This window comes from Streptomyces sp. SM10 (assembly GCF_002910915.1).
Taxonomy (GTDB): domain Bacteria; phylum Actinomycetota; class Actinomycetes; order Streptomycetales; family Streptomycetaceae; genus Streptomyces.
Genome location: NZ_NEUF01000173.1, coordinates 30,891 through 79,145 on the forward strand (window position 1 = coordinate 30,891; position 48,255 = coordinate 79,145).

46 protein-coding genes and 6 pseudogenes are annotated in these 48,255 nt (G+C 71.6%); 28 read left to right on the forward strand and 24 right to left on the reverse strand.

Going from position 1 to position 48,255, the window contains the following annotated elements:
• On the reverse strand, positions 1-915 hold a 915-nt coding region (locus B9S57_RS27765), incomplete at its 3' end, for a DMT family transporter (RefSeq protein ID WP_181011502.1).
• A 73-nt stretch (positions 916-988) separates the two neighbouring features.
• Between B9S57_RS27765 and B9S57_RS27770 the strand changes: the two genes are divergently transcribed.
• Positions 989-1,906: a LysR family transcriptional regulator gene (locus B9S57_RS27770; protein WP_103759931.1), complete on the forward strand. Its 918-nt coding sequence runs from the start codon at positions 989-991 to the stop codon at positions 1,904-1,906.
• A gap of 416 nt (positions 1,907-2,322) precedes the next feature.
• Here the strand turns inward: B9S57_RS27770 and B9S57_RS27775 are convergent, their stop codons facing one another.
• Positions 2,323-3,021: an alpha/beta fold hydrolase gene (locus tag B9S57_RS27775; protein ID WP_103759932.1), complete on the reverse strand. Its 699-nt coding sequence runs from the start codon at positions 3,019-3,021 to the stop codon at positions 2,323-2,325.
• A gap of 111 nt (positions 3,022-3,132) precedes the next feature.
• Between B9S57_RS27775 and B9S57_RS27780 the strand changes: the two genes are divergently transcribed.
• Positions 3,133-4,149, forward strand: coding sequence for a YafY family protein (locus tag B9S57_RS27780; RefSeq protein ID WP_103759933.1), 1,017 nt, complete (start codon positions 3,133-3,135; stop codon positions 4,147-4,149).
• Here the strand turns inward: B9S57_RS27780 and B9S57_RS27785 are convergent.
• The 5 genes and pseudogenes from B9S57_RS27785 to B9S57_RS27805 all read right to left on the reverse strand — a co-directional run bounded on the left by B9S57_RS27785 (position 4,109) and on the right by B9S57_RS27805 (position 8,033).
• Positions 4,109-4,578: pseudogene (locus B9S57_RS27785) on the reverse strand (pyridoxamine 5'-phosphate oxidase family protein). The gene B9S57_RS27780 and the pseudogene B9S57_RS27785 sit on opposite strands and share 41 nt — an antisense overlap.
• A gap of 81 nt (positions 4,579-4,659) precedes the next feature.
• Positions 4,660-5,112, reverse strand: coding sequence for a Rieske (2Fe-2S) protein (locus B9S57_RS27790; RefSeq protein WP_103759934.1), 453 nt, complete (start codon positions 5,110-5,112; stop codon positions 4,660-4,662).
• 119 nt (positions 5,113-5,231) lie between these two features.
• A complete protein-coding gene (locus tag B9S57_RS27795) occupies positions 5,232-6,437 on the reverse strand; it encodes a cytochrome P450 (protein ID WP_103759935.1) in 1,206 nt (401 codons plus the stop codon).
• A gap of 590 nt (positions 6,438-7,027) precedes the next feature.
• Positions 7,028-7,441, reverse strand: coding sequence for a hypothetical protein (locus B9S57_RS27800; protein ID WP_103759936.1), 414 nt, complete (start codon positions 7,439-7,441; stop codon positions 7,028-7,030).
• A gap of 46 nt (positions 7,442-7,487) precedes the next feature.
• Positions 7,488-8,033 (reverse strand): nitroreductase family deazaflavin-dependent oxidoreductase, encoded by a 546-nt coding sequence (locus tag B9S57_RS27805; protein WP_103759937.1) that lies wholly within the window; start codon positions 8,031-8,033, stop codon positions 7,488-7,490.
• 118 nt (positions 8,034-8,151) lie between these two features.
• Here B9S57_RS27805 and B9S57_RS27810 point away from each other — a divergent pair, with 118 nt between their 5' ends.
• The 3 genes from B9S57_RS27810 to B9S57_RS27820 all read left to right on the forward strand — a co-directional run bounded on the left by B9S57_RS27810 (position 8,152) and on the right by B9S57_RS27820 (position 10,888).
• Complete coding sequence (locus B9S57_RS27810) at positions 8,152-9,219, forward strand: PP2C family protein-serine/threonine phosphatase (protein ID WP_103759938.1); 1,068 nt, start codon at positions 8,152-8,154, stop codon at positions 9,217-9,219.
• A gap of 58 nt (positions 9,220-9,277) precedes the next feature.
• A complete protein-coding gene (locus B9S57_RS27815) occupies positions 9,278-9,808 on the forward strand; it encodes a MarR family winged helix-turn-helix transcriptional regulator (RefSeq protein ID WP_103759939.1) in 531 nt (176 codons plus the stop codon).
• Between the two features lie 384 nt (positions 9,809-10,192).
• The gene (locus B9S57_RS27820; RefSeq protein ID WP_103759940.1) at positions 10,193-10,888 is read left to right on the forward strand and encodes a hypothetical protein; all 696 of its coding nucleotides are present in this window, start codon (positions 10,193-10,195) and stop codon (positions 10,886-10,888) included.
• A gap of 118 nt (positions 10,889-11,006) precedes the next feature.
• On the opposite strand, the gene B9S57_RS27825 is transcribed toward B9S57_RS27820, so the two are convergent.
• Positions 11,007-12,719 carry a chloride channel protein gene (locus tag B9S57_RS27825; protein WP_103760078.1) on the reverse strand — a complete coding sequence of 571 codons (1,713 nt, stop codon included), beginning with the start codon at positions 12,717-12,719 and terminating at the stop codon, positions 11,007-11,009.
• Between the two features lie 581 nt (positions 12,720-13,300).
• Here B9S57_RS27825 and B9S57_RS35935 point away from each other — a divergent pair.
• Positions 13,301-13,399 (forward strand): annotated as a pseudogene (locus B9S57_RS35935) (hypothetical protein); the annotation flags it as partial.
• Positions 13,400-13,440: 41 nt separating this feature from the next.
• Here the strand turns inward: B9S57_RS35935 and B9S57_RS35940 are convergent.
• Positions 13,441-13,968: pseudogene (locus B9S57_RS35940) on the reverse strand (two-component sensor histidine kinase); the annotation flags it as partial.
• Between the two features lie 8 nt (positions 13,969-13,976).
• Positions 13,977-14,630, reverse strand: a complete 654-nt coding sequence (locus tag B9S57_RS27840; protein ID WP_181011503.1) for a response regulator transcription factor — start codon at positions 14,628-14,630, stop codon at positions 13,977-13,979.
• A 175-nt stretch (positions 14,631-14,805) separates the two neighbouring features.
• On the opposite strand from B9S57_RS27840, the gene B9S57_RS27845 reads away from it, so the two are divergent.
• From B9S57_RS27845 to B9S57_RS27885, 8 genes are all read left to right on the forward strand, one after another.
• The gene (locus B9S57_RS27845) at positions 14,806-16,029 is read left to right on the forward strand and encodes a heparan-alpha-glucosaminide N-acetyltransferase domain-containing protein (protein WP_103759942.1); all 1,224 of its coding nucleotides are present in this window, start codon (positions 14,806-14,808) and stop codon (positions 16,027-16,029) included.
• 541 nt (positions 16,030-16,570) lie between these two features.
• Complete coding sequence (locus tag B9S57_RS27855) at positions 16,571-17,455, forward strand: HipA family kinase (RefSeq protein ID WP_103759944.1); 885 nt, start codon at positions 16,571-16,573, stop codon at positions 17,453-17,455.
• Positions 17,452-17,835: a DUF3037 domain-containing protein gene (locus B9S57_RS27860; protein WP_103759945.1), complete on the forward strand. Its 384-nt coding sequence runs from the start codon at positions 17,452-17,454 to the stop codon at positions 17,833-17,835. The genes B9S57_RS27855 and B9S57_RS27860 overlap by 4 nt, the downstream gene beginning before the upstream one ends.
• A gap of 201 nt (positions 17,836-18,036) precedes the next feature.
• On the forward strand, positions 18,037-18,798 hold the full coding sequence (gene fabG, locus B9S57_RS27865; RefSeq protein ID WP_103759946.1) for a 3-oxoacyl-ACP reductase FabG: 762 nt from the start codon (positions 18,037-18,039) through the stop codon (positions 18,796-18,798).
• 22 nt (positions 18,799-18,820) lie between these two features.
• Complete coding sequence (locus B9S57_RS27870; protein ID WP_103759947.1) at positions 18,821-19,576, forward strand: SDR family oxidoreductase; 756 nt, start codon at positions 18,821-18,823, stop codon at positions 19,574-19,576.
• A gap of 117 nt (positions 19,577-19,693) precedes the next feature.
• On the forward strand, positions 19,694-21,274 hold the full coding sequence (locus B9S57_RS27875) for an ABC transporter substrate-binding protein (RefSeq protein WP_103759948.1): 1,581 nt from the start codon (positions 19,694-19,696) through the stop codon (positions 21,272-21,274).
• Between the two features lie 90 nt (positions 21,275-21,364).
• Positions 21,365-22,084: a uracil-DNA glycosylase gene (locus tag B9S57_RS27880; RefSeq protein WP_103760080.1), complete on the forward strand. Its 720-nt coding sequence runs from the start codon at positions 21,365-21,367 to the stop codon at positions 22,082-22,084.
• 75 nt (positions 22,085-22,159) lie between these two features.
• Positions 22,160-22,654 carry a hypothetical protein gene (locus B9S57_RS27885; protein ID WP_103759949.1) on the forward strand — a complete coding sequence of 165 codons (495 nt, stop codon included), beginning with the start codon at positions 22,160-22,162 and terminating at the stop codon, positions 22,652-22,654.
• Between the two features lie 17 nt (positions 22,655-22,671).
• On the opposite strand, the pseudogene B9S57_RS27890 reads toward B9S57_RS27885, so the two are convergent.
• Both B9S57_RS27890 and B9S57_RS27895 read right to left on the reverse strand, forming a co-directional pair.
• Positions 22,672-23,184 (reverse strand): annotated as a pseudogene (locus tag B9S57_RS27890) (DinB family protein).
• 54 nt (positions 23,185-23,238) lie between these two features.
• Positions 23,239-23,868 (reverse strand): TetR/AcrR family transcriptional regulator, encoded by a 630-nt coding sequence (locus B9S57_RS27895; protein WP_103759950.1) that lies wholly within the window; start codon positions 23,866-23,868, stop codon positions 23,239-23,241.
• 80 nt (positions 23,869-23,948) lie between these two features.
• Here B9S57_RS27895 and B9S57_RS27900 point away from each other — a divergent pair, with 80 nt between their 5' ends.
• Both B9S57_RS27900 and B9S57_RS27905 read left to right on the forward strand, forming a co-directional pair.
• The gene (locus B9S57_RS27900) at positions 23,949-25,160 is read left to right on the forward strand and encodes an FAD-dependent monooxygenase (RefSeq protein WP_103759951.1); all 1,212 of its coding nucleotides are present in this window, start codon (positions 23,949-23,951) and stop codon (positions 25,158-25,160) included.
• 33 nt (positions 25,161-25,193) lie between these two features.
• A complete protein-coding gene (locus tag B9S57_RS27905) occupies positions 25,194-26,099 on the forward strand; it encodes a Gfo/Idh/MocA family protein (protein WP_103759952.1) in 906 nt (301 codons plus the stop codon).
• Here B9S57_RS27905 and lnt read toward each other — a convergent pair.
• Together lnt and B9S57_RS27915 are read right to left on the reverse strand one after the other, a co-directional pair.
• Positions 26,023-27,651, reverse strand: coding sequence for an apolipoprotein N-acyltransferase (gene lnt / locus B9S57_RS27910; protein WP_103759953.1), 1,629 nt, complete (start codon positions 27,649-27,651; stop codon positions 26,023-26,025). The two genes, B9S57_RS27905 and lnt, sit on opposite strands and share 77 nt — an antisense overlap.
• Positions 27,652-27,761: 110 nt before the next feature.
• Positions 27,762-28,232 carry a nuclear transport factor 2 family protein gene (locus B9S57_RS27915; RefSeq protein WP_103760081.1) on the reverse strand — a complete coding sequence of 157 codons (471 nt, stop codon included), beginning with the start codon at positions 28,230-28,232 and terminating at the stop codon, positions 27,762-27,764.
• Positions 28,233-28,623: 391 nt separating this feature from the next.
• On the opposite strand from B9S57_RS27915, the pseudogene B9S57_RS36545 reads away from it, so the two are divergent.
• A pseudogene (locus B9S57_RS36545) lies at positions 28,624-28,862 on the forward strand (hypothetical protein); the annotation flags it as partial.
• On the opposite strand, the gene B9S57_RS27925 reads toward B9S57_RS36545, so the two are convergent.
• The 3 genes from B9S57_RS27925 to B9S57_RS27935 form a co-directional block, all read right to left on the reverse strand.
• On the reverse strand, positions 28,823-29,602 hold the full coding sequence (locus tag B9S57_RS27925; protein WP_103759954.1) for an SGNH/GDSL hydrolase family protein: 780 nt from the start codon (positions 29,600-29,602) through the stop codon (positions 28,823-28,825). The pseudogene B9S57_RS36545 and the gene B9S57_RS27925 sit on opposite strands and share 40 nt — an antisense overlap.
• Positions 29,603-29,771: 169 nt before the next feature.
• Positions 29,772-30,644 carry an undecaprenyl-diphosphate phosphatase gene (locus B9S57_RS27930; protein ID WP_103759955.1) on the reverse strand — a complete coding sequence of 291 codons (873 nt, stop codon included), beginning with the start codon at positions 30,642-30,644 and terminating at the stop codon, positions 29,772-29,774.
• Between the two features lie 171 nt (positions 30,645-30,815).
• Positions 30,816-31,562 carry a TVP38/TMEM64 family protein gene (locus tag B9S57_RS27935; protein WP_103759956.1) on the reverse strand — a complete coding sequence of 249 codons (747 nt, stop codon included), beginning with the start codon at positions 31,560-31,562 and terminating at the stop codon, positions 30,816-30,818.
• A 408-nt stretch (positions 31,563-31,970) separates the two neighbouring features.
• Here B9S57_RS27935 and B9S57_RS34730 point away from each other — a divergent pair, with 408 nt between their 5' ends.
• The 4 genes from B9S57_RS34730 to B9S57_RS27950 all read left to right on the forward strand — a co-directional run bounded on the left by B9S57_RS34730 (position 31,971) and on the right by B9S57_RS27950 (position 35,189).
• Complete coding sequence (locus tag B9S57_RS34730; protein WP_181011504.1) at positions 31,971-32,117, forward strand: hypothetical protein; 147 nt, start codon at positions 31,971-31,973, stop codon at positions 32,115-32,117.
• Between the two features lie 92 nt (positions 32,118-32,209).
• Positions 32,210-33,379 carry an elongation factor Tu gene (gene tuf, locus B9S57_RS27940; RefSeq protein WP_103759957.1) on the forward strand — a complete coding sequence of 390 codons (1,170 nt, stop codon included), beginning with the start codon at positions 32,210-32,212 and terminating at the stop codon, positions 33,377-33,379.
• Positions 33,380-33,451: 72 nt separating this feature from the next.
• A complete protein-coding gene (locus B9S57_RS27945; RefSeq protein ID WP_103759958.1) occupies positions 33,452-34,303 on the forward strand; it encodes a patatin-like phospholipase family protein in 852 nt (283 codons plus the stop codon).
• Positions 34,304-34,343: 40 nt separating this feature from the next.
• On the forward strand, positions 34,344-35,189 hold the full coding sequence (locus B9S57_RS27950) for a spermidine synthase (RefSeq protein ID WP_103759959.1): 846 nt from the start codon (positions 34,344-34,346) through the stop codon (positions 35,187-35,189).
• Here B9S57_RS27950 and B9S57_RS27955 read toward each other — a convergent pair.
• Positions 35,151-36,461: an MFS transporter gene (locus B9S57_RS27955; protein WP_103759960.1), complete on the reverse strand. Its 1,311-nt coding sequence runs from the start codon at positions 36,459-36,461 to the stop codon at positions 35,151-35,153. The genes B9S57_RS27950 and B9S57_RS27955 overlap by 39 nt on opposite strands.
• Before the next feature lie 67 nt (positions 36,462-36,528).
• A complete protein-coding gene (locus B9S57_RS27960) occupies positions 36,529-37,536 on the reverse strand; it encodes a hypothetical protein (RefSeq protein WP_103759961.1) in 1,008 nt (335 codons plus the stop codon).
• A 109-nt stretch (positions 37,537-37,645) separates the two neighbouring features.
• On the opposite strand from B9S57_RS27960, the gene B9S57_RS27965 reads away from it, so the two are divergent.
• Together B9S57_RS27965 and B9S57_RS27970 are read left to right on the forward strand one after the other, a co-directional pair.
• A complete protein-coding gene (locus B9S57_RS27965; RefSeq protein ID WP_103759962.1) occupies positions 37,646-38,083 on the forward strand; it encodes a DUF4442 domain-containing protein in 438 nt (145 codons plus the stop codon).
• Positions 38,084-38,218: 135 nt separating this feature from the next.
• Positions 38,219-38,881, forward strand: a complete 663-nt coding sequence (locus tag B9S57_RS27970; protein ID WP_103759963.1) for a DedA family protein — start codon at positions 38,219-38,221, stop codon at positions 38,879-38,881.
• Positions 38,882-38,935: 54 nt separating this feature from the next.
• On the opposite strand, the gene B9S57_RS27975 is transcribed toward B9S57_RS27970, so the two are convergent.
• Positions 38,936-39,469, reverse strand: coding sequence for a gamma carbonic anhydrase family protein (locus B9S57_RS27975; RefSeq protein WP_103759964.1), 534 nt, complete (start codon positions 39,467-39,469; stop codon positions 38,936-38,938).
• 147 nt (positions 39,470-39,616) lie between these two features.
• Between B9S57_RS27975 and B9S57_RS27980 the strand changes: the two genes are divergently transcribed.
• On the forward strand, positions 39,617-40,369 hold the full coding sequence (locus tag B9S57_RS27980) for an acyltransferase (protein WP_103760082.1): 753 nt from the start codon (positions 39,617-39,619) through the stop codon (positions 40,367-40,369).
• 31 nt (positions 40,370-40,400) lie between these two features.
• On the opposite strand, the gene B9S57_RS27985 is transcribed toward B9S57_RS27980, so the two are convergent.
• Positions 40,401-41,267 (reverse strand): DMT family transporter, encoded by an 867-nt coding sequence (locus tag B9S57_RS27985; RefSeq protein ID WP_103759965.1) that lies wholly within the window; start codon positions 41,265-41,267, stop codon positions 40,401-40,403.
• Between the two features lie 93 nt (positions 41,268-41,360).
• Here B9S57_RS27985 and B9S57_RS27990 point away from each other — a divergent pair, with 93 nt between their 5' ends.
• Positions 41,361-41,945, forward strand: a complete 585-nt coding sequence (locus B9S57_RS27990; RefSeq protein ID WP_103759966.1) for a helix-turn-helix domain-containing protein — start codon at positions 41,361-41,363, stop codon at positions 41,943-41,945.
• A gap of 119 nt (positions 41,946-42,064) precedes the next feature.
• Here B9S57_RS27990 and B9S57_RS27995 read toward each other — a convergent pair whose 3' ends face one another.
• The 3 genes from B9S57_RS27995 to B9S57_RS28005 all read right to left on the reverse strand — a co-directional run bounded on the left by B9S57_RS27995 (position 42,065) and on the right by B9S57_RS28005 (position 44,759).
• Positions 42,065-42,871, reverse strand: coding sequence for an aminoglycoside N(3)-acetyltransferase (locus B9S57_RS27995; protein ID WP_103759967.1), 807 nt, complete (start codon positions 42,869-42,871; stop codon positions 42,065-42,067).
• Between the two features lie 199 nt (positions 42,872-43,070).
• On the reverse strand, positions 43,071-43,439 hold the full coding sequence (locus tag B9S57_RS34285) for a hypothetical protein (RefSeq protein WP_146057823.1): 369 nt from the start codon (positions 43,437-43,439) through the stop codon (positions 43,071-43,073).
• A gap of 903 nt (positions 43,440-44,342) precedes the next feature.
• Entirely contained in the window at positions 44,343-44,759 is a 417-nt protein-coding gene (locus tag B9S57_RS28005) for a CoA-binding protein (protein ID WP_103759969.1), read from the reverse strand.
• Between the two features lie 82 nt (positions 44,760-44,841).
• Between B9S57_RS28005 and B9S57_RS28010 the strand changes: the two genes are divergently transcribed.
• The 3 genes and pseudogenes from B9S57_RS28010 to B9S57_RS35950 form a co-directional block, all read left to right on the forward strand.
• Positions 44,842-45,477, forward strand: a complete 636-nt coding sequence (locus B9S57_RS28010) for a YigZ family protein (RefSeq protein ID WP_103759970.1) — start codon at positions 44,842-44,844, stop codon at positions 45,475-45,477.
• Between the two features lie 132 nt (positions 45,478-45,609).
• On the forward strand, positions 45,610-46,776 hold the full coding sequence (locus B9S57_RS28015) for an exonuclease SbcCD subunit D (protein WP_103759971.1): 1,167 nt from the start codon (positions 45,610-45,612) through the stop codon (positions 46,774-46,776).
• 17 nt (positions 46,777-46,793) lie between these two features.
• Positions 46,794-48,255 (forward strand): annotated as a pseudogene (locus B9S57_RS35950) (AAA family ATPase); the annotation flags it as partial.

Consider the following 48,255-nt stretch of genomic DNA (forward strand, 5'->3'; position numbering starts at 1 on the left):
ACCCACGAGGACCACCAGTGCGCCGACGGGCGTGTTCCAGCTCAACTGCTCGCCGAGCAGGGCCACTCCGGCGGCCGTAGCGATCACCGGGATGAAATAGGTGACCATCTGCGCGGTCGTCGGGCCGACTTCCTCGACGAGGCCGTACCGGAGCAGGACGGCGAGCCCGGTCCCGAGCGCCCCCAGCGCGACGACGGCCAGGGTGGGCAGCAGCGGGAAGCGCTCCGGTGGCGAGGTGAAGAAGGGTACGACCAAGGCGAGTTGCGCCGCGCCCAGGAACAGCTGGCTGCCGGTCAGGGCGAGCGTGGAGGAACCCGTCCCCGCCAGGGTGCGGCGGACGTAGATCCAGCCGACGGGATAGCTGAGCGAAGCGAGCAGGGCCATCGCCGTCCCGGTCACGTCCAGCCCCGAGAAGCCCTGCCAGGCCCCCAGCACCGTCAGTACGCCGATGAACCCCAGGCCGAGCCCCGCGACGCGGCGGCGGGTCGGCCGGTCCTCGGAGAGTGCGACGAGGGAGAGCGCCATCCCCCAGAGCGGTGAGGTCGCGTTGCAGATCCCGGCGAGGGTGGACGGGATGGTCAGCTCGGCGTACGCGAAGAGCGAGAACGGCAGCGCGTTGAGGAAGAACGCGGCCACGGCGAGGTGACCCCAGGTCCGGGCGGAGCGAGGCGGTCGCTCCCTGCGCACCGCCATCGCGACGGCGAGCACCGCCGTGCCGGACAGCAGTCGGCCGAAGGTCACCTGGAACGGGGCGTACCCGTAGGTGCCCACCTTGATCAGCAGGAAGCTGAATCCCCAGATGAGCGACAGCGCGGCGAAGCGGACGCGCCAGTCCAGGGACCGTCGCCGCGTCGGCGGGGCGGACGGTGAGGTGGCGGGGAGGGGGCGGCGTGCCGGTGCGGCGGGAGCGCTCATAGGTTCACCATGGCGAGCCGCACCGCGTAGGACAAGTGATATTTTGTTGGCCTCTTGGCGTAGCATTGCTTACATGTTGAATCTGGAGCGCCTGCGGACGCTGGACGCCCTGGCCCGGCACGGTTCGGTGAGCGGGGCCGCCGACGGCCTCCACGTCACCACCTCGGCCGTCTCCCAGCAGATGGCGAAGCTGGAACGAGAGGTGGGGCAGCAGCTCCTGGCCAAGAACGGGCGGGGGGTCCGGCTCACCGACGCCGGCCGGCTGCTCGCGGACCACGCGGCGAAGATCCTCTCCCAGGTGGAGGTCGCACAGGCCGACATCGAGGCCCAGCGGGGTCAGGTGGTCGGCGAGGTCCGGCTCGCCGCCTTCCCGACAGCGGCCCGTGGGCTGTTCCCCGCCGCCCTCGCCGCGCTCCGTGACGAGCATCCCGAACTCAGGCTGCGTACGACGGAACTGGAGCCGGAGGCCGGAATCCGCGCCGTCCTGCGGGGTGACGCCGATCTCGCCGTGGTGCTCGACTGGAGCAACAAGCGGCTGCCTGTTCCCGGCGGTCTGGCCAAGGCCGAACTCCTCGCCGACGCACCGGACATCGCCATGCCCGCAGGTCATCCCCTCGCGGACCGGGCGGAGGTGGATGTCGAGGATTTCGCCGCCGACGACTGGGTGTCCTGGCCCGAGGGCGAATTCTGTTACGAATGGCTGATGTTCACGCTGCGCTCCAAGGGGGTCGAGCCCCGGATCGCGCATCTCGCGGGGGAGCACCACACCCAACTCGCCCTGATCGCAGCAGGGTTCGGCGTCTGCGTGGCGCCCCGGCTGGGGCGGGGGCCGGTTCCGGACGGTGTGTGCCTGGTGCCCGTGCGGCAGCCGATGCGGCGCCATGTCCACGCGGTGTGGCGCACGGACGCGGACCGGAGGCCGTCGATCAGGGCTGCGGTGGCGGCGCTGCGCTCCGCGGGCAGGGATCTGCACGCGCCCGTCGCCGACTGACCGTGGTGCGCATGGCCGGCGGGCAGAAGCGCTCCTCATGCGGAGGAGAAGATCCTTTTTGTTGTTACCTACAAGCGTGCGGCTGGGGGCAGGGGAGGGCTGCCTCGTGGCGGCCGCTGCTCCCCGCCTCGCCGGACGCCAGGCCCGCCGTCGCCGTGGCCGGGACGTGCGCCCGGAACCCCGCGCGCCGTGGCCGGGACGTGCGCCGGAAGCGCGTCGGCCATGAGCCCGGTCATGGCCCGGAGGCCGTCGTCGGTGACCGGGTTCGGGGGTGACGGCAGGGCGCTGCGGCCGTCGGTACCGGAGGGGCGCGGCCCGTCACGGGCGGGCCGCCGTCCGCCCGGCGACGGCGATCACCGGCCGGACATCGCCGGACGGCGGGGGGCTCACCGCCTCCCACGTCCTCATGCCGTGCGTCACCGGGGGGCCGGGAGAGACGACGCCGCCGAGGCGAGGACGCGGGCGAGTTCGGCCGGCGCGGTGACCATCGGCCAGTGGCCCGAGTCGATGTCGACGAACTCGACGTGCCGGGCCCTGGCCAACTCGGGCACATCGCCGGCGTCGACCCACTCCTTCGCCCGGGCAGGGGCGAACTCGGGGCACACCACCACCACCGGGACGTCGAACCGCCGCGCGTCCGTCAGCCGCACCACACCCCTCGCCACTCCCTCGGGCACGGGGATCGCGGCGGACGCCAGGCGCCGCCTCGCCGCCTCGTCCAGGTCGGCCGCGTCCGGACCCTCGAACGGGTCCCAGCCCGGGAAGGGCATGGCACCGTCCGTGGTCTCGAAGAGGTCGGCGTACGTCTCGCCGGCACGGCACGGGAAGCCGCCGATCAGGGCGACCCCGGCGAGCTGATCGGGCCGCGCGTCGGCGGCCGTCCAGGCCAGGGAGCAGGCGACGGAGTGACCGACGACGAAGGGCTTTCCGTCCGCCGCGTCGACGGCGGCGAGCACCGCTCCCACCTGGTCGTCGAGCGTGGCGGCGGCATCACCGTCGCCCTGGCCCGGGAGCGTCAGCGGGACCGCCCGGTGGCCGAGCGGTCCGAGGGCGGAAGCGACCTCGTCCCATGCGGATCCGTCCAGCCACAGGCCGCCGATGAGCAGGATGTCCACGGTCTTCCCTTCTCCGGGTGCGACAACGGGGCCCACCCTAGGACCGGTTTAGGACAATCCACTTCCGGTACATGTGGTGACTGCCTGCGGGACAGCCCCTAGCCTGCTCGGATGCCCTCGGACCTCAGCCCCACCGCCCGGGCGCTGCGTGCCCTCGAGATCCTCCAGGCCCGCCCGGGCGTGACCGCGGGTGAACTCGCCGTGCGACTGGGCGTCACCGAGCGGGCCGCCCGCCGGTACATCGGAATCCTCCGGGAGGCCGGTGTCCCCGTGGAGTCGGCCCGGGGTCCGCACGGCGGCTACCGGCTGGGGCGCGGGGCGCGGCTGCCGCCCGTGCACTTCACGCAGGCGGAGGCGCTCGTGCTGGTCATGGCCGTACTCGACGGACATCCGGGGGCCGTCGACGGGGACGACCTGGTCGGTGCCGCCCTGGGCAAGGTCGTCAAAGCCCTGCCCGAGAGCGTCGGCCGTGAGGCGGCCGCGCTGCGCGAGCACGCGTCGGCGGCCCCCGACCGGTACGCGGCCCGCCCCGACCCCGCCACCACCAGCGCACTCGTCGAGGCCGCTGCCGCCCGCCGCCGCGTGCTGCTCGCCTATCGCAGCGAGTCCGGCAACGAGTCGGAGACCGAGGCGGACCCCTGGGCCGTGGTCGTCCGCCACGGGCGCTGGTACCTGCTGTGCCACTCCCATCGGGCGGGCGCGATCCGCACCTACAGGATCGACCGGATCCGGGCGGTGTCGCAGACCGGGGAAGGGTTCGATCCTCCGGACGGTCTCGACCCGGTGGCAGCGTTGGAGGAGAACCTCGGGATGGGGTGGGAGTACACCACCCGTGTCGCCTTCGACGCCCCGCCGGCCGAGGTGGGCCCGTGGATCCGCCCGCCCATGGGACGGCTGGAACCACGCGGGGACGGCTGCGTTCTCATCGGCACCACGAGCAATCCGGAGATGTACGCACAGGAGTGGCTGGCCAGGCTGCCGTTCGCGTTCCGCATCGAGGGTGGCCCGGAGCTGCGCGCGGCGGCCGCCGCCCTCGCGGCCCGCCTCACCCGCGCGGTGGCGGACCCGGCCGACGGGGACGGCCGGGTCACCCCGGCCCGGACAGTTTCCGGAAGTCCCAGGACCTGACGGCCTGCGGCGTGAGCCGCAGCCAGGCGTGCCGTCCGTCGTGCGGTACGGACTCCAGGCCGAAGTACTTCGTCGCGAACAACGCCTCAGGCGGCTCCAGTTCGGCGCACGTCCCGCCGGTGCGCGGGATCTCGCCGACGAAGGAGCCTCACCGGACAGCTCCACACCGCGCAGCTCCCCGTATCCCACCCCGTCGTCCACCACCACCGCGATCCTCGGGTCACGCCGCAGTTGGGACCAGCGCAGACTCCGGGTGAGCGAGTAGAACCAGAGGGAGGTGCCGTCCCAGACGAACCAGAGGGCGGCGACGTGCGGCATGCCGTCGGGGGAGACCGTCGCGACCCGGCAGGTGCGTTGTTCCGTGAGGTAGGCGTCCCGCTCTGTGCCGGTCATCATGATCCGGCGGCCACGGCGCTGGGCAACGGTCACGGGACGCCTCTCCTCACGATTCGGCCGGTTCCGGGAATCATGGAGCCTCGTCCGCGCTCCCGCAATGGCCCGGCCGACCCCTCATGCCAGAGTGATGGAGTCGCCCTCCACCCGGATCTGCTTCTCCGGCAACGGCTGGGTCGCCGGTCCGCCCGTCACCTCGCCGGTGGCGGCGTCGAACGTGCTGTTGTGGCACGGACAGGTGATCACCCCGTCGGCGATCCCCTTCACAGCGCAGCCCTGATGGGTGCACTTCGACGAGAACGCCTTGAACTCACCGGCCTTGGGCTGCGTCACCACCACCCCCGCCTCGGCGAAGACCATCCCCCCGCCCTCCGGGATGTCGGCGGTACTGGCGAGCGCGGTGCCAGCGTTCGCGCCGTCGCCCTCCCCGGCCGGCACGGCCGTGTCCGAACCACCTGAGTCCTTCGACCCGCCTCCGCAGGCGGTGAGGACGACGGCCAGTCCTGTCGCACCGGCCGCGACGACGGTGCGGCGCCCCACGTGGGCCTGGATCTCCTGCGATGCGCTCATGCCGGCATTCCCTTCATCGGATACGAGACGTCAGGTGAGGATGACATCAGCCAGGGGTACGGATCCGCGCGGCCGTGCGTTCACGAGCGGGGCGAGTCCTTCCCCACGGACGACCCGGCTCAGCCGTGCGGCCGCACCGGAAGCGCCTGCACGCTGTTGCCCACGAAGGAGGCGTGGCGTGGCAGTTCCTCCCCGGGAACCGCGAGTTCGAGGTCGGGGAAGCGTTCGAACAGCTGGGACAGCGCGGCCGTGCTCTCCATCCGGGCCAGCGGTGCTCCCAGGCAGTAGTGCGCGCCGTGGCCGAGCGAGAGGTGCCGTGCCCCGCCGTGGCGGGCGAGGTCGAAGCGGTCGGCGTCGGGGCCGTGGGCCCCCTTGTCACGGCCCGCCGCGGAGTAACCGGCGAGCACCGGGGTGCCCTTGGGGATCACGGTGCCGTCGAGCGTCAGGTCGCGGGTCGGGTACCGGAACGGGAAGTAGCTGACGGGGCTGTCCCACCGCAGCGTCTCCTCCACCACATCGGCCCAGCTCGCCTCCCCCGAACGGACGAGGGCGAGTTGGTCCCGGTGGGTGCAGAGCGCCCGTACGGCGTTGGTGATCAGATTGAGCGTCGTCTCGTGCCCGGCGATGATCGTGAGCATCAGCGTGCCGATCAGCTCGTGCGGGCCGAGCCGGTCGCCGTCGGCCTCCCGGGCCGCGATCAGGGCGCTGACGAGATCGTCGCCCGGACTCTCCGTCCTGGCGGCGGCGACGGCGCTGAGCACCTCGACCATCTCCCGGTTGGCCGCCATGGCCTCCGCCGGACCGATGTCGGTGGCGACGATGCGGTTGGACAGGTGGTGCAGCCGGTCCTGGTACTCGGCGTCCACACCCAGCAGTTCGCAGATGACCCCCATGGGCAGGGGCAGCGCGAAGTGCGTACGCAGGTCGGCGACACCGTCCCCCGCGGTGGCGGCCCGGTCGAGGCCGTCCAGGAGGGAGGCGGTCAACGCCTCGATGCGCGGACGCAGTTCCTCCACCCGGCGCGCGGTGAACGCCTTGCTCACCAGGGACCGCAGCCGCCGGTGGTCGGCGCCGTCGGCGGTGGTCATCCCCTGCACCGTGGCGAAGGTCTTGAGCGGCCAACCGTCGGCGATCCCACCTGCCTGCAGCGCCGTGAAGTGCCGTGCGTCCTTGGCGACGTCGGGGTGCGCGAGGAACTCCCTGAGCGCGTCATGTCCCAGGACCGCCATGCCCTCCACATCGCCGGGCAGCACCACCGGGGCGACCGAGCCCCGTGACAGCAGACGGGCGTTGGCCGCATGGGGGCAGCCGCCGGACGGGTCCATGCGGTGCGGCTCGGCGGGTACGGAGTTCGCCGGTGAGGTATTCAAGTGGGCTCCAGGTCGTCGAGCGAGCAGGGGCGGAGTGCGCCGCGTGCCGCGGCGGCCGACCTCGGCCTCCAGGGTCGCCGGACCCGCCTCGGCGAACCCGCACGGTACCGGGACGGGTCGTGGGCACCAGGACGGAACTACCCGAGGTCGCCTCGAACTCCCCTGCGAGAAAGAGGACATGAGAAGGGTAGACCAGCGGGCGCGATGTGGCCGGAGACCAGGTTCTTCCGGCTGTGGACGTGGGGTGACCCCTGCGGTGTTCCGGTGTCGCCCAGCGCGCCGAATCCGGTGCGCGTGGGGCGGTGGCTTGCGTTGCCGGCCGCAGCCCGGCGGACACGGCCCTCCGGAAGCGGCGTGCTCGTGGCCGGCGAAGCGGATGATGACCCGTATGCCTTCGAGGAAGGCCCGACGCGCCCTGCCCGGCGGCACGTGCTACGACTCCAGCCCGAGCGCGCCACAGGGCAGAGGGCGCGGGGCCCGCAAGCGGCCGGCGTGCCGTCACGCCGGTCGTTCGAGCCCCCGTGGGGGCTCGTGTGAGCCAGCCCTCAGGGCGAAGGCGCCGTCGGTCGAAGTCCGTCCGAGGCCTCCTCGGACTGCTCGAGCGTGACGCCGATGTGAGGTTCGGTCCTGAGCGTCGGCCCCGTGGAGAGGCGGGACATGGTGGCCAGTACCGCGATCAGCGCGCTGACCGTGCCGACGATGCGTGTGGCGCGCCACAGCCGGCCCCGGCCGTCCAGCGTCCTCCAGGGCGGCCGGACCGGCGCTGCCGTCGGCTGCCAGAGGTCGCCGACCGCTTCGATCTCGCTGCGGGCCTGCGATGCCGAGGGGTCGTACGCGGCCCGGAACTGATCGGCGGCCTCGATCCGCTCACGGGCCGAGGGCTCTCGGGGCGCGGTGCGCCGTATGGCGTGCTCACTGTCCTCCAGGAACCTGCGCCAGATCTCGTCCTGCTGGTCCACGGTCTCCCGCCTTCGCTCGGTCCTTGCTCGTGTCGGTGGTGCCGCTTCAGCGTGAGCGCCAGCCGGGCGCGGCATCGAGGCGTACGAAGGGGATCTGCAGCCCGGCCCGGCGGTAGGAGCCGGCGGTGCCGTCGGCATCGAAGCCCATGAAGGCACACAGCCGACGCGCGGCCCGGGGGTGGGCCGATGCGTAGCGTGCCATGATGTCGCCGCCTTCCTCGGCCGTGAGGAAGTGGGCCGTGACGGCGTGGTGCCGGTTGCCGACCTGGACGGTGGTCTTCGGGGTGGCGCGGAGGTTGCGGTACCAGGCCGCCTCGGGGCCGAAGCCGGAGGCCAGGACCCAGGTGCCCCGGTCGGCGTCGTACGTGACGATCTCCAGTACGACGCACCGGTCCAGTCCGGTGGTCCGACCCGTGTGGCGCAGGAGCAGCAGGCGGTTGCCGAACAGCGGACCGAGTCCGACCCGGAACAGGGCGATGGGCAGGCGGGCGAGGCGCCGCCGCCACCCGCGTGGGAGGGGAGGGCCGTGGTGCGTCGGGTGCTGCTGTGCAGTGACGACGTCACCTCCCGTGGTCCGTCCGGTGGACTCGATTACGTAACAGACGCCCGGTCGCGACTCTTACCCGGTGCAATCTTTGCATAGTCTAAACCTGGGGGTGGGTCGCTCGGCAAGGACGGCTCGTGGGTACGGGGACAGCACGAGGAGCACCATGAACGCTGCAGGGCGCCGGGACGGCCGGATGGTTCTGGAGTGGCTGCCGGCCGTGGTGATGGTGTTCGTGGCCGTCGTGGACCTCACGGCTGGTCCGGGGGTGGGGCTCCTCCCGCTGGTGTCGCTCGGGCCTGCGTTCGCCGGACTGATCGGCACATGGCGGCGCACCGCGCTGATCGGAGTGGTCGCGCTGCTGCTGTGCGTCGGCCTGGGGACGTACGACGGACTGTTCGGGGCCCGGCGCGGCTACACGGCGATGGCCTCGGTCGCGGGCGTCACCCTCGCGGCCGGTGCCGCGGCGGTCATGCGCGGGCGGCGTGAGGCGGAACTGGCGAGCGTGCGCTCGATCGCCGAGGTCGCACAGCGCGTTCTTCTGCGGCCGGTGCCGCGCGCCGCAGGGCCGTTGAAGGTGGCCGTCTCCTACACGTCCGCCCATGCCGAGGCACGGATCGGTGGTGACCTGTACGAGGTCGTCGCCTCTCCCCACGGGGTGCGGGTCATCGTCGGGGACGTACAGGGCAAGGGGCTTGCCGCGGTGGAGACGGCGGCACTCGTGCTGGGAGCCTTCCGCGAAGCGGCGCACGACGAACCCGATCTGGTCGCGCTCGCCTCCCGACTGGAACGCGGCGTGGCACGCGAGGCGAACGGGGAGAAGTTCGTGACCGCCGTCCTGGCGGAGGTGCGGGCCGAGGAGGGCATGGCGGTCTTCCTCAACTGCGGGCACCCGGCCCCGATGCTCGTACGCGGCGACGGCTCCGTCCGCTTCCCGAAACCGGCCGCCTACGCGTTGCCGCTGGGCCTCGGGGCCCACGGGGGCGAAGAGCCCATGCCCTACCACGTCGCATTCGTGCCCGGTGACCAGCTCCTGCTCTACACCGACGGTGTGACCGAGGCGCGAGACGGGCACGGCGCCTTCTACCCGCTGGAGGAACGGGCCGGTCCGCTGCTCGGGCACAGTGATCCCGAGGCGGCGCTCGAGGCGCTGAGGGCGGATGTGGTGCGGCACGCGGGCGGCCCCCCGCACGACGACGCGGCCATGCTGCTGCTTCGCTACCACCGGCGGTGAGGCATGAGCATCGGGAGCGAGGGAACGAGCCCGGGCCTGCGCAGGGTACAAAGGTGTCATGGCCAGGAAAGCGGCTCCGGCGGAGCGCATGGACGATGTGGACGCGGTGACCCGTGCGGTCCTGACGGCGTCGCGGGTGCTGGTGGCGGTCTCGGCGCGCTCGCTGGCCGAGGTCGAGGACCGGGTGACCTTGCCGCAGTTCCGGATGCTGGTGGTTCTTTCCACGCGCGGGGCGACCAAACTCGTCTCTCTGGCCGGGTTGTTGGGAGTGGCGCCCTCCACGGCGATGCGGATGGTCGACCGGCTGATCGTGGCCGGGCTCGCGGACCGGCAGATCAACCCGGACAACCGCCGCGAGACGCTGTTGCAGCTCACGGCCGAGGGGCTGCGCACGGTGGAGAACGTCACCGCGCGGCGCCGCACGGAGATCGCCTCGATCGTCCAGCACCTTGCCCCCGGGCAGCGGACGGCTCTCGTCGCGGCGCTGAACGACTTCAACGAGGCGGGCGGCGAACCGCTCGCCCCGCTGCCGGCGGACGGTCCGGGCCTGCTTCCGCTGGGCTGGGGCGAGGCGTCGGCGGTGGATTGACCTGGTGGACATCCGGTCCCTCGTGCCGCGCCGGCCGGGAGCGGGAGATTCCGGGAACCGTCACGGACCGGTCCCCGGGACCGCGCCGTGGGTGCGGGCATGCCCGTGCGGAGGTGTGGTTCGCTCAGCTGTTGCCAGCGGACGGGCGGCCGTCGTGAGCCGTCGCCGGCGGTAGCCGTTGCACACCACGACCACGGCGGCCGGGTTGCCGTGCGGCAGACAGGCTGGAGCCCGTCCTGCTCCTGACACATGTCAGGGGCAGGCTCGGTTGCCGGACCCCGGCAGTCTGCTCCCCGGCATGCCGTCCGGAGAGTGCCCTTCGCGCGAGGCCGGCGGGGCGACACGATAGGGGGCATCGCAGCAGGGGCCGAAGGGAGGTACGTCATGCGGGAAGTGAGGCGTGGGCGGACGCATGCCCGCCCGTCGGCTCCTGGGCTCGCGCAACATCTGCGCACCGTCCTGTGGGGACCCGCGGAGTTCGTGGGGCTCCCGGCACGGCTCCTGGCCCAGGGAGTGGTCGTCGGAGCCGTGGCGACGGCGGCGATCGGCGGGGTGGGATTCGCCGGTATGTGGGTCGGTCCGCGGACGCTGGTCACCGGCGAAGCGGGGCTGATCGTGGTGGCCGCCGTCATGGTGTATCTCGCCGTGCTCCGCGCGGGCCGGATCCTGATCGGGCTGGTCGCCGTGCTCGGTGCGTGCCTCGCCTTCATGGCGCCGGATGTCGCGGCCGGCGTCGCGCTGCAGCACCGTGGACAGGTGGAGTCGGCGCGCGTGGGCTCGGTCGGGATCCCGTCCGGACGCGGACGTACTCTCTGCTCGATCACCCAGCCCGTCGGCGCGGTGACGGGGGCGACCGTGTGGCGCGGGTGCGGGAAGTCGATCACGCCCGGCGACACCCTGCCCGTGGTGTACGACCCCGAGAGGCGGGCACCCACACGGGGTGTCGCCGCACCCGGCGAACTGCGGGCGGCCGAAGACCGACTGGCAGGAGTCGGCGCCGCTCTCGTCGCCGGCTGCACCGTGGCGGTGGTGCGTTCGTTCCGGCTGACAGCTCCGTCCCGGCCGGCGCGAGGTGGGTGACCCAGCCCCTCACCGAAGCGCCGCCGCACCCGTGAGAGCCGATGACGGACGGCCTCGGGAAGGTGAAACGGACTCCGGCAAGGGGCGTGCGCCCCCGTCCCCGGGCGCGGGCCCGAGGCTACGACGAGGCGAGCAGTGCCGGCGTCGGCTCCCCCTCGGACGCGTGGAGCGCGCGCAGAGCACCTTGGTGACTGAGCCAGCCGACGAGTTCCTCCCGGTCGGGGTCCAGGACCGCCAGGCCGGTGCCGGGCGCTGCAATCAACGCGTTGAGTGCGACGGCGAGTTGCTCGTCGATGGTGACACGAGGCACGGACTCGACGAGGTCGCCTGCCACGGCCGGAGCACCGGACGGCTGCTCGGCCAGCGCCTCGGCAACCGCGCGTGCTGTGGCAATGCCCAGATACGCGCCCGACGCGTCCCGGACAGGCAGTGCTCCATGGCTGGACCGGCTCAGCAGGTCGGCGGCATCCGGAAGCGACAGAGAGGCGGGCAGCGGTGTGGGGAGAGGCTCCATGACGGACGCGACCGACTGGGAGCCGATGCGGGCGCCGGCGGCGGGCCCGTCCACGTCGATGCCGCGGCGGCGCAGCTTGAGGGTGTAGATCGTGTCACGGGTCAGCACACGGCTCGTGGCGGTCGCCAGCACGATGGCCAGCATCAGCGGAAGGATGATCGAGTACTCGCCGGTGAGCTCGAAGAGGATCACCACTGCGGTGATCGGTGCGCGGGCGGCACCGGCGAAGACGGCACCCATGCCCACCAGCGCGTACGCACCCACCGCGCCCGCGGTGCCCGGCAGCAGGCTGTGTGCTTCCGCTCCGAACGCGGCGCCCACCATGGCGCCGATGAACAGGCTCGGTGCGAAGACCCCGCCCGAGCCGCCGATTCCGATGGTCAGGCTGGTGGCGACCATCTTGCCGACGAGCAGGAGCAGCAGGAACCCGATCGCGTACCGGCCCTCTGTAGCGCCTTCGAGGACCGGGTAGCCCACTCCGTACATCTCCGGCAGGGCGAGGAGGACGAGGCCGAGCGCGAGGCCGCCGACCGCAGGACGCAGCCACTCCGGGCCGCGCCAGGCCCAGTCGCAGGCATCCTCGATGGCGTACAGGACACGCGAGAAGAGCACTCCGACCGCGCCCGCGATGAGACCGAGCAGGGCGAACAAGCCGTACTGCGCGATGTGTTGTACGGGGAAGTCGGGCAGGCTGAGGAACGCCGTGTCGCCGAAAGCGGCCCGCCCGATGACACTCGCGGTGACGCTGGCGAGGACGGTGGCGCCGAAGGCTTCCGCGGTGAACGTGGCCAGGATCAGTTCCAGGGCGAAGATGACGCCTGCGAGCGGGGCGTTGAAGGTCGCCGCGATGCCGCCGGCCGCGCCGCACGCCACCAGCAGCTTCACCCTCGGCTCCGTCAGCTTGGCGAAGCGGCCGAGGGTCGAGCCGAGTGCGGAGCCGATCTGCACGATCGGCCCCTCCCGGCCCACCGAACCGCCGGAGCCGATCGTGAGCGCAGAGGCGAGTGTCTTCACGACGGCGACCTTCGGGCTGATGCGGCCTCCACGCTGGGCGACCGCGAGCATCACCTCGGGGACGCCGTGTCCCCGCGCCTCCTTGGCGAACCGGTTGACCAGAGGGCCGTAGAGCAGCCCGCCGACGACCGGAACGATCAGGACGAAGAAGGGGCCGAGCCATGACACATGCGGATTGTCGCTGCCGGGCGCGGATGCGTAGTCGTCGTGCCCGGAGAACCAGCGCGTGAACGTCTGGATGCACCAGCGGAAGATGATCGAGCCGACCCCTGCCCCGGCCCCGACCAACAGGGCCATCAGCATCATCGAACCCCGCCCGCCCCGAACCGTGTGTACCGCCCACTGCCTGTCACGCATCACGTCTACTACTTCCCCTTCCTTACTTTTGCACTGTGCAAAGAGTGTGACATGCGGCGTGACCGGCTCTCGCGCCCGTCGCCGGGTCCGGTGCGGCAACGGCGTACGACCGGGCCGCCCGAACCCCGTAGGTGCTGCTCATTGCCCAGACAGAGCCGAAGCCGTGGGCGCCGTGCCGCATGTCGAGCACGGCCTGCGCGGCCACGGAGCGGGGCGGCAGGCAGGGGGCCAAGTCCTGCCGGAGGGGGAGACCGGAGGCAGGAAGCAGGTGCCGGCCTCGGCGCGGTCGCTCGGGCCTGCTCGTGGGATGGTGGCGGACCCGGCGCGAGGGAGGGCCGCCAGTTGTGTGGCGCTCGCCGCCCCCGTGGTGGTCGTGTTGGCCTTCGTGGCCAACGACATCGTCAAGGCACTGGTGCGCGAGGACCGCCCGTGCCAGAGCCTGGACTCGGTGACGCTGGAGGCGTGCCCGGCCATGGGGGACTTGGTCCTTCCCCAGCAACCACACCGCGCTCGCCGCCGCCGCGGCCGTGGCACTGCTGTTCGTCTCGCGCCGGCTGGGGGCGCTCGCCGTGGTGGCCGCGATCGCGATGGCGGCCTCCCGGGTGTGGGTCGGCGCCCACTCCCCGCACGACGTCGCGGCCGGCCTGATCGTCGGCGCGCTGGTTGCTTCGCGGGCCAGCTGGGCGCGTTCCTGGGCCAGCACCGTTTGGGCGGTCAGCCGTTGCTCGTGGTCACGCGCCTGGGAGATCTCGGTGAGCCGCAGAGACAGATCGCGCCTGGTCTGCACGAGCTGACCGAGGAAGACAGGAGCTGCGGCTGTCGCGGCGGTGTAGCCGAGCGTGATCAAGGTCCCCGCTTTGGACAGGTCGATGCTGGCGGAGGGCCACGGGATCATGTCGCCGACGGTGAACGCCAGAGCGCAGAAGGCCAGCAGACTGCGGTGCCGAGTCAGCGAGGCGAGCGTGTACAGCGCGGCCAAGGTGGCGAAGACCGCGTCCGAGAACAGGACGGAGGGCAGGGTGAGTACGAACGTGAGCCATGGCCAGCGTTGCCGCAGGAGCAGGACGCAGGCGGCGCCCAAGGCGCAGCCCAGGCGCAGTGGCTCGTCCGTGTCGACGTTCACCCACACGTCGAGCAGTGCGACTGCGACGAGGGCTGCGTTCAGGAGCAGCTCCGGAGGGCGGTGGATGACCATCGCCTGTCCTAGCGGCGCGGAGGTCTGAGCAGGCCGGCTCGTTCGGCGAAGAGGGCGGCTTGAACGCGACCGTTCACCTTGAGCTTGGTGAGGACGGCGCTGACGTGGTCCTTGACCGTGCCGGTGCTCAGGTGTATGCGGGTGGCGATGTCGGTGTTGGTCAGTCCCTCGCCGACGAACACGAGCACGGCGCGCTCCCGGTCGGTCAGTTGGTCGAGGCTGTGCGCGGCGAGATCCTGGGAGCCGGCGTCCAGATAGCCGTCCACAACCGTCCGGGTGACCTTGGACGACAGCACGGTGTCGCCGCCCGCCAGGGCTCGTACCAGGAACGGCAGTTCTTCGGGATCGGTGTCCTTGAGGAGGAAGCCCGCTGCGCCCGAGCGGAGTGCCGTTGCCACGTACTCGTCCATGTCGAAGGTGGTCAGCATGGCCACTACCGGGGGATTCGGCAGCGCCCGAAGGCCGGCCAGGACGGTGAGCCCGTCGACATCCGGCATCCGGATGTCCAGCAGCACCACGTCGGGGCGCGCGTTCCGCGCCTCCTGGACGGCCTGGCCGCCGGCGACTGCCGCCACGACCTCGATGTCGTCCGTGTTGTCGAGGATGTGCTGGAAGCCCGTACGGATGAGGGCCTCGTCGTCGACCACCATGACGCGGACCACGTGTCCTCCACTCCTCATTGGCCCCTTGTCCGATTCGTACCACGGTCCTGGGCGTCGGAGGCAGGCCCGACACCCGAATCCGGACGGGTGACCGGACGGTTCCAGCCGGGCGGCGGGGCAGGTCAGGACACCTGCCGGATGGCTTGGGCGGGCTGGGCCCCGAACCCTGGGCTGTATGAGGCACTCCAGATCGGCGACCCTGCCGCGCGAGGCAGCGCCCACGTCAAGCCGTCCTCCCTCGACGTCACACGGCCGTCTCATCGGTCTGGACCTGGCCCGAGGGCTGGCCATTGTGGGCATGTTCGCGGCCCACGTCGGCCCTGACCCTTCCGTGGGCGGGCCACTGGGTTGGCTGATGGAAGTGTTCCGGGGCCGTTCCTCCGCTCTGTTCGCCGTGCTCGCCGGATTCAGCCTTGTCCTCCTCACCGGCCGCCCGGAGCCGAAGACCGGACGCCCAGGACGACAGGCCAGGGGAAGAGTGTTGATCCGCTCCGTCATCCTGATCGCCCTGGGATACGCGCTGACCGCCCTGGACACCTCGGTCGACGTGATCCTTTCCTTCTACGGGCTGCTCTTCGTGCTCGCCCTGCCGCTGCACCGGCTCCAGGCCGGCACCCTGGCGGCCATCGCGGCACTCTCGGCAGTCGTCCTGCCCCAGATCCTGTATCTGCTCAGAGTCCTGGTCTCGGACGGAGTCTGGGCAGACGGTGTCATCGCCCACGATCCGCTGGCCCGGATCACCGGCACGGACGGCATCAGCGAACTGCTCATCACCGGCGAATACCCAGTACTGTCCTGGTTCTCCTTCGTCGTAGCCGGAATGGCAGTCGCCAAACTCGACCTCACTCGTGCCGGCGCGGCCACAAAGCTGGCAATGACTGGAGGCGTGCTGAGTGCGGCCGGGTACGGAGGCTCATGGCTGGCCCTCCACCTGGTTCCGGGAGCCCAGAGTGCCGTGAGCTCCTCAACCGGCGGCGGTTCAGCCGCATCGGCCTGGTGGTCCGACACCATCGGCGACCCCACCCGGCTCAACCCGCACTGGCTGCTGATTGCCGCGCCGCACAGCCAGACGACATGGTCGATCCTCGGGAACACCGGCATCGCCCTCCTTGTCCTGGCCACCTGCTTCATCGCCATGGACCGCTGCACCCCAGTGAAATGGGCAGCCACACCCGCAATCGCGCTCGGCTCTCTCGCCCTGACCGCATACGTCGGCCACATCATCGCCATCAAGGCCCTCGGCATGGACGACCTGCCGGACGCCGCCGCACCGTCGGCCCTACTCGCGTTCACCACAGCAGCCTTGCTGCTTGCACTCACCTGGACGCGGTACTTCCGACGCGGACCACTCGAATACGTCTTGCACGCCGCCACTGCGCCCGCCCGGCTGCTCAACTGACAGCTGAAGAATGGCGGGGTTCACGTGCCGGAGTGGCGTGGGTCGACCCAGAGACGCTTTGGCCCGGTGGCGTGCTCCCGTTGGCTTACTGGCTCCACCGGCGACCCTCGCCGTAGCCATCGCACACTGGGCGGCCCTACACCTGGAAGCCCGCCTTGGCCAAGGCGGGCGTCATCCCGCCACGTGTCGAGGGGGCGAAAGCCTGGCAGCGGGCGGCAGCTCCGAAGGATGGTTTCCACGTGCTTCGGCCACGCCTACGCCTCGATCATGTGGGAAGCCGGAGAGTCCGTTGTGACCCTGGCTCGATGGCTCGGCCACTCCTCGCCGACGATCACCCTCGGTTACTATGTTTACTTCATGCCGGGAGCCGGTGGCAAGGGTCGCGGCACCATCGACGGTCTGCTTGGGGAGCGGGAAGGCCGACTTGCCGGCCGAAACTCCCCAGATTCTCCCCGGCGCCGTTGACCGGTGATTCCTGCCTCTGCGCCCGGGAGAGGCCGTCCGTGGATTGTAAGGCTGAAATGATGGGTGGCCTGGGAAAGTGCTGGAAGAAGTAGTAGCGATCCGCTATGTCACCCCTTTGCGTGAGGGTGGCTCGCTCCCCGGGATCGTCGAGGCCGATGACCTCGGCACGTACGTCATGAAGTTCACCGGGGCCGGGCAGGGGCGAAAGACCCTGGTGGCGGAGGTCATCTGCGGGGAGCTCGGCCGCAGGCTCGGGCTGCGGGTGCCGGAGCTGGTGACGATCCAGCTGGACCCCGTCATCGGTCTCGCCGAGCCCGACCAGGAGGTGCAGGAGCTCCTCAGGGCCAGCGCCGGGCTGAATCTCGGGATGGACTTCCTGCCGGGCTCGCTCGGTTTTGACCCGCTCGCCTACCAGGTCGGGGCGGCGGAGGCCGGGAGGGTCGTCTGGTTCGACGCGCTGATCAACAACGTGGACCGGTCGTGGCGGAACCCCAACATGCTCGTCTGGCACGGTGAGCCGTGGCTGATCGATCACGGGGCCACCATGATCTGGCACCACAACTGGCCGGGTGCGCAGGCCTCGGCGGCGAAGCCGTACAACGCCTCCGACCACGTACTCGCGCCGTTCGGGCCGGACATCGCCTCCGCGGCCGCCGAACTCGCCCCGCTGGTCACCGAAGAGCTGCTCACCGAGGTGGCGGCGGAGGTTCCCGGTGAATGGCTGGCCGGTGAACCGGGCTTCGAGAGCACGGACCAGCTCCGCCGGGCGTACGTGGAGCCGCTGCTGGCACGCGCCGCGAGCATCCACGAGCGCGTCGTCATGGACGGACCCACGAAGGCCCGGCCCTCCCAGGCGCCCGGATGGCTCACCGAACGGCTGACGCCCTGGCCCCACCCCACCAGGAAGGACCGCGACGCGCAGGCGGGCGCCGGACGTGACGGCAAGGAGAGCGGCCGATGAGCAAGCGCGATGTCTTCGAGTACGCGGTCCTGCGCGTCGTCCCCCGTGTCGAGCGCGGCGAGTGCTTCAACGCGGGCGTGCTGGTCTACTGCCGGGCGAAGTCCTTCGTGGCGGCCCGGACGCACCTGGACGAGCGCAAGCTCAGGGTGCTGGACCCGCAGGCCGACGTACAGGGTGTGCTGGCTGCCCTGCGGGCGGTCGAAGGGGTCTGCGGCGGTGGTGAGGCGGCGGGACAGGCCGCCGGTGACGACGCCGGCCGGCGCTTCCGCTGGCTGATCGCGCCCCGCTCCACGGTCGTCCAGCCGGGCGTCGTCCACAGTGGTCTGACCACGGACCCGGCCGCCGAGGTGGAGCGGCTGCTCGACCTGCTGGTGCGCTGATTCCCTGCCGGAGGCGCCGCCCCGGACGTACGGGGCGGCGCCTCCGTCCGGTGTGACATGCGCCCCTGTCCCCGTGGGCCGTTGACACCGGGTGCCAGGGCTTCTAGCGTCTCGTCTGCTGAAGGTACTAAGCGGTTGCTCAGTTATCGGGAACTTCCTGACGTCCGCTGAGCCGCGATCCAAGGGCGAGGAGAACCAAGCATGTCCACCACCGAGCAGCGCGTCGCCATCGTGACGGGAGCGGCACGGGGCATCGGCGCCGCCACCGCCGTACGCCTGGCGGCCGAGGGCCGCGCCGTCGCCGTACTCGACCTCGACGAGGCGGCGTGCAAGGACACGGTCGAGAAGATCACCGCCGCCGGGGGCAAGGCCCTCGCCGTCGGCTGCGATGTGTCGGACAGCGCCCAGGTGGAAGCGGCCGTCGCGCGCGTCGCCGCCGAGCTCGGCGCCCCGACGATCCTCGTCAACAACGCGGGTGTGCTCAGGGACAACCTGCTCTTCAAGATGAGCGAGTCCGACTGGGACCTCGTCATGAACGTCCACCTCAAGGGTGCGTTCCTGATGGCGAAGGCCGTACAGGCGCACATGGTGGAGGCCAAGTTCGGCCGCATCGTCTCGCTCTCGTCCTCCTCGGCGCTGGGCAACCGGGGCCAGGCCAACTACTCCGCGGTCAAGGCCGGTCTCCAGGGCTTCACGAAGACGCTGGCCAAGGAGCTCGGCAAGTTCGGTGTGACGGCCAACGCCGTCGCCCCCGGCTTCATCGTCACCGAGATGACCGCCCAGACCGCGGCGCGGGTAGGCATGGGCTTCGAGGAGTTCCAGGCCGCCGCCGCGACGCAGATCCCGGTGCAGCGCGTGGGCCACCCCGAGGACATCGCCAACGCCATCGCCTTCTTCACCGGTGAGGACGCGGGCTTCGTGTCCGGGCAGGTCATGTACGTCGCCGGCGGACCGCTCAACTGACCCCGGAAGGGCAACGGACAACATGACTGTGCAGGACAGTGGCAAGGTCGCGCTCATCACGGGCGCGAGCCGGGGCATCGGCTACGGCATCGCGGAGGCGTTCGTCGCCCGGGGTGACCGCGTCGTCATCACGGGCCGTGGCGAGGACGCCCTGAAGGAGGCCGTGGAGAAGCTCGGCGCCGACCGGGCCGTCGGCATCGCGGGCAAGGCGCACGACGAGGCGCACCAGGCCGCGGCCGTGGCACGCGCCATGGAGGCGTTCGGCCGGGTCGACTACCTGGTCAACAACGCCGGCACCAACCCCGTCTTCGGGCCGATGGCCGAGCTCGACCTCGACGTCGCCCGCAAGGTCTACGAGACCAATGTGATCTCGGCGCTCGGATTCGCCCAGCAGACCTGGAAGGCCTGGCAGAGGGAGAACGGCGGGGCGATCGTCAACATCGCCTCGGTCGCGGGTGTCTCCGCGTCGCCCTTCATCGGCGCCTACGGCATGAGCAAGGCCGCCATGGTCAACCTGACCCTTCAGTTGGCGCACGAGTTCGCGCCGGTCGTGCGGGTCAACGCGATCGCCCCGGCCGTGGTGAAGACGAAGTTCGCGGAGGCGCTCTACGAGGGCCGGGAGGCCGAGGCCGCGGCCGCCTACCCGCTGGGCCGGCTCGGTGTCCCGCAGGACATCGGCGGGGCGGCGGCGTTCCTCACGTCCGCGCAGTCCGACTGGGTCACGGGGCAGACGCTCGTGGTCGACGGCGGTATCTTCCTGAACGCGGGCGTGGCCTGAGAGGGACTGCGCCAGTTTGGCCCTGATTGACTGAAGTGCCTCGTCGGGCCAGCGGATTGTCCCGGCGAGGCACTGCGGTATGGTCTGCCGACCCAAGGCCGATCGAGGAGCGTGCACGTGTTCTACCGGGCCAGTCTGCAGACTGTTGCAGCCCTTGCTTCCCTTTCTCTGCTGACCGGCTGCGGCCTGCTGTCCGACAGCAGTTCGGAAACGGACCAGAAGATATCCGTCGGCACGACGAGCTCGCCCTCGACCCTGGATCCGGCCGCCGCGTGGGACGGGTCGTGGGAGCTGATGAGGAACGTCTTCCAGACCCTCGTGAGCTTCCCGACGGGCAGCACCAGCCCCGAGCCGGACGCCGCCCAGGAGTGCCGGTTCACCGACGCCACGAGCATGGCCTACCGGTGCACCCTGCGCTCCGGCCTGAAGTTCTCCAACGGGGAGAAGATCGACGCCGAGGCCGTGAAGTACTCCATCGACCGGATCGTGAAGATCAAGGTCAAGGGTGGTCCGGCCGGACTGCTCGGGTCTCTCGACCGGGTGGAGACCAAGGGCGAGGACACGGTCATCTTCCACCTGGCCAAGGCGGACGCGACCTTCCCCTTCATCCTGGCCACTCCCGCGATGTCGATCGTCCCCCCGGGGGAGTACCCGGCGGACAGTGTCCGCGACGACGGCAAGGTCACCGGCTCGGGGCCCTACCTCCTGGACTCGTACGAGGCCGGCAAGAAGGCCGAGCTGACGAAGAACCCCGGCTACAAGGGGTTCGCCGACCGGAAGAACACCGCGGTCACGATCCGCTACTTCGAGGACTCCGCCCCCATGGTGGATGCGCTGAAGAAGAAGGAGATCGACGCCACCTACCGCGGCCTGACCGCCGAGGAGGTCATCGGCCTCGAGGACAACAAGAAGGACAACAACGGTCTGCAGATCGTCGAGTCCGTCGGCGCCGACATCCGCTTCCTCGTGTTCAACCCGAAGGACCCGGCCGCGGGGAAGCTCGCCGTCCGGCAGGCCATCGCCCAGGTGGTGGACCGCGACGCCCTCGTCGCCAAGGTCTACCGGGGCACCGCGGAACCGCTCTACTCCATGGTTCCCAAGGGCATCGCCGGGCACACCACCAGCTTCTTCGACTCCTACGGCGACCCGGACACCGCCAAGGCCAAGGAGATACTCTCCGGCGCGGGCATCACCGCCCCGGTCAAGATGACCTTCTGGTACACCACGGACCGCTACGGCTCCTCCACCGCTCCCGAGTTCACCGAACTGAAGCGCCAGCTCGAGGCGTCCGGGCTCTTCCGGATCACGCTGAAGAGCGCGCCGTGGAAGTCCTTCCAGGAGGGCTTCACCAAGGGGGACTACCCGGTCTTCGGACGTGGCTGGTTCCCCGACTTCCCCGACCCGGACAACTTCGTCGCGCCGTTCGTCGGCCAGGACAGCGTCACCGGGACCCCGTACCTGACCGACGAGATCACCCAGGAGCTGCTGCCGTCCTCCCGGAAGGAGAGCGACCGCGGTGCCGTCTCGAAGCAGTTCAAGCGGGCCCAGGAGATCCTCGTCAAGGACGTGCGGCTGCTGCCCCTGTGGCAGGGCAAGCTCTACGTGGCGGCCGGTGAGGACATCGGCGGCGGCGAGCGCGCGCTCGACCCGCAGACGGTCATGCAGATGTGGGAGCTGTACCGCAAGACCAGCTGGTAGGAGGGGCGCGGCGGGCTCGGCAGGTCCGTTGTCAGTGGGCCCCGGTAGGTTCTGTGGTGAAGAACCGATTGCTTACCGGAGGTTGTGGACGTGACCGACACCGACCTGCTGCCCGAGTCCTGGCGCGGCGTCCTCGGCGAAGAGCTGCAGAAGCCCTACTTCAAGGAGCTCACCGACTTCGTCGAGGAGGAGCGGGCCCGTGGGCCGGTGTACCCGCCGCGCGAGCAGGTCTTCGCCGCGCTGGAGGCCACACCCTACGACCGGGTGAAGGTGCTCATCCTGGGCCAGGACCCCTACCACGGTGAGGGCCAGGGACACGGCCTCTGCTTCTCGGTCAGGCCGGGCGTCAGGACACCGCCCTCGCTGCGCAACATCTACAAGGAGATGAACGACGAGCTGGGCCTGCCGGTCCCCGACAACGGATATCTGATGCCGTGGGCCGAGCAGGGCGTCCTGCTGCTCAACGCGGTGCTCACGGTCCGCGGCGGCGAGGCGAATTCGCACAAGGCCAAGGGGTGGGAGAAGGTCACCGACGCGGTGATCCGTGCGGTGGCCGAGCGTCCCGACCCCGCCGTCTTCGTCCTCTGGGGCAACTACGCCCAGAAGAAGATCCCGCTGATCGACCAGGAGCGCCACGTGGTGGTCAAGGGCGCGCACCCGTCCCCGCTCTCCGCGAAGAAGTGGTTCGGCTCCCGTCCCTTCACCCAGATCGACGAGGCCGTCGCCGCGCAGGGCCACGAGCCCATCGACTGGCGGATCCCGGACCTGGGCCCGCAGGCGACCCGGCCGGCGGCCGCGGCCCGCGCCTGAGCGGGATTGCCGGTGGCTGCGGCTAGCGTCGGAGCCACCGGAACAGGCCGGACGTGGATCAGGGAGACCTCTGACGTGGAGCAGCGGGAAGTGCCGGGGGACGCCGTCATGACCAGGATCGGTCAGGCCGTCATGCTGCTCCACGCGGGAGACCGTGAAGAGGCCAGGAACCGGTTCGGGACCATCTGGTCGGAGATCGGTGAATCCGGCGAAGCCCTGCACCGGTGCACCCTCGCCCACTACATGGCGGACAGCCAGGACGACCCCGGGGACGAACTCGCCTGGGACCTCAGGGCGTTGACGGCGGCGGAGGGGCTGGCCGAAGGGCCGGCCGAAGACCCGGCGGCGGAGCACCGGGACGTCCCCGCGGTGCGCGCCTTCTTCCCGTCGCTCCATCTCAATCTGGCGGCGGACTATCTGAAGCTGCAGCGCTTCGAGGCGGCACGGATCCATCTGGACCGGGCCTGGGACTCTGTCGGAGCCGTCGAGGGCGACGGGTACGGCGGCGCGGTCCGCGCCGCCATCAGACGGCTGGAGCAGCGCCTGCGGGGGAGCGCGGCGGGGGAGTGACCCGCGGGCGCCGCCGGTCACTCCCCGGTGGCGCCGTCGATCCGTTCCCGTACGAGGTCGGCGTGCCCGTTGTGCCGGGCGTACTCCTCGATCATGTGCGTGTAGATCCAGCGGAGGCTGAAGGGCTTGGTCCTCCTGCCCATGCCGACGGACAGGTCGTCGAGACCGAACTTCGCGGCGTTGGCCCGGGCGTGTTCGATCTCGGCCGGCCAGGTGGTCCTGGCCTCGTCCCAGGTGTCCGCCTCCGTGAGGTGGAACTCCCCGTCCGGGTCCTCGTCCGTCCCGTAGATCGGCTCCATCTCCTCACCGGTGAGCACCTCGCGGAACCAGCCGCGCTCGTTCTCGGCGAGGTGCCGTACGAGACCGAGCAGGGTGAATTACGACGGCGGCACGGACGCCTCGCGTAGCCGGGTGTCGGTGAGCCCTTCACACTTCATCGCCAGGGTCGCCCGGTGATAGTCCCGCCACCCCTCCAGCATCTGCCGTTCGGCCGCGTCGGTCTCGGGTGCGGAGCGTTCTTCTGTCGTCATCGGGCTATCCTCGCGCGGCGACGATCAGCGGGGCCAACGCTTTCGGCGTTTCTCTCAGCGGTTCCCGAGCATCCCGCGCAGGAGCTCGGCGCAGCCTCTGCGCAGCTCCTCCTCGGTCGGTACGGCCCGGTGGTAGGAGCCCGCGGCGCAGGCGAACATCATCCCTTCCGCCCAGGCGACGACCGACAATGCGTGCCGTTCCGGCTCGGCCGATCCCGCGGCGGTCATGAGGGCCACCAGCGGTTCACGGAAGCGTGCGCCCGCGCTGTCGTAGAACGCCCGCAGGCCGGGGCGCCGGGTGGCCTCCAGGGCCAGTTCGTAGCGGCAGACCAGGAGCTCGGTGCTGCCGGTCAGATAGCGGTGGAGCGCGTGCGCCAGCCCCTCGGCGGCATCCGCCGGATCGCCGCTCGTGAGCCACTCCCCGGGGGTGAGCACCCGCGCCTCCCGCTCGGCGAGCCGGCGTACGGCCGCCTCCAGCAGCGCCTCCCGGGTGCGGGCGTGGTTCGACGTCGAGCCCTGGGGAAGCCCGGCCCGCTCGTCCACCGCCCGGTGGGTCAGGCCCCTCATCCCGCGCTCGGCGAGGAGGGCGAGCGCGGCGTCGGCGATCAGGCCGGCGCGGGAGGGCCCGGGCGGCCGGTCGGGGCCGGCCGGTGCGGTGCGCGCGGGAGTGGAGCGTGAGGGCATGGAGTAAACCTACCGCCTCGACTACACCTGTAGTAGCGTGGATCCTGTCACTACAGGTGTAGTCGAGGAGGGGGTGCGTCATGACGACGTCCCGAGCGGTGGTCATCGGCGGCGGCATCGGCGGACTCACCGCCGCGGTGGCCCTGTACCGGAGCGGGTGGCAGGTCAGCGTGGTCGAGCGCTCCGCCTCACTGGAACCCATCGGCGCGGGCATCAGCCTCGCCCCCAACTCCCAGCGCGCCCTCGACGTCGTCGGGCTCGGCGACGCGGTCCGGGACCTCGCCGCCTGGCAGGGCGACGGAGGGATGCGTACGCCCTCGGGGCGTTGGCTCGCCCGCACCGACAGCGCCGCTGCGGCCGAGCGGTTCGGTGGCCCGCTCGTCCTGCTGCCGCGCTCCGCACTTGTCGACCTGCTCCGCGCCCGCCTGCCCGATGGCGCCGTGCGGACCGCCGCCCCGGCGCAGCTCGTGGATCCGGGCCGCACCGGCGGCCGCCCGGCCGTGGTCAGGACACCCGCCGGAGACATCGAGGCCGATCTGGTGGTCGGCGCCGACGGAATCCGCTCCGGGGTCCGCACCGCTCTCTTCCCCGGTCACCCGGGGCCCTCGTACAGCGGATTCACCACCTGGCGTGTCCTCGCACCGGCGCCCGGCCGTCCGTTCGCCTCGCACGAGACCTGGGGCCGGGGCGCGCTGTGGGGCAGCCACCCGCTGAAGGACGGCCGGATCTACGCCTATGCGGCGGCCACCGCCCCGGCCGGAGCGCGGGCCGCCGACGGCGAGAAGGCCGAACTGCTGCGCCGGTTCGGTGACTGGCACCACCCGGTGCCGGACATCATCGACGCCGTCGAGCCCGGACAGGTGCTGCGCCACGACGTGCACCAGATGACCACGGCCCTGCCGGCCTTCCACGGGGGCCGCGTCGTGCTCGTCGGCGATGCCGCGCATGCCATGGCACCCACCCTCGGCCAGGGCGGAAACCAGGCCATCGAGGACGCGGTCGTACTCGCCCACCACGCGCGACCGGACGTGGACCTGGGGGCGGCGCAGGCCGCCTACAGCGCCGACCGGCAGCCACGCACCACCGCGATCGTGCGCAAGGCCGCCCGGATCTCCCGGATGATGCAGCTCTCCGCCGCCCCGGCGGTCGCCCTCCGCGCCGCGCTGATGTCCGCCGCCTCCCGCCTCGGCCCGGGGCTCGTCCTGCGTACCTTCGACGGCATCGCCGACTGGCAGCCCCCGCAGCGCACGTATGCTGCCGGGACCAGGGAAGGGCAGTGGACACGACCGTGACAAGGCCCTGGTCAAGGCGACAGGGAGAACCTCGTGAAGGTCGGCTGCATCGGACTCGGCGACATCGCGCAGAAGGCGTATCTGCCGGTACTGACGACCCTGCCCGGCGTCGAGCTGCATCTGCAGACCCGCACCCCGGCCACGCTGGCGGCCGTCGCCGGGGCCCACCGGATCCCCGCGGCGCAGTGCCACGAGGATCTCGGCTCCCTCCTGTCCCAGGGGCTGGACGCCGCCTTCGTGCACGCGGCGACGGCCGCGCACGCGGAGATCGTGGGGCGGCTGCTCGAAGCGGGGGTCCCCACCTACGTGGACAAGCCGCTCGCCTACGAAATCGCCGACTCCGAGCGGCTGGTGGCCCTGGCCGAGGAGCGCCGCGTCACCCTCGCGGTCGGCTTCAACCGCAGGCTCGCCCCGTCGTACGCGCAGTGCGCGGAGCACCCGCGCGAGCTGATCCTCCTGCAGAAGAACCGCGTGGGACTGCCCGAGGACCCGCGCACCATGGTCCTCGACGACTTCATCCATGTCGTCGACACCCTGCGCTTCCTCGTCCCCGGGCCCGTCTCGAACATCGTCGTGCGCGCACGGGTCGTCGACGGGCTGATGCACCACGTGGTGCTCCAGCTGTCGGGCGACGGCTTCACCGCCATCGGCATGATGAACCGGCTGAACGGGTCGACCGAGGAGATCCTGGAGGTCTCGGGGCAGGACAGCAAGCGGCAGGTCCTCAACCTCGCGGACGTCGTGGACCACAAGGGCCAGCCGACCCTGCGGCGCCGCGGGGACTGGGTGCCGGTCGCCCGTCAGCGCGGCATCGAACAGAGCGTGCTGTCCTTCCTGGACGCCGTGCGCGCCGGTGCGGTGCTCAGCGCACGGGACGCTCTGGAGACCCACCGCCTGTGCGAGCGGGTGGTCCTGGACGCGTCGGAGCAGGCGTCCTGAGGGAGCGCAGGCCCACCGCGCCGAAGAAGACGGCCAGCACCGCGAGCGCGCCGTACACCGGCCATGCGCCCAGCCGGACGAAGAGGGTGGTGCCCCGGGCGAGCGGGACGTCGTAGACGGCGGCCTCGCTCGCGTCCGTGGCGAGCGGAGCTCCCACACGCTCGCCCCGCGGGCCGTAGACCGCGCTGACTCCCGTGAGCGTGGCGTGCACCATCGGGCGGCCCGACTCGGCGGCCCGCAGCGCTCCCAGAGAGGCGTGCTGCTCGGGCGCCCAGCTGTGCTGGAAGGTGGAGGTCGACGACTGGGCGACGAGCAACTGGGCCCCGTCCTTCGCCAGGTGCCTGCTCATGTCGGGGAACGCCGACTCGAAGCAGACCAGCGGGCCCACCCGCAGTCCGTCCGGCAGATCCATCACCACCGGGCCGCTGCCCCGCAGCCGGTCCTCGCCCGCCGCCTTGCCCACCGAGGTCGCCCATCCGAGCAGCGCACGGGCCGGGACGTACTCGCCGAACGGCACCAGGCGCATCTTGTCGTAGCGGTCACCGGTCGGGCCGTCCGGTGAGACCAGGACCGCCGACTTGAAGATCCCGGCGCGGTCGGGACCGTCGGTGCGCCTGGCATCCATGTTGACGAGCACATCGGCTCCGACCAGACGCGACAGGGCGGAGATCCGGTCCGCCGTGCGAGGGCTCCGCGACAGATCGACGCCCACGCTGCTCTCGCCCCACACGACCAGGTCCACGTCGCGGCCCGCGAGCTGACGGGTGAGCTCCTCGCTGCGCGCGAACCGGCGCTCGACGCTGCCGGGGCCGTCGATCACGCCCGGCTGCACGACCGCGATCCGAACCGAGCCGGTCTCCTCGGGCCGCGGCGCCCAGACCGCCACGGCCCCCACGCCCACCGCCCCGGCGACCAGGCACGCGGCCGCGGCCCGGCGGGCCGCCGGCACGGAGATCAGCAGCACGGCCAGGGTGTTGAGGGCCACCACACCCAGGCTGACCAGCCATACGCCGCCCACCGAGGCGGTACGCAAGGCGAGCGGGACATTCCACTGACTGGCCCCCAACAGCCCCCAGGGCCCGCCGAGGCCCTCCCAGGACCGGACGAGCTCGATCATCAGCCATCCGGACGGCACCACGGCCACTGCGGCGACGGACCGCCGGACGGACGGTGACCCGCCCAGCAGCCGGGCCACCAGGAGGCCCCATGGCGCCCACAGCAGCCCGAGGAGCGCCGCGAGCACGAGAATGAACACATGCAGGCTCGGCATCAGCCAGTGGTGCACGGCGAGGACGAAGCCCGTTCCGCCGAGCCAGCCGTCGACGGCCGCGCGGCGTGCCGTGCCCGCCGACCGGATCAGCAGCAGCCACGGCACCAGGGAGACATACGCGAACCACCAGAGCGAGGGGGCGGGAAACGACAGGGCGGGCAGGGCACCCGCGCACAGGGCCGCGACGCCGCGGCCCGTCCGTGAGCGCAACAGCCGCTCGCACGCCCGTGCGACGCCCTCACCGGCCGGGTCGTCGGGAAGCCGCTCGCCCCGCATCGGCATGCATGTCCTCCTCCGGTCGTCCGCCTGATCCCAGTGTGGTCCAGAAGATCAGGAGCGCACAGGGGGCGTGCCGGGGCCACCGGGAGCGTGCCTCCCCGTCCGACGCCGGTTCATCCGGTGCCCCCGGGGGCACACCTCCACATCTCGTGCGCCGTGACCGTCCGGATCCGCCAGCCCGCGTCCGTCCGCCGCAGCTCGAAGACGTACCGGCCGCCGGCCAGGACGGCCGGGGTGCTTCCGGCGTCACCGGTCACCGCCGGGCCCATCGGGCTGAAGTAGTCCGCCCGCACCCGCGCGTGGTCCCCGGGGTAGCCGCCCAGGTCCTCGAGGTCCAGCCGCCGGTTGACCACGAGGTGCTGGCGGACCGGGAAGTTCCGAAGGCGCTCCGCCAGCCACCGCACCCCCTCGGCGGCGCTCTCCTCGGCCCCGCCCGCCCTGCGGTGGTCGGCGCGTCCGTCGGGCGTGAACAGGGCGGTGCAGGCGTCCCACGCGCCGTCGTCCACCGCCGCGGCGTAGTCGGTGATCACTGCATCGATGGAGAGCCGGTCCATCACCGTCGCGAGAGCCACGCGCTGTGTCATCGCCCAAGTCTCGGCCAGGGCGACCGGCAGGCCAAGAGGCGCGTACGGGTCGGTCGCCGCCGCTCCCGGAGCCGGCCGCCGGTCCCGGACCTCCGTGGCAGACGGGTACGACGGCCACGGGCCGAGGGCGTGCGTCACCGTCGTCTGCGCGACGGGCGGTGAGGCCGAGACCGAGGGACTCGCCGCCCCCGCGCCGCCCGACCACGGTCGGTGCCGCGGTGGCCGACGCGGTGACCAGGGTGGGTGACGCCGAGCCCCGGACCGGTTCCCTTACGACAGGCGCCTGCGGGTCCGTCGAAGGGAAGTCCAGCGGTGCCAGGGCCGAGGTGGGCAGCCCGGGCGCGACCCGGGAGGTCCGCACCACGGCCTGCGCCAGCAGTTCCTCGGCCTGCACGGGGCACAGCTGTGGTCCTGGCTCCAGGAGGGCGCCCACTTCTCCGTGTGCGGCGACGCCTCCCGGATGGCGAAGGACGTGGACCGGGCGCTGCGCGAATCGCCGTGGCCCACGCCGGACTCCAGGAGGACGCCGCCGCCGCGTACGTGGAGCAGCTCGCCGCCGACAAGCGGTACGTGCGCGACGTGTACCGAGCTCAGTTCCCGGAAACGGCGGCGTCGAAGGCCGGGAGGTAGGCGGACTCGTGGCCCTCGGCCGTCGGGTGGACGTTGGAGCTGCTGATCCATGCGTCGCTCGTGCAGATCTCGTGCCCGGCGAAGGCCGGCCGCCCGTCCGCGAAGGCGAATCCGGCCGCCTGGGCGCGGTCCGCGATGGTCTCGTTGAGCAGGTCCGAGCCGTCGTTGACCGCCGAGCGCCTGGCCGAGCTGAGCCCGCCGAGACAGAGGCCGCCCGCCTTGTAGAGGTGGGGGTAGCCGATGATGACGACCTCGGCGTGGGGCGCCCGGGCGCGTACGGTCGCGTAGAGGCTGTCCAGCTCGCCCGGCAGCTCGTTCACGACGTACTCCCCGGCCGTTTCCAGGGCACGCTCGCAGGCCGACCGGGTGGAGTACTGGCAGCTGAGCATGGTCGAGGCGAACCCGGAGTCGTTGCCCCCGATGCTCAGGCTCACCAGGGTGGTGTCCCCGTCCAGTTCGCCCACCTGACTGCTCAGCACGTCGGGGATCTTCGCACCGCCACAGGCCGCGAAGGCGAAGGAGTCCGGGTCGTTGGCGTCGGCCCAGAGCGCCGGATAGGCGTTGCGGCTCCGGGTGCACGCGATGTCGGAGTAGCTGCCTGCGCCCGTACCGGAGGCGTACGAGTCGCCGAGAGCCACGTAGTTCACCTCCGCCGCGACCGAGGAGGCGGAGGCCGGGACGGCGACCGAGGCGAGGGCGAGGGCCAGTACCGCGGCACCGGCTGCACGGGGCAGAGACATGGGGTTCTCCGAGGTGTGGGAGCGAAGGGGGCCGGTCCGAGGCCGCCGTGTGAAACCGCCGGGCTCGGGAACCACGCCCAACCTCCCGCCCCCGGGCCCGCACGTCATCGGCGAAATGACTGACTCCCGGACCTGGACGGTCCGGGAGTCAGGGGCGGCGGCGCCGTACTCAGCCGGCGGACTCGCCCGCGTGAGGGCTCAGCACACCGGCCCCGATCAGGACGAACAGCAGGAGGCCCAGGAGCACGCGGTAGATGACGAACGGCATGAAGCTCTTGGTCGTGATGAACTTCATGAACCACGCGATGACCGCATAGCCGACCACGAAGGCGATGACGGTCGCGAAGATCGTCGGCCCCCAGGAGACGTGCCCCTCGCCCGCGTCCTTCAGCTCGAACACACCCGAGGCCAGCACCGCGGGAATCGCCAGGAGGAAGGAGTAGCGGGCCGCCGCCTCACGGGTGTAGCCCATGAACAGACCACCGCTGATCGTCGCGCCGGAGCGCGAGACACCCGGGACCAGCGCCATCGCCTGGCAGAACCCGAAGATCAGACCGTCCCGGACACCCAGTTCCCTCAGCGACTTGCGCTCCTTGAACGCCCGGTGCTTCCCGCCGGTCTCGTCACGGGCCGCGAGCCGGTCCGCGACGCCGAGGACGATCCCGAGCACGATCAGCGTCGTCGCGATCAGACGGAGATCGCGGAAGGGACCCTCGATCTGGTCCTTGAAGGCCAGACCGAGGACGCCGATCGGAAGCGAACCGATGATGACCAGCCAGCCCATCTGGGCGTCGTGGTCGCTGCGCATCGAGGAATTGGTCAGCGACCGGAACCAGGCCGAGAGGATCCGGGCGATGTCCTTGCGGAAGTAGATGAGGACCGCGGCCTCCGTCCCGATCTGGGTGATCGCGGTGAACGCGGCTCCCGGGTCGTGCCAGCCCGCGAACGCCGCGGTCAGGCGCAGATGCGCGCTGGAGGAGATCGGCAGGAACTCGGTCAGTCCCTGAACGAGGCCCAGGACGAATGATTCGAACCAGCTCATGGGGCTTAGGCCATCCCGGAGGTACTCATGCAACGGCCGACGGACGCGAAGGCCGTCGGCGGCGTGCGGATGCGGTCAGAAAGGGGGACGGGACGCCACGGCCCCGGACATCCTCTGTCGGTTCCGGGCAGCGTATCGCCTGCGGGTGAACGGACTCCCGACTGCCCCTGGCTACGCTGCGCCGCCCGCCTCCGCCGGGGCCGTGCCGCCCGCCCCGCCCAGCCGGTGTCGCCTGCGCCACGCGACGAGCGCCGCGCACGCGCCGGACAGGACGATGAAGCCCATCGCCGCCAGGAAGACCGGCGAGGTCGGCGACGAGGCGGTGCTGCCCGCGATGACGTACGCGGCCGTGTTCGGGATCGATCCGAGCCCGGTGGCCAGCAGGAACGGCGGGTAGCCCATGCGGGAGGTCGCCGCACAGTAGTTCGCCGCGGCGAACGGCACCCCGGGGAAGAGCCTCAGCGCGAGCATCGACCTGAACCCGTGCCGGCTGAGCAGTCCGTCCGCGGCCTTCAGGTACTTGCCGCGTACCAGCGTCCGGAGCGCGTCCTGCCCCAGGACCCTGCCCAGCAGGAAGGAGACACCGGCGCCGAGCACGGTGCCCGCCAGCGCGGCCGCGAGCCCGGCCTGGGCACCGAACAGCGCACCGGCCGCCAGGTTGAGGATCGGGCGGGGGACGAAGGCCACGGTGCACACGCCGTAGGCGAGCCCGAACAGCATCGCCGCGGCGGAACCCGTGAGTTGCGGTGGCCAGCCGGAGGCCAGCAGCCGCTGTGGTTCGAACTGCAGCATGGTGACGGCGGCGGCCAGCAGCACCGCCACGAGCAGGGAGAACCGGGACCAGGGGGAGAGCAGCGCCCTCGTACAGCGCACTGCGAGGCCACCGGAGGGCCGTGTTGCGGGGACGGGGTCGAACATCTGGGGAGCGTAACCGAAACGTGTGTGTGATCGCCGTAATGTGCGAGCGACGGTGACGATTCACGCATCGCGCCCCGACACGGTCAGCCGCCATCCCGGCGGCGCAGTTGGTGACTCAACGGGCGTGCCGGTGCGGGTTCGGCGGAGTCCGGTCCGGCGGCGATGTGCCGGCGGTCCTGACTCGGAACACCCGCAGACACACCCGGGACCTTTCGGCGTCCGGTTCGAGGACATGGATCCCGGTCCAGGGCCCGGGCTTCGGCAGGACCGAGGTGCCCGACGGTGTCAGCGGGGGCTGACCCCCGGCCAGCCCCCGCCTGTGGGGCCCGGCCGCTGCCACGGCTCGCTGTTGTTCGCCGCGGAGAAATCCATTCGACGCCGCAGGGCCGCTCCGGCATGCTCAGGGGCATGTTCCGGTACGTCTTCCTCGCAGCGCAGTCCGCAGTCGCGGACACGCCGAAGGCTGCCGTGAGCCCTGCTGCGGCCCTGACAGCAGCAGCGACCGACGCAGCGTTCACCGCTGCCGCAGCGCCCTTCGGCGGCGCCCGAAGCTGACCCTCCCCCGACAGTCCGGCGGACCCCGCAAGGGGAGGGTCGGCCGGGCCCTGGGGTCTTCTCTCTCAGCTTCGAACACCAAGGATCGAGCCATGCCCAAGACGGCATACGTGCGCACCAAGCCGCACCTGAACATCGGCACCATGGGCCACGTCGACCACGGCAAGACCACCCTGACCGCCGCCATCACCAAGGTGCTCAGCGAGCGCGGGACCGGCGCCTTCGTGCCGTTCGACCGGATCGACCGGGCCCCCGAGGAGGCGCAGCGCGGCATCACCATCAACATCGCGCACGTCGAGTACGAGACCGACACCCGGCACTACGCGCACGTCGACATGCCCGGACACGCCGACTACATCAAGAACATGGTCACCGGGGCGGCGCAGCTCGACGGGGCGATCCTCGTCGTGTCCGCGCTCGACGGCATCATGCCGCAGACCGCGGAGCACGTCCTGCTGGCCCGTCAGGTCGGCGTCGACCACATCGTCGTCGCCCTCAACAAGGCCGACGCGGGTGACCCCGAGCTGACCGACCTGGTCGAGCTGGAGGTCCGCGAGCTGCTCTCCGCGCACGGCTACGGCGGGGACACCGTGCCCGTCGTACGGGTGTCGGGGCTCGGCGCGCTGCAAGGGGACCCACGGTGGACGGCGTCCGTCGAGGGGCTGCTGGACGCCGTCGACACGTACGTACCGATGCCGGTGCGCTACACCGACGCGCCGTTCCTCCTGTCCGTGGAGAACGTGCTCACGATCACGGGACGCGGCACCGTCGTCACCGGGGCCGTGGAGCGCGGCACGGTGCGTGTCGGGGACCGTGTGTCGGTGCTCGGCGCGGACGTCGAGACGGTCGTCACCGGGCTGGAGACCTTCGGCAAGCCGATGGAGTCCGCGGAGGCCGGCGACAACGTCGCGCTGCTGCTGCGCGGGGTCGAGCGCGACCGGGTCCGGCGCGGCCATGTGGTGGCGGCGCCCGGCAGCGTCACCCCGAGCCGCCGCTTCACCGCGCAGGTGTACGTCCTGTCGGCGAAGGAGGGGGGCCGCACCACGGCGGTGGCCACCGGGTACCGGCCGCAGTTCTACATCCGTACGGCGGACGTCGTCGGGGACGTGGACCTCGGTGAGGTGGCCGTGGCGCGGCCCGGAGAGACAGTCACCATGACCGTCGAGCTGGGCCGCGACGTCCCGCTGGAGTCCGGCCTCGGCTTCGCGATCCGCGAGGGCGGCCGCACGGTCGGCGCCGGGACGGTGACCGGCCTGCTCTGAACGGCCCTCGCGCTGCCCGCCTTCCCGGCCCCCGGGAAGGCGGGCAGCGCCTTCTGCGGCAGACTGGGGCCCATGGCACACACAGCACTCGTCCTGGGTGCCGGAGGAGTCACCGGCACCGCTTGGGAAACCGGCATCCTGCACGGGCTCGCCAAGGCGGGGGTCGACCTCTCCACCGCCGACCTGATCGTCGGGAGTTCGGCGGGCGCCGTCGTCGGGGCGCAGCTCGCCTCGGGACTCGTCGCCGTCGGGGACCTCTACGAACGCCAGCTCGCCGACCCGGAGGACGACAAGGGAGCGGCCGGCCGGCTCGGCCCCGTCACCATCCTCCGCTACGCGAGAGCGGCGCTCTCCTCCCGTACGCCCGACGACTACGGCCGCAGGCTGGGCGCCCTGGCCCGGGACAGCCGGCCCGCCACCACCGCGGCCGAACGCCGCGAGATGATCGCGAGCCGTCTCCCGTCGGCACAATGGCCGCAACGCCACCTGCTGGTCGCGGCCGTGGACGCCTCCACCGGCGCGCTGCACACCTTCGACCGGACGGGTACGGTCCCGCTCGCCGACGCCGTCACCGCCAGCTGCGCGGTCCCCATGGTCTGGCCCGTCGTCCGTGTCGGGGGCGGGAGCTGGATCGACGGGGGCGTCCACTCCCCGGCCAACGCCCAGCTCGCCGCGGGCCACGAGCGCGTCATCGTCATCGCGCCCACCGCCACCGGCAACAAGGTGATCGTCTCGGCGCGCGCCCAGGCCGCCGAACTGGAGGCCGCCGGCGCCCGTGTCGAGGTCATCACCCCGGACGCCGGCACCAGGAAGGCCATCGGCCGCAACTCTCTGGACCCCGCACGCCGCGCCGCGGCAGCCAGGGCAGGACTCGCCCAGTCCGTGGCGCACACCGAGGCGGTCGCCGCCGTCTGGAACGGCTGACCGGGCGGGACGAGGGCCGAACGCCCGTCACAATGGGGGAGTGAACGAGCCGATACCCGTCATCCGCGACACCGACTGCGGCACCGCCAGGCTGCTGCCCGACGTGGACCGGGACCGGGCCTGGCTGCTCACGGTCGACGGGGCCCCGCAGTCGTACGTCGATCTCGACGAGCCGGAGCACCTCGAATTCGAGTACGTACGCCGGCTCGGCCACGTGGTGGACCGGGCCGGCGTCCCGGGGGATCCGCTGGACGCGGTGCACCTCGGCGGAGGCGCGCTCACACTGCCGCGCTACGTCGCGGCGACCCGCCCCGGCTCGCGGCAGGACGTGGCGGAGGCGGACGGGGGACTCGTCGAGCTGGTCCGCGAGCATCTCCCGCTGCCGCAGGGAGCCGGTGTCACCGTGCACGGCACCGATGCCCGCCGGTGGCTCGAAGAGGCGCCGCGGGATTCGGCCGACCTCCTGATCGCCGACGTCTTCGGCGGGGCGCGGGTGCCGGCGCACCTGACCTCCGTCGAGTACGCACTGGCCGCCGGACGGGTCCTGCGGGCGGACGGCCTCTACGCGGCGAATCTGGCCGACGGCGCGCCCTTCACCTTCCTGCGGTCGCAACTCGCCAACTTCGCCGCCGTCTTCGACGAGCTCGCCCTCATCGCCGAGCCGGCCGTCCTGCGCGGCAGACGCTTCGGCAACGCCGTGCTGCTGGCCTCCCGCGTCCCCCTGGACCTCGCGCCGCTCACCCGGCTGTGCGCCGCCGACGTGTTCCCCGCCCGTGTCGAGCACGGTGCGGCGCTGACCCGGTTCATCGGTGGTGCCAAGCCGGTGCGGGACAGCGAGGCCGTGGCCTCACCCGAGCCCCCCGACGGCGCCTTCGGCATCGGCTGACCCACGGGCCGGCTCCGGGAGGCTGATCTTCTTCACCTCGCTCCGGCGCGTCAGGTTCCGTACGTCCGGGACGAGCAGCACACCCCCCGTGACCAGCACGATCAGCGCGGCACAGCCCCAGAGGGCCGTGCTGCGGCCGACGAGCGTCTCCACCGGTCCGGCCGCCGCCGTGGCCAGCGGCACCATCGCGACCGAGCCGAACCAGTCGTACGCCGCGACCCGGGACAGCTTCTCCTCCGGGATCTCCTGGTGCAGGGCGGTCATCCAGGAGACGCCGAACACCTCGATGGCGACCCCGGTCACGAACATCACCGCGCAGAGACCGGCCACCGGCAGCGGGATCGCGAGACCGGCGGACGGCAGGGCCAGCGGGAACACGCAGAGCGTCCCGGCCAGCAGCAGCCGCCGGGGCTTCCAGCGCATCATCAGCAGCGCCCCGCCCAGGGTGCCGACCCCGAACGCCGCCAGGGCGAATCCCCAGGGGCGTGCGCCTCCGAGCTCGTCCCGCGCCACCAACGGCCCGTACACCGCCTCGGCGGCACCGACGACCGCCACGACCACGGAGAACTGGAGCACGACGGCCCAGAGCCAGGGTCGTGTGACGACCTCCTGCCAGCCCTCGCGGAGATCGGCCAACAGCCCGCCGCCCGGCACGCGCGTGGGGATGTGGCTCACGTCGAGGAAGGCGCGGAGCGAACCGGCGACGGCGAAGGCCGCCGCGTCGACGGCCAGCACCCAGCCGGGGTTCATGGCCGCGATCATGGCGCCGCCGAGTGCCGCGCCGCCGATGGCCGCGCCGTGCATGGACATCCGGAAGAGGGCGAAGGCGCGGGCCGCCCGCTCCCCGTCGACGCTGGACATCAGCATGCCCTCGGAGGCCGGTCCGAAGAAGGCCTGCCCGGTACCGCAGAGTGCCGTCAGCACCATCATGTGCCACAGCTCGGCGGAGCCGGTCAGGACCAGCCAGGCGAACACGGCCTGCGAGAGGCAGTTGAGCGTGTTCGCGGCCACCATCACGCGGTGGCGCGGCAGCCGGTCCGCGACCGCGCCGCCGATCAGGAGGAAGAGGACCAGGGGCGCCGTACGAGCGGCGGCCACCAGGCCGACGTCGGCGGCGTCGCCGCCCGACTCCAGGACGGCGAAGGCCGCCGCGATCAGTGCACCGTTGGCACCCAGCCCGGTGATGATCGCGGCGGCGGTCAGCAGACCGAAATTGCGGCCCCCCGGAAGGGAGCGGCGGCCGCGGGAGGGGGAGACGGGGGCGGAAGTCACCAGGGGACTATCCCCGCCGGAGCCCCCTCCCGCCAAATGGACGGCTCGGGGCGCGTGCGCCGCAGGCTCAGGAGGCGCTCTCCGTGCCCTCGGCGAGGCGCACCGTGCTGAGGATCTTCTGGATGGTGGAGTCCGGGAGCTCGTCGTCGATCCCCGCGTTCGCGTGGAGGACCCAGGTCGAGAACTCGCCCTTGCCGTTCTTGAAGGTGAACGCGATCGACTTGCCGTCCGTGTCGCACTTGTTCTTGTTCGCGAGCCCGGTCGCGGTCGCCGTCACCACGCTGCCGGTGACACCGGACTTGGTGGTGTACTGGCTGGGTTTGCCGACCTTGACCTTGTCCTTCGAATCCTTCTGCGCGTACGCGGCCCACACCCAGGTGCCCGCCTCGTTCGTGGCGGCCTCGTCGGTGCTCTTGGCGCCCTGGGCACCCTTGGTGCCGACGCTGGCCAGCCCGGTCTCCTCCTTGACGCCGTCCTTGTCGGTGTCGTCGACGCACCACTTGCTCTTGTAGTGGGCGGGTGCGGAGAAGGTGACGAGCGGCGCTCCCATGGGATCCTTGACGTCCCCGAAGCCGGAGGCCACTCCTGAGCCCGAGACCTCCCAGTCGCCGGGCACGTCGAACTGCGTGCCCCACTTGGGATTGGTCACGACCTTCCAGCCGGGAACCGTCGGGGCGGCGTCCTCGCCGCCCCGCGGGTTCGCCGCGGGGGAGGAGGCGGTGTCGGACGCCTTCGCGGACGGTGAGGAGGACGACTTGCCGTCGGCCACGCTCGAGCCGCCCTTGTCGTCCTTCTTGTTCATCACGACGACGCCGGTGACGACGGCCGCGACGACGACCGCCGTGGCCGCGACGACGGCGACGATCGTCGTCTTCTTCCTGTCGTCCTGCTGAGGTCCGCCCGGCCCGCCCGGCACGGCGTACTGCGGTGCGGTGGGCTGCTGGTACGGGTTGGGCTGCTGGTATCCCGGCTGCTGATACGGGTTGGGCTGTTGGTACCCCGGCTGCTGGTACGGATTCTGGTTCTGGTCCTGCGGGTTCTGCTCGCCCCCGGGCGGCTGCTGTCCTGGCCACATGGCCAGTAACCATAGAGGGGCCGGGCGTGCGCTGCTACGGGCGCCCCTGTGAGGGGATGGTCAAGGACTGCTACTCGCTAGTAACATCGCCGCCATGAGCACTGAAGAGATGACAGTCGGCGACATCCTGTCCGCGAGCGTCCCGATGGTCCGGACTCTCGGCATCGAGTACCTGGAGACGACCGCGGAGCGCGCGGTCCTCTCGCTGCCCGACCGGGCCGAGTACCACAACCACCTCGGGGGACCCCACGCCGGAGCGATGTTCACGCTCGCCGAGTCGGCGAGCGGCGCGATCGTCGTCGCCGCCTTCGGTGACCAGATGACGCGGGCCGTCCCGCTGCCCGTCACCACGGAGATGGCCTTCAAGAAGGTGGCCATGGGCGAACTCACCGCGACCGCGGTCCTGGGCCGCCCGGTGGCCGAGGTCGTCGCCGAACTCGACGAGGGCAAGCGCCCGGAGTTCCCCGTCGCCGTGGAGATCCGGCGGGCGGACGGTGCCGTGACCAGCGAGATGAGCGTCGTCTGGACGCTGCGTCCGAACCGCTGATCCTTCGCCCCTCCCCGTCCGGTCCCCTCCGTCCCGCGGGCCGCGGCGGCGCTTGCGGCCGTCCGGCCCGGTAGGCTGCCCGCCGTGCACCCCTCGTGGTGCACGGCGGAAGATTTTTTTACGGGAGGGACCGGCGTGCACGTCCAGGAGTGGCTCGAGACCGTACCCGCGGTCAGCATTTACCTCCTGGTGGGGGTCGTCATCGGACTCGAGAGTCTGGGTATCCCGCTGCCGGGCGAGATCGTACTCGTGAGTTCGGCGCTCCTCGCCTCGCAGCACGGTGAGATCGACCCCGTGGTGCTCGGAGCCTGTGCGTCGGCCGGAGCGATCATCGGTGACTCGATCGGCTACGCCATCGGCCGCAAGGGCGGGCGCCCGCTGCTCGCCTGGCTCGGCGGGAAGTTCCCCAAGCACTTCGGGGCGCCCCAGATCGCGCTGGCGGAGCGCTCGTTCGAGAAGTGGGGCATGTGGGCGGTCTTCTTCGGCCGCTTCGTCGCACTCCTGCGCATCTTCGCGGGACCCCTGGCCGGGGTGCTGCGCATGCCGTACTGGAAGTTCCTGATCGCCAACGTGCTCGGCGGGATCGTCTGGGCCGGCGGCACCACCGCCGTCATCTACTCCGTGGGAGTCGTCGCCGAGGCGTGGCTCAAGCGCTTCTCGTGGCTGGGCCTGCTGGCTGCCGTGCTCATCGGTGTGATCTCGATGCTGGTCGTCAGGAACCGGGCGAAGAAGGCGGCGGAGCAGGCGGAGGACTCCGTGCAGACGCGTGAGCCGGACGCGGTCCCCGCGGCCGACTGATCTCCTGGCGCGACCGTGGCCGCGCAGGCCCCGCCGGCGCAGTCGAAGGCCCGGTCAGCCCTCCTGGTGCGCCGCGCGGTGCGCCTTGGCCAGCTCGACGTAGCCCGCCGCGTTGAAGGCGATGCCCTCACGCTCCTCGGCGGTCAGCTCCCGCTTGACCTTCGCGGGTACGCCGGCGACGAGCGAGCCCGGCGGCACCCGCATCCCCTGCGGCACGAGAGCCTGCGCCGCGATCAGCGAACCCGCTCCGATGTGCGCGCCGTTGAGCACCGTGGCGCCCATGCCCACCAGGACGTCGTCCTCGATCACACAGCCGTGCAGCACGGCGTTGTGGCCGACCGAGACCCTGGCACCCACCGTGAGCGGGAAGCCGGGGTCGGTGTGCACGCTGCAGTTGTCCTGGATGTTGCTGTCCGGTCCGAGGGAGATCGGGCCGCCGTCGCCCCGCAGGACAGCCTGGTACCAGACGCTGGAGCCCGCGGCCATCGACACCTCGCCGACGACGACGGAGGTCGGTGCGAGGAAGGCGTCCGGATCGATCTCCGGCTCCTTGCCGCCGATGCCGGTGACCAATGCCTGCTCTGCCATCGCCTGCTCCTCCGGTGGGGGTGTGGTGCGCGGGGCGCCCCCGCTCCGCACGAACCGTATGCGACCGTTCGACCGGTCCGTGCGGGTGGGGTGAACATCACAGCGCGCAGCGCCGACCGCCCCGCCCGCGCCGACTACCGTGAGCGGGTGCCGAAGATCCGGAACCTGTTCACCGCGCTGGCCAGCCGGCGGCGCGGTGTCATGTCTCACGCCGTCCACCGCGCCTGGGCCTGGGTGCAGGAGACCGGGGCGGTCACCGCGCAGCACCCCGGGCGGCTCCGCTTCGGCCGGATCGGTGCGGGAACCCGGCTCGCCTTCCCTCAGGGGACGGTCTTCGGTGAGCCGTGGATAGAGCTGGGCGACCACTGCATCATCGGTGAACAGGTGACCCTGACAGCCGGACTGATGCCTGATCTGGATCTCGGATCCGAGCCCATCCTGACCCTGGGCGACGGTGTGGTGCTGGGCCGGGGGAGCCACGTCATCGCCGACACCTCGGTGTCGATCGGCTCGGACACCTACTGCGGCCCCTACGTCTACATCACCTCGACCAACCACAGTTACGACGACCCGCACGAGCCCGTCGGCAGGCAGTGGCCGCGCATGGAACCGGTCGTGATCGGCCCCGGGTGCTGGATCGGCACCGGAGCGGTGATCCTTCCGGGGGCCAGGCTCGGCCGCAACGTCGTGGTCGCGGCGGGAGCCGTCGTACGCGGAGAGGTGGCCGACCACGCGGTGGTGGCCGGGGCACCGGCGCGCGTGGTGCGCAGCTGGGATCCCGAGAAGGGCTGGCAGCCGCCTCTGCGGACACCGGCACCGGTGCCGATCCCGGACGGGGTGACGTCCGAGCAACTGGCAGCGGTGGCTCTGCTGCTGGAGGAGCCGGTCGAGGGGGCCTGAGCTCTCGCGGTCCGGCTCCCCGCGGGGTGCCTCAGCCCGTCGCCAGCAGAACCGTTCCGATCAGGGCCAGACCCGCGCCCGCCGCCTGGATCCCGCGCAGCCGCTCGCCCAGGACTCCTCGCGCCGCCAGCGCCGTCACCACCGGATACAGCGACGCCAGGACGGCGGCCACGGTGACGGGACCGTACTGAGCGGCGATCGCATAGGTGCCGTTGGCCGCGACATCGGCCAGTCCGACGAAGGCCAGGGCCGGCAGCGCCGCCCGTACGACGGCGGCTCCGCCTTCCTCGGGCAGCGCGCGCCCGCCGCGGCGCACGGAGGCGTACAGGGCCGTCCCACCGACCGCGATGTTCGTGACGCGCTGGACGAACAGGGCGAGGAAGAGGCCGGTCACGGTCGTGGAGGCCTCCGCGATCAGTGTCATCACCGCGCCGAAGCCGAAGGCGGCCAGCAGGGTCAGCGCGACCGCCCGGCGCTGGACCGGTGCACCGCGCAACTGCGGCCCTCCGGCCAGGACGACGCCGGCCACGGCGACCGCCACGCCGCCGAACTGGAGCAGCCCGGGGTGCTCACCGACGATCAGGCCGACACCCACCGGGACCGCCACCCCGAGGGAGCCGAGCGGGGAGACCACTCCCATCGGGCCGAGGGCCAGTGCCTTGTAGAAGCTCAGCATCGCGACCGGTCCGACCGCTCCGGCGGCGACCGCGAACCACAGCCGGTCCCCGGCCTCGCTCCAGGCACCGGTCGCGACCACGACGACCCCGAGTACGGCTGCGGCGATGCACTGGGACACGACCACCACGGTCAGCGCGGGTGTCCGCCTGGTGAGCAGCCCGCCCCCGAAGTCGGCCAAGCCCCAGAGCAGGCTGGTGGCCAGGGCGAACAGTGCGGTCATCAAGGGCCTCGCAGTACAGTGCGGTGATCGGGTGGGTGCACCACACCGTAGTGCAGTATTTTCGACTCTGTCATCCAGGATATTGGACGGAATGTGTCTGACCTCGATCAGCTGACCCAGTCGCTCGCCCGCAACCTCAAGCGCTGGCGGGGCGAGCGCGGCTTCACCCTGGACGCTCTCGCGGCCAGGGCAGGGGTCAGTCGCGGCATGATCATCCAGATCGAACAGGCCCGCACCAACCCGAGTGTCGGCACCACCGTCAAGCTCGCCGACGCGCTGGGCGTCAGCATCACCACCCTGCTCGACTACGAGCAGGGAACCCAGGTGCGCCTGGTCCCCGCGAGTCAGGCGGTGCGCATGTGGTCGACGGAGGCGGGCAGCCACACCACTCTGCTGGTGGGGACGGAGGCCCGGGGACCCATCGAGCTCTGGTCCTGGCATCTGATGCCCGGCGAGGGCAGCGCCTCCGATCCGCACCCCGAAGGCACGGTGGAGCTGCTGCACGTCACAGCGGGCGAACTCACCCTCCTCGTCGACGGTGAGGCCCATGTCATCCCCGCCGGAACCTCCGCGACCTTCGAGGCCCACGTGCCGCACAGCTACCGCAACGACGGCTCCGAGCCGGCCGACCTGACCATGGCGGTGACGATCCCGCCGGTCCGGCGAGAGGGCAAGTGAGCCGTTCGCAGCGGCTGTTGGCGTGAGCGGTATGCGCCCCCCGGGCCTGGGACAGCTGGGCCTGGGCCCGGGGGCAGCCGGCCTCGGCCTGGGGCGGTTCGGGTGTCCGACCGGACGCTTCAGGAGCGCGCCGGCCGGTGGTCCGCGAGCCAGCCCACGGCGAAGTCCACGGCAGCCGTGAGGCCGACCAGACGGCTTTGTGCCCGTCCCACCCGGCCGGAGCGTAGGGCCGCGCTGGGGCCCGACCGCTCGAAGTCACGCCCCAGCACCCCGAAATCGCTGTCGTCCAGCGCCACGTCCTCGTACTCCCACCACTGCGGCCGGCCGTGCGCCCTCACCACGCAGCGGTAGCTGCGCCTGGGCGGATCGGGGACTCGGTACTCGGCGAGGTGAAAGGCCGTGCAGGTGCTGTAGCCCGTCCCGAGCAGCAGGATCTGCGCGTCGGACTCGTACAGGCGGGCCAGCGGCGAATCCTCCCCCAGATGGCAGTCGGGGCGATGGCCCGCCGTCAGCTTCCCGGCCGCGGGCCCGAGTGCGCTGAAGGAGGACTGCGGGTGGTCGCTGCGCTCGGCCCCCGGAGTCAGCCGCACCGTCTCGGACAGACGGCCCATGGCCGGTGCGGGGGAGTCCCGGTCGTAGGGCGGCATACGCGCTCGGAGCGCCTTCCGGGCCTCGGCGTCCAGGTCCCGGACGCGATCCAGGTAGGGGCGCGAGGTGTCGGAATTCTCCGGGGTGAAGGAGGGGACCACCAGAGTGCCCTGGGGCCCGAGCATGCTGAGCAGGGTGCCGACGACGGTGCGGGCACCTCCCTCGACCCTTCCCAGCCTGCGCATCGACGCGTGCACCAGAAGGACACCGCCCCGCTTCACGCCGAGCTCGGCCAGGTGGTCGGCCACATCGTCCCCGCCGAGGGGATGCTCTGTCATGGCAGACATCCTCCCCGTCCGGATCGGGTGTGACACGCGTCCTGTGGCTGAGGGGGTGCCTGTATCGGTGACAACGCCCCGCACCGATCGGTGGAATCTCCTCACCCGTCCGTCGTGCCCGGAATCCCGCGAACGAGAGAAAGCGGAAACGGGCCGCCGGAAAGGTCCGACGGCCCGCCGAGAGGGACGAAGATGAAACTCAGCTCAGGTGGCCACGGAATACCCAGCGTCCCGAGATTCCGCTCTCGCCGACCTTGCAGACACCGATACAGACGAAGATCTTGCTCTGACCGTTGATGCAGTGGTAGTAACCATGCACTCGGTTTCCGGGGTAGACGACGTCGATCTGAGAAGCCTGGTCGTGCGGGCCGGATCGTACCGGTGCGACCTTCGATCCCACCGTGTAGTCCTTGCTCTCAGGGGCGCACTTGATGGTCCCCCGAATCTGAACAGAACTGCCGGCGACCTGAACGGCTTGCGGCGTGGCGGCCTGGGCGGGGGCGCTGAATCCCCCTGCGATCAGGGCGGTTCCGGCTGCTGCCAACGCCACGCGCTTCTGGAATTTCACTGATATTCATCCTTCATGTAGAGCTCTGCGAGATTCCATCGCCGTCCGGCCGGTCGAGCCGGTTTCGGGAAATGGTGATTCATCTCGGCTGGTGGGGTGATCAAGTCTTACCCCTCGTGTCGGAGCAGTGGCTACCGGAAGGATTGCATCGTGATCGTATCTTTATCGAGGGTAATTTCGGACAGTGTCGATCGAGCCGGAAAACCGGAAAAGTGGAATGGCTTATTCAGTATGTGTGATCATGGTGGCGGGGTGGTGTATTCGGCCGCCGGACTCCGGGGTGCTTGATATCGATCTGCCTGATTATCCGCTGCCGGCTTACGTGTGGGTGCTTTTTAGTATTGAATTAAACTGCAGTGTGCAAGGTGAAAGTGCCCCTCGGTGCGGCTGCACGACGAGGGGTGGCCGGTGCGCCGGGAGCGGCAGTGGGGCGGCCGGTCGGGCACAGCAGGGGGTGCCCGTCGGGCAGGGGGGTGCACCTGGACGGCGAGAGGTGCGCATCGGTCGGGCAGCACGCCGTGCGCCCGGACCGGGGCGCACGTCGAGCGGCTGCTGCCCTCGGTGCGGGACTTCTCGGCTCTCGGACTGCGGGACCTGCGATGCGCCGACCGACTTCGCCGCCTTACCGCGCGCCCCGGGGCGGAACGGACGCGTCGCCCCGGAGTCAGCGCATCACGGACGCCGGTCGGACGGTGAGAAAGCCCTGCCCGGTCCGCCTGGAGCGGATGTACTGCCTCGGTCACGCGGGTAACCGGCACTCGCACGGTCAGGGAGTCGATACGCTCGGCCGCGCCGCTGTCCGGAGCACGGCGACGTGGGAAGCGTGGACGCCGGGCCGGCGCCGGGAAGCCACCGGTCCTCGGCGGGCGTCCGCCCAGGGGCGCCGGCCCGGCGCCACACCGGTCAGGAGCGAGGGGCCAGGCGAGGTATCTCGATCGCGGGGCAGCGGTCCATCACCATGGCGAGGCCCGCCGCGCGGGTGCGCGCGTACGCCTCCTCGTCGACCACTCCGAGCTGGAACCAGACCGCCTTCGCGCCGGCCGCCACCGCCTCGTCGGCGACGCCGCCCGCCAGCTCGCTGTTGACGAAGACATCCACCACATCGACGGGGAAGGGTATGTCCGCGAGCGAGGCGTACCCCTGCTCGCCGTGGACCGGATCGGACTTGGGATGGACGGGCACCACCCTCTTGCCGAAGCGCCTGAGGACCTCCGCCACCCCGTAGGCCGCACGCGAGCGGTTGTTCGACAGGCCGACCACCGCCCAGGTGTCGCCCGTGTCCTGGAGGATCCTGCGTACCGTCTCTTCGTCTGCGTACATGCCCCGTCAACGGACGGCTCCGCCCCACCATTCCCCACGGGAGGGTGAACGTGCCGGTCGGAACGGCACATAAGGTGGACCGATGCAGGAGCAGTACCGGACAGTCGCCCGCGCGGGCGTGCACGAGACCGAGGTCAGCCGTTCGCGGTTCCTCTGCGCGCTGGCCCCGGCGGCCACCGAGCAGGAGGCGCAGGAATTCGTCGCGCGCGTCCGCAAGGAGCACCCCACCGCCAACCACAACTGCTTCGCCTACGTCATCGGCGCCGATGCCTCGGTGCAGAAGGCGAGCGACGACGGAGAGCCAGGCGGCACGGCCGGCGTTCCCATGCTGCAGATGCTCATGCGGCGCGAGGTGCGGTACGCCGTCGCCGTCGTCACCCGCTACTTCGGCGGGGTCAAGCTCGGCGCGGGCGGACTGATCCGGGCGTACGGGGGAGCGGTCGGTGAGGCGCTGGACGCGCTGGGTACGACCACGCGCCGGCGCTTCCGCCTCGCCACCGTCACCGTGGATCACCAGCGGGCGGGCAGGCTGGAGAACGACCTGCGTACCACCGGTACCGCCGTCCACGACGTGACCTACGCCGAGGCAGTGACCTTCGCGATCGGGCTGCCCGACGCCGAGGTCGACGCCTTCAGGGCCTGGCTGGCGGACGCCACGGCCGGCTCCGCGACGCTCGAACTGGGTGGCGAGGCGTACGGGGACGTCGGGGCCGGATGAGGGATCCGGGGCCGCGCGGCATTAGCGTGGGCGGGCCGGTCGTGGCCACCAGGGGCGGGCGGGGCGGCGGACCGGGCCGGTCCTGGGGCGGAGGAAGTGGAACATGCAGGTCGGAACCGTCGGAGTGATGTCGTGAGGATTCTGCACACCTCGGACTGGCATCTGGGGCGGTCGTTCCACCGCGTCCCGATGCTCGATGCCCAGGCTGCCTTCCTCGACCACCTGGTGGAGACGGTGCGGGAACACGAGGTCGAGGCGGTCGTCGTGGCCGGCGACGTCTACGACCGGGCCGTGCCGCCGCTCTCCGCCGTCCAGCTGTTCGACGACGCGCTCCATCGGCTCGCCGACGCCGACGTCCCGACCGTCATGATCTCCGGGAACCACGACTCACCGCGCAGGCTCGGTGTCGGCGCCGGACTGATCGCGCGGGCGGGGATCCACCTCCGTACCGACCCGGCCGACTGCGCCACCCCGGTCGTGCTGAGCGACGCACAGGGTGACGTGGTGTTCTACGGACTGCCCTACCTGGAACCCGCCCTCGTCAGGGACAGTCTGGGCGCGTCGAAGGCGGGGCACGAAGCCGTCCTCACGGCAGCCATGGACCGGGTACGGTCCGATCTCGCCTCCCGTCCCGACGGCACACGCTCGGTGGTGCTCGCCCACGCGTTCGTGGCGGGCGGCGAACCGAGCGACAGCGAGCGGGACATCACCGTCGGCGGCGTCGCGGCCGTCCCCGCGGGAGTCTTCGACGGCGTCGACTACGTGGCCCTCGGCCATCTGCACGGCTGTCAGAGGGTCACCGAGCGCGTGCGCTACTCGGGCTCCCCGCTCGCGTACTCCTTTTCGGAGCATGCGCACCGCAAGACGATGTGGCTGATCGACATCGCCGCCGGGGGAGAGCTCCGCGCCGAACGCGTCGACTGCCCGTCCCCCCGCCCGCTCGCACGGCTCCGTGGACGCCTCGGCACACTGCTCGCGGACCCGGCTCTCGAACGGCACGAGGAATCCTGGGTGGAAGCCACCCTCACCGACCCGGCGCGGCCGGACGAACCGATGGCCCGTCTGCTCGAGCGGTTCCCGCACACCCTGAGCCTGGTCTTCGAACCCGAGCGCGCCCCCCTGGACCCCCTCGCGTCGTACGCTCAGCGGCTCAAGGGGCGTGACGACCAGCAGGTGGCGGAGGACTTCGTGGCCCACGTACGCGGTGGGAGCGGACCCAGCGCACAGGAGCGGACGGTCCTGCGCGCCGCCTTCGACGACGTACGGGTCGACGATGCGATCGAAGAGGTGTCCCGTTGAGGCTGCACAGACTCACGCTGACCGCCTTCGGGCCCTTCGGGGACAGGCAGGAAGTCGACTTCGACGCACTGTCCCGCGCCGGGATCTTCCTGCTGCACGGCCCGACCGGCGCGGGCAAGACCTCCGTTCTCGACGCCGTCTGCTACGGCCTCTACGGTGCGGTGCCCGGCGCCCGGCAGAGCCCCGGCACCTCGCTGCGCAGCGACCACGCACAGGTGGACCTGCCGACCGAGGTGTGCCTGGAGCTGACCGTCGGCGGACGGCGCCTGGAAGTGACCAGGCGGCCCGCCCAGCCCCGCCCCAAGAAGAGAGGCGGCGGCTTCACGACGGAGAAGGCACAGAGTCTGCTGCGCGAGTACGACCCCGAACACGGCTGGAAGGCGCTCAGCCGCTCCCACCAGGAGATCGGTGAGGAGATCGGCGGCCTCGTCGGAATGAGCAGGGAGCAGTTCTGCCAGGTCGTGCTGTTGCCCCAGGGCGACTTCGCACGGTTCCTCCGTGCCGACGCGGAGGCGCGCGGAAGGCTGCTCGGCCGGCTCTTCGACACCCGTCGCTTCGCCGCGGTCGAGGAGCGCCTCGCCGAGCTGCGGCGGGCGGCCGAGGCCCGGGTCAAGGCCGGTGACGAGCAGATCCTCGCCCTGGTCCAGCGCCTCGCGCAGGCGGCGGGCCCGGCGGCGGACGAGGTGGTGCTGCCCGAGGAGCGGCCCGGCGAACCCGGTCTCGCGGAGGGCGTCCTGCAGTGGGCCGCCGTCGCGCGCAGCGGAGCCGGTGAGCGGCTCGACATCGCCCGCTGCATCCTGGCCGGGGCCGAGGAGCGGAACACCGTCGCCCATTACGCCTTCGAGGCAGAGCGTGAACTCGCCCGGCTCCAGCAGCGGTACGAGGAGACCCAGCGCCGCGCCGCCGGGCTGGAGGACCGCCGCGCGGAACGCGACCGCTGCCACGAACAGCTGGCCCGCGCGCGCAAGGCGGACCTGGTCGCCCCGGCGCTCGACCTGCGAGACGAGGCGGAGCGGGCCCATCGCACGGCCGTCGGCGCCCGAGAGCGGTCCCGCTCCGGACTGCCCCCGGAACTGGCCGAGGCGGGCTACGACCAGCTGGCCGGCAAGGAGCGAGCGCTCCGGGCGGAGCTCGGCGGACTCGGCGCCGCGCGCCGCGCCGAACGGCGCAGCAGGGAGATCGACGCCGAACGGGCCGGTCTGGAGAGGCAGTCCCGCTCCGACGACGAACTGATCCAGGAAGCGGCGCAGTGGCTGGCCGGATGGGAGGCCACCCACCGGAGCCTGCGGGAAGGCGTCGAGGCGGGGCAGGACGCGGCGACCCACGCCGAGCAGCTGGCCGGCCGGCTCGTCCCCGTGCGCAGGAGGCTGGAGGCGGCGCGCCGGCGCGACGCCCTCGCCGCGCAGGAGGAGAGCGCCGCGTCGGTCCTGACCGCCGCGCGCGAGTCCGCCGTGGAGGCGCACGAGCAGTGGCTCGCCC

What these genes read in the sequence shown, in the direction of transcription:
- B9S57_RS27860 (WP_103759945.1), top strand. Translation starts at nt 17,452, where the DNA reads ATGAGCAAGCGCGATGTCTTCGAGTACGCGGTCCTGCGCGTCGTCCCC.
- B9S57_RS28010 (WP_103759970.1), top strand. Translation starts at nt 44,842, where the DNA reads ATGCAGGAGCAGTACCGGACAGTCGCCCGCGCGGGCGTGCACGAGACC.
- B9S57_RS27810 (WP_103759938.1), top strand. Translation starts at nt 8,152, where the DNA reads ATGAACGCTGCAGGGCGCCGGGACGGCCGGATGGTTCTGGAGTGGCTG.
- B9S57_RS27820 (WP_103759940.1), top strand. Translation starts at nt 10,193, where the DNA reads ATGCGGGAAGTGAGGCGTGGGCGGACGCATGCCCGCCCGTCGGCTCCT.
- lnt (WP_103759953.1), bottom strand. Translation starts at nt 27,651, where the DNA reads ATGCCGATGCGGGGCGAGCGGCTTCCCGACGACCCGGCCGGTGAGGGC.
- fabG (WP_103759946.1), top strand. Translation starts at nt 18,037, where the DNA reads ATGTCCACCACCGAGCAGCGCGTCGCCATCGTGACGGGAGCGGCACGG.
- B9S57_RS27895 (WP_103759950.1), bottom strand. Translation starts at nt 23,868, where the DNA reads ATGCCCTCACGCTCCACTCCCGCGCGCACCGCACCGGCCGGCCCCGAC.
- B9S57_RS27935 (WP_103759956.1), bottom strand. Translation starts at nt 31,562, where the DNA reads ATGTTCGACCCCGTCCCCGCAACACGGCCCTCCGGTGGCCTCGCAGTG.
- B9S57_RS27790 (WP_103759934.1), bottom strand. Translation starts at nt 5,112, where the DNA reads ATGAGCGCATCGCAGGAGATCCAGGCCCACGTGGGGCGCCGCACCGTC.
- B9S57_RS27960 (WP_103759961.1), bottom strand. Translation starts at nt 37,536, where the DNA reads ATGTGGCCAGGACAGCAGCCGCCCGGGGGCGAGCAGAACCCGCAGGAC.
- B9S57_RS27845 (WP_103759942.1), top strand. Translation starts at nt 14,806, where the DNA reads ATGAGGCACTCCAGATCGGCGACCCTGCCGCGCGAGGCAGCGCCCACG.
- B9S57_RS27930 (WP_103759955.1), bottom strand. Translation starts at nt 30,644, where the DNA reads ATGAGCTGGTTCGAATCATTCGTCCTGGGCCTCGTTCAGGGACTGACC.
- B9S57_RS27965 (WP_103759962.1), top strand. Translation starts at nt 37,646, where the DNA reads ATGACAGTCGGCGACATCCTGTCCGCGAGCGTCCCGATGGTCCGGACT.
- B9S57_RS27900 (WP_103759951.1), top strand. Translation starts at nt 23,949, where the DNA reads ATGACGACGTCCCGAGCGGTGGTCATCGGCGGCGGCATCGGCGGACTC.
- B9S57_RS27770 (WP_103759931.1), top strand. Translation starts at nt 989, where the DNA reads ATGTTGAATCTGGAGCGCCTGCGGACGCTGGACGCCCTGGCCCGGCAC.
- B9S57_RS27825 (WP_103760078.1), bottom strand. Translation starts at nt 12,719, where the DNA reads ATGCTGATGGCCCTGTTGGTCGGGGCCGGGGCAGGGGTCGGCTCGATC.
- B9S57_RS27815 (WP_103759939.1), top strand. Translation starts at nt 9,278, where the DNA reads ATGGCCAGGAAAGCGGCTCCGGCGGAGCGCATGGACGATGTGGACGCG.
- B9S57_RS27795 (WP_103759935.1), bottom strand. Translation starts at nt 6,437, where the DNA reads ATGGACCCGTCCGGCGGCTGCCCCCATGCGGCCAACGCCCGTCTGCTG.
- B9S57_RS27995 (WP_103759967.1), bottom strand. Translation starts at nt 42,871, where the DNA reads ATGACAGAGCATCCCCTCGGCGGGGACGATGTGGCCGACCACCTGGCC.
- B9S57_RS27780 (WP_103759933.1), top strand. Translation starts at nt 3,133, where the DNA reads ATGCCCTCGGACCTCAGCCCCACCGCCCGGGCGCTGCGTGCCCTCGAG.
- B9S57_RS27945 (WP_103759958.1), top strand. Translation starts at nt 33,452, where the DNA reads ATGGCACACACAGCACTCGTCCTGGGTGCCGGAGGAGTCACCGGCACC.
- B9S57_RS27975 (WP_103759964.1), bottom strand. Translation starts at nt 39,469, where the DNA reads ATGGCAGAGCAGGCATTGGTCACCGGCATCGGCGGCAAGGAGCCGGAG.
- B9S57_RS34730 (WP_181011504.1), top strand. Translation starts at nt 31,971, where the DNA reads ATGTTCCGGTACGTCTTCCTCGCAGCGCAGTCCGCAGTCGCGGACACG.
- B9S57_RS27870 (WP_103759947.1), top strand. Translation starts at nt 18,821, where the DNA reads ATGACTGTGCAGGACAGTGGCAAGGTCGCGCTCATCACGGGCGCGAGC.
- B9S57_RS28005 (WP_103759969.1), bottom strand. Translation starts at nt 44,759, where the DNA reads ATGTACGCAGACGAAGAGACGGTACGCAGGATCCTCCAGGACACGGGC.
- B9S57_RS27915 (WP_103760081.1), bottom strand. Translation starts at nt 28,232, where the DNA reads ATGACACAGCGCGTGGCTCTCGCGACGGTGATGGACCGGCTCTCCATC.
- tuf (WP_103759957.1), top strand. Translation starts at nt 32,210, where the DNA reads ATGCCCAAGACGGCATACGTGCGCACCAAGCCGCACCTGAACATCGGC.
- B9S57_RS27925 (WP_103759954.1), bottom strand. Translation starts at nt 29,602, where the DNA reads ATGTCTCTGCCCCGTGCAGCCGGTGCCGCGGTACTGGCCCTCGCCCTC.
- B9S57_RS27985 (WP_103759965.1), bottom strand. Translation starts at nt 41,267, where the DNA reads ATGACCGCACTGTTCGCCCTGGCCACCAGCCTGCTCTGGGGCTTGGCC.